Below are 56,002 nucleotides of genomic sequence, written 5' to 3' on the forward strand. Positions count from 1 at the left end.
AATTGAGCCTTTGGCCATGCCCACAACACCTGAAATGTCGATGGACATGACGACCGTCGGTGAGAACGGTCTTCTCGACACGCTGCAGCACGAGGTCGCGGTGTTCGCACGCCGTGCCGAACAGACCCGGCTCGGCGGCGTGGGGCAGGTGCGCAACTCCATGGACCGTGCCGCCTACCTGCTGCTCAACCGCCTCGACAAGGAAGGGCCGATGGGCGTCAAGGCGCTCGCCGCGAGCATGGGGATCGACTCCTCCACGGTCACCCGGCAGGTGGCGCCGCTCGTGGACACCGGACTCGTCAAGCGGACCTCGCACCCGGAGGACGGCCGGGCGGTGGTGCTGCAGCTGTCGCCGCGCGGGCTGTCGCGCCTTGAGGAGGTACGTTCCTCCAGGCGTCAGCTCATGGCCGAACTCACCCAGGACTGGGCCCCCGAGGAGCGTGTGGCCTTCTGCTCCCTCCTCACCCGTTTCAACAGCGCCCTCTCGTCCCGCATGGCCGCGGCGCCGGAGGCACCGTCGGCCTCCTGACCCTTGACCGCGCCACCGCTCCTGGCCTCATATGAGACCGGGCCCTCGTCGTGGACGGCGAAGGGGGCCGCACGCGGCGGCGGTGTCCGTGCGCGGGCGGAGCGATCCGTGCGCGACCGGGCCCGTTCCCCTCAGGGTCGGCCTCAGGCGGGAGGCGTGGTGCGAGATCGGCAGGTGGCCCAGGACGCCCGCCGGGCAAGGGAGTTCGAGGCGTTCGTCGCGGGTGCGGCGGGGCGGCTGCTGCGGACCGCCACGCTGCTCACGGCGGAGCCGCCGGACGACAACCCGCGCGCGCGGCGGCTGCTGACGCATGCCCTCGCCCACACCTACGCCACCTGGGACCGGCTGCGTGGCGAGGACCCCTATGACCTGACGCGGCAGCGGCTGGCGGTCCGCTTCGCGCGCGCGGCGTGGCATCACCACGGCCTCTTCCGCCCGCCGCCCGGCGGCGCCCTGGCCGCTCTCGGCCCGCAGGAGCGGCTGATCCTCGTCCTGCGGCTCCACGAGGGGGTCGCCGCGGAGCAGACGGCGGCGCTGCTCGGGCTGACCGTGGAGCGCGTGACGACGATCTGTCTGCGCGCGATGGCGACGGTCCTGCATCCCCCGCGCGAGGCGGCCGCCAAGAAGGTGGTGGAGGTGGCTCCGTCATGAGTCTGCGGGACCGTGAGTCGGCCGTGCGGCAGATCCTGGAGCGTGGGCCGGTGCAGGTGCCGCCCGAACTGTGCGCGGCGGCGGTACGGCGCGGCGGGCGCATGCTGCGGCGCCGGACGGTGGCCCGGCACGTGCTGTGGGTGGTGCTGGCGGCCGCCGTGGTCGCGTTCGCCGTGTGGGCGCTGACGGTCCGTCCCTGGGTGGAGCCGCCGTCGACGACGACCCCACCCGTGTCGGGCTGGTGAGTGCCCAGACCGCGTCTAGCCGAGGGCCTGCTGCAGGTCCTCCAGCAGGTCGTCGACGTTCTCGATGCCCACGGAGAGGCGGACGAGGTCGGCGGGTACCTCCAGGGCCGAACCGGCCGCAGAGGCGTGCGTCATGCGTCCCGGGTGCTCGATCAGGGACTCCACGCCGCCCAGGGACTCGCCGAGGGTGAACACCTTGGCGCGGTTGCAGACCTCGACGGCCGCCTCCTCGCCGCCGGTGACCCGGAACGACACCATGCCGCCGAACGCCTTCATCTGCTTGGCGGCGACCTCGTGCCCGGGGTGTTCGGGCAGTCCCGGGTAGAGCACGCTCGACACGCGCGCGTGCCGGGTGAGCATGTCGGCGACCTTGGTGGCGTTGTCGCTGTGCCGGTCCATGCGGACGGCGAGGGTCTTGGTGCCGCGCAGCACCAGCCAGGAGTCGAAGGGGCCGGCGACGGCGCCCATCGCGTTCTGGTGGTACGCCAGTTCCTCGCCCAGTTCCTGGTCACCGACGATCAGCGCGCCGCCGACGACGTCGGAGTGGCCGCCCATGTACTTGGTGAGCGAGTGCACGACGACGTCCGCGCCGAGCGCGAGCGGCTGCTGGAGGTAGGGGGTGGCGAAGGTGTTGTCGACGACCAGCCTGGCGCCGGCCTCGCGGGCGATCTGGGCGACGGCCGGGATGTCGGTGATCCCGAGCAGCGGGTTGGAAGGGGTCTCCACCCAGACGACCTTCGTCTTCGGGGTGAGGGCTGCCCGTACGGCGGCGGGGTCGGCGGTGTCGGCCACCGACCAGTCCACGCCCCACCGGGAGACGACCTTGGCGAACAGGCGGAAGGTGCCGCCGTAGGCGTCGTTGGGGATGACCACGTGATCGCCGGGGCTGAGCAGCGTACGCAGCAGGCAGTCCTCGGCTGCCAGGCCGGACGCGAACGCGAGACCGCGGCGGCCGCCCTCCAGGGCGGCGAGGTTCTCCTCCAGCGCGGTGCGGGTGGGGTTGGCGCTGCGGCTGTACTCGTAGCCGCCGCGCAGGCCCCCTACGCCGTCCTGCTTGTAGGTCGAGACCTGGTAGATCGGCGGGACGACCGCGCCGGTGAGGGGATCCGCGGTGTTGCCCGCGTGGATCGCGAGGGTCTCGAAGTGCTGGCTGGTGTGGCTGTCGCTCATGGGTACCGAGCGTAAGCGGTCGCGGGGGTTCTGGGCGCCTCGTGTCCGGTGGCCGCCCCGGGCGCGGGCGGCCGGGCGGGAGTTGTCCACAGGGAGCCGGGCGGGTTGGGCAATTGTCGGCCGGGTCTGGAACCCTTGTGGCATGGAGATTCTCTGGGTCCTGATGGCGATGCTCATGATCGGCTTCGTGCTGTGGCCGGTCCTGGCGCGTCGCAGGGCCGGTATTCAGCAGGTGGAGGCGGGGCACCCGGACGCGGCGGACCCGGCGGACTACGGGTTCGTGCGGCAGGAGCTGCTGGACGTGCGGATGCCGGGCCCCGACCAGGACCTGCTGGACGTGCTGGACGTGGTGCAGCGCTCCCGGGACCACCGGGCGGCGCAGCAGCTGCTGGCCGGCACGGAGGCGGCCGGTGAGGTCCGGTGGCAGCGGGTGCAGGCGTTCGCGGGTGCGGCGGCGCTGGAGCTGGCGCAGCGGCCGGGCGGGGTGGGCGAGACGCCGGGCGGGCAGTGGCTGCGGGTGTGGCGCGCGGAGGCGCCGAAGGACGCGGGCGGCGCGGCGGTGCACGCGGAGTTCCTGGTGCAGCAGGCGTGGCGGACGTCGACGCCCGGTACGGACGACTTCCGGATCATCATGGAGGAGGCGAGAGCGGCGTGCGGTGACGCGGCGCTGCTGGCGCCGGGTGACCCGGTCCCGTACATCATCGAGCTGTCGGTGGCGCGTGGGCTGGCGTACTCCCGGGCGGAGTTCGAGCAGCTCTGGCTGAAGATCCTGGACCGCGCCCCGGACCACATGGGCGCGCACTTCGCGGCCCTGCACTACTGGTGCGAGAAGTGGCACGGCTCGCGGGAGCTGGCGTACTCCTTCGCCGAGTCGGCGGCGGCCCGGGCCAGGCAGGGGTCGCTGCTGGCCGCCATGCCGCTCTTCGCGGTCTTCGAGCACCTGCCCGAGGTGAATCTGGTGCAGGGCTTCTACGAGAGCGAGGTCGTCACCAAGGCGGTGCACGGCGCCCTGTACGCGGTGCACGCGGCGCGGCCGGACGACCCGATGCTGGCCCATGTCCGTCACCTGCTGGTCTTCTTCCTGGTCCGCTCCGAGCGCTGGTCCGAGGCCATGGACCAGCTCGTGCACGTCGACGGTCACGTGGGCGCCCTCCCCTGGACGCTCACCTCCGACCCGGCCGCGGACTACGCGATCTACCGGGCTCTGGCGGTGGCGGGTTACGAGGCGAACGGGGGGAGTCCCGCGACGCTGCCGCACTGAGGTGACGCCGGCGGGGTCGCGGCCGTTCTGTAAGCCCTTGCGACCCCGCACATCCGTGCGAAATACTCCGCCCCTCACACTTTTTGGTCATGGACACGCCTCAAGCCGTCCGACTTTGGCCACTTTCGACGCATAAATGATCGTTCGCGATCTTTCCCGTGGGGGGACCTCTGCCCAATGGGCGCGACCCTGCGCGCGCTGCGCGCTCTCGTGCTGCTCGCCGGCTTCCATCTGCTCGGCGTGCTCCTGCTGGCGGCGCTCGCCGGCGCCGACTACCTGCTCCATCTGCACGCTCCGTCCGCTGTCGCCGCCAAGCTCTACGTGGTCTCCGTACTGCTGGCGATCCCGCTCGTCCGCGGTCTGTTCATGCTGCGCACGCCGAAGGACGAAGACCCGCCGGGCCTGGCGGTGACGGAGGCCGACGAGCCCGGACTGTGGCGTGCCGTCGGGGAACTGGCCGACGCGGTCGGCACCCGGGCGCCCTCCCGGATCGTGCTGACGGCCGACGTCAACGCCGCCGTCAGCGAGGACGCCCGGCTGCTCGGCCTGCTGGCCGGTCCGCGCCACCTCTACCTCGGGATACCGCTGGCCCAGGGCCTGACCGAGGCGCAGCTGCGCGCGGTCCTCGCCCATGAACTGGGGCACTACTCGAACGCGGACACCCGGCTCGCCGCGATCACCGCCCGCGGCCGGGCCCAGGTGCTGCGCACCATCGGGCACTTCGAGGAACGCGCCGACAGGACGGCGGGACGCGAGCGGGCCCGGCTGGAGAATAAGAACGCGAAGGCCGCGGCCAAGGGGAAGAAGACCAAGGAGATCGACACCACGGGCGCGGGCATCACGTACCGCGCGATGGCGTGGATCTACATCGGCTACGCCAAGCTGTACATCCGCGCCACGCTCACGAGTTCACGCCGCCAGGAGTACGCCGCCGACGCCGCGGCCGCCCGGATCGCCGGCCGCGACGCCACCGCGTCGGCGCTGCGCGAGATACCGGCGCTGGACACCGCGTTCGGCTTCTACATGAACAGCTACGCCACGCTCGGCACCGAGGCCCGGCTGCTCCCGCCGCGTGGTGAGTTCTTCGGCGGCTACGGGCGGATGCTCTCGGCCCGTCAGCTCGAACTGGTCGGCCTGCGTGCCGAGTTGCCCACCGAGCCGGCCTCGCCCTACGACTCGCACCCGCCCATCGCCGACCGCGTCGCACGGATCGAGGCGCTGCCCGCCGACGGCCGCGCGGACGAGGCCCGGGGCCCGGCGCTCGGTCTGCTCGCCGACCCCGACCGGACCCTGGCCGCGCTGGAGGACGCGGTCCTCACCGAGGACGTCCTGCGGTTCCGGCGCACCGGCGACTGGCAGGAGCTGCTCGACGGTTCGATGGCCGCGCACTTCGCCTCCCTCGACACCGCGCTGCACCGGGCGCTGGCGATGTACACCCACGGCCACCCGTCCCTGGCCGCCCTGCTGCGGGTGATCGACGACGGGCAGCTGTGGCGGCTGGCGCGGCGGCTGCCGCTGTCGGACCAGGCGGCCGAGGCCCAGGGCCGGGCCTTCCGCGAGTTCGTGCGGCCCGCGCTGGCCGACGCCTTGCAGGGCATGGTGCTGGCTGAGCTGAGCACCCACTCCCGGCTGAGCTGGGAGTTCTCCTGGTCGGAGCCGGCCGCGGTACGGCTGCCGCCCGCCCCGGACGGCACCGAGGCCGACCTGGGCACCGCGATCGCCGCCGCGGTCGCCGACCACCCCGACACGGGCCCGCTGCGCACGCTGCTGCCCGCGCCCCAGGACCCCGCGAACCGAGAAACGGACGCACCGCGATGACCGTACTGCTCTGGATACTGGCCGTCCTGGCGGTACCGACCGTGCTCTTCGGCCTCTGGCTGGCCTGGATCTTCCTCAAGGAGTTCTTCTCCCCAGGCGCGGGCACCGACACCGGCCGGGACACCGCCGAGGCGCTGGGGCTGCTGCCGGCGGAGCGCCAGAACGTCACCCTCGCGGGTCCCCTCCCGCCGGGCCAGGAACCGGCGCTGGCCGCCGTGCGCGGCGGCGACTGGAAGGCGGCCGCCAAGCTGATGCACGACGCCGGCCGGGACTGGGAACGCCGGTCGTTCACCGCGTACCTGCTGGGCGAGATCGCGGCGAAGGAGGACGACTGGCTGCTCGCCTGGGAGACGGACCGCCCCGACGACCCGGACGCCGCCGTCGTACGGGCCCGCAGCACGGTGGTCCTGGCCTGGGACCTGCGCGGCGGGAAGAAGGCCAAGTACACGACCGGTGAGCAGTTCGGCGGTTTCCACCGGATGCTGGAACGTTCCCGCGAGGAGATCGGCCGGGCGGCGGCGCTCAACCCCGACGACCCGACGCCGTACGTCACCGAGATCTGGGTGGCGCTCGGGCTCGGCTACCCGAACTCCGAGATGGACCGGCTGTGGGCGGAGATCACCGCCCGGGCCCCGCACCACTACGAGGCCCATTTCTCGGCACTGCAGTACTGGTGTGCGAAGTGGCGGGGCTCGGAGAAGCTGGCGGCGGAGTTCGCCGAGCGCGCGGCGGCCCAGGCACCGCTGGGCAGCCTGCTCACCGCGTTCCCGCTGATCGCGCACTTCGAGCACGACACGTCGGACGACAACAGCGTGGACCGTACGCCGAGGATGATCGGCCGGGTGGACGCCGGCCTCGCGGACGCCGCCGCGGCCGACCCCGCCCACCCTCGCCTGCCCGAGCTGCGGCACCTGCTCGCGTACTACCTCGCGCTGCAGGACCGCGACGACGCCGCGCTCGAACAGTTCAGGCTGGTCGACGGGTACGTCAACGCCCTGCCGTGGCGCTATCAGGGCGACGGCGAGGCGATGGCCGCGTTCTACTGCCGCATCCGGAACGCGTCGGCGCGGGCGGTGACGGCGGGGGCCGCCACGGACTGAGCCGACGGCGGGGCCCGGTCACCGCCCCCGCCGGGGCCGCCCGGCGGTCAGTCCTGCGCGCGGGCGGGCAGCCGCCATCCCGGGCGCGGGAAGTGGCAGGTGTAGCCGTCCGGATACCGCTGCAGATAGTCCTGGTGCTCGGGCTCGGCCTCCCAGAAGGGGCCGACCGGCTCCACCTCGGTGACGACCTTGCCCGGCCACAGTCCGGAGGCGTCCACGTCCGCGATGGTGTCCTCGGCGATCCGCTTCTGCTCGTCGTCCACGTAGTAGATCGCCGAGCGGTAGCTGAGGCCGATGTCGTTGCCCTGGCGGTTCCGGGTGCTCGGGTCGTGGATCTGGAAGAAGAACTCCAGGAGCGTGCGGAAGTCGGTCTGCGCCGGGTCGAAGAGGATCTCGATGCCCTCCGCGTGCGTGCCGTGGTTGCGGTACGTCGCGTTCGGCACGTCACCCCCGGTGTATCCGACCCGGGTCGCCCTCACCCCCGGGAGCCTGCGGATCAGGTCCTGCATTCCCCAGAAACACCCGCCCGCCAGCACGGCCCTCTGCGTCTGCGCGGCCATTGCGGCCCTCCCATACGTGTCGCTCGGTGACTCGGCGTACTCGGCTCGTACGCCATCGCCATCCGATGCCCACCGACCTCAACGCGCGAGGGTTCCGAGCGATTCCATGCCCGCCCAGCGGGCCCCCGGTCGCCGATGACCAGCCACCACGAGGCGCACGCCGACGCGAACACAGGCGTACGGAACGACAGGGTCGCGCCCGCTCCCGGTCGCGCGCCCGGCCGGGTCACCCGACGGTGAAGTCCGCCGCCTCGGTCTCCAGGGTCGTGGTGCCGTCCTCGGCGGTGACGAGGACGGCGACGTGCCAGGCACCACGCGGGGAGGACTCGGCGTCGGCACCGGTGACCTCGGCGCTGTACGTGCAGTGCACGGTGTCCCGTCCGGAAGGCTTGCATACGGCCGCGTCCACCTCGGCCATGTCCTTGGCGGTCAGCGCGTTCTTCGCGAAGGACGACTGCTGCGGCCATGCCAGCACCTTCACGCTCTTGACACCGTCGGACCCCGTGACGTCGGTGGCGAAGGCGAACGTGCCGTCGCGGTCGCCTTCGGGAGCGGTGTAGCGGGCAGTGCTGTTCGCCAGCGCCGGCGGCTGGTCCCCGGCGTAGGCGAGAGTGAGGGCACCGGCGCCGCCGAGGACAACGACGCCTGCGGCCACGGACAGAACGGTACGTCGGGACATGAAAATCTCCGTAAGAGTCGGTCCGAGCTGGCTCGGGGCGGCGCCTGTCGACCGCGCCGCATCACCGATACTCGCCTCGCGGAGACCTGCCGGACATGAGCGCGCATACTCAACTCAGCCTGAGTAGGCCCGTATTGCGGCCCACGGGGCCCCCTGGCGCCAGGGCTCGGAACGCTCGGAGCTCTCCCTCAGCCCCCGTGGCCGCCCCCGTTCGGCTCGAACCCCGCCAGCATCTGTTCCAGGGCAGCCTGGTCCGGGCCGGTGAAGGGCGGGGCGTCGGGGGCGCTGGAGAGGGTGTCGAAAAGGGAGCCCGTGATGCCGGTGGCCGGGGGCAGGTGGGTGGAGAGGACGAGGTCGGGCTCGCGGTCCTTGAGGGGGCGGAAGGTGGCCAGGTACTTGTCCATGTCGACCGTCCTGACCCAGGGGCTGTCCACCGTGGCCCACAGCAGCTGAGCCATGCGCAGGTCGTCGACGGGCACGTCGCGGACGTCCTCGGTCCGGGCGAGTTCGGCCGTGGGAAGGGGCGCGCCGAAGCAGTCGGAGCTGAAGCAGACGCCGGAGCGGTCGTCGAAGAAGCCGACGGTGGCGGGGTTGTCGAACAGGGGCGGGCGGAAGCCGGTGAGGGTGCGGTCGCCGACGTCCATCGATTCGCCGGGGTTCAGCAGATAGCAGCGGTCCAGGGGCAGGGGACGCTCGCAGGAGAGGATTCCCGCGCCGACGAAGGTCGTCACGACCCGGGCGTCGGGCGCCGCCGCCAGCAGGTCGAAGATGCCGCCCGTGTGGTCGCGGTCGGGGTGGGTGAGCCAGATCCAGCGCACGTCCGCCGGGTCCAGGACCGTGGCGAGCGTCTCGACGAAGTTGCGGTCGGGCAGGCCGAGGCCGGTGTCGACGACGACCGGCTGGGCGGCCGTCAGCACGAAGGCGTTGACCGGGATGTGGCCGATGCCCGGGACCTCCAGGCTGTCGGCGAGGACGGTGATGTCCGGGCGGACCGTGTGGACGGTGCCGGGGCGGGCCTTCTGAAGGGGCATGTCGCTCTCCTCCGCGCCCCCGGGTGGTGATCGCTTCGCGGCCGCGTACCTCTCTCCCCGCTCCATCGTCCGGCGGTCGGGGCGGCCCCGCATCCGGACGGGCCGGGGCGGCGGAGGCTTTCTCGCCCCGCCGCCCCTGCCCGTGGGCCCGCTGGAAGGCGGGGCCATGCCGCCGCCTTCCAGAAACGGTCTCCTCAGATCGTCGAGGTGTCGATCACGAACCGGTAGCGGACGTCACTCGCCAGCACCCGCTCGTACGCCTCGTTGATCTGGTCCGCGCGGATCAGTTCGATCTCGGCGCCGAGGCCGTGCTCGGCGCAGAAGTCGAGCATCTCCTGGGTCTCCTGAATGCCGCCGATGCCGGAGCCCGCGAGGGTCTTGCGGCCGGCGATGACCGAGAAGAGGTTGAGGGCGACGGGCTCCTCCGGGGCGCCGACGTTCACGAACGCACCGTCGGTCTTCAGGAGGGAGAGGTAGGCGTCCAGGTTCAGCGGGGCCGAGACCGTCGACAGGATCAGGTCGAAGGTGCCCGCCAGCTCCTTGAACGTCGCCTCGTCGCTGGTCGCGTAGTAGTGGTCGGCGCCCAGCTTCAGTCCGTCGTCCTTCTTGCGCAGGGACTGCGACAGGACGGTCACCTCGGCGCCGAGCGCGTGCGCGAGCTTGACGCCCATGTGGCCGAGGCCACCGAGACCGACGACTGCGACCTTCTTGCCGGGGCCGGCGTTCCAGTGCCTGAGCGGGGAGTACGTGGTGATACCGGCGCACAGCAGGGGCGCGGCCTCGTCGAGGGCGATGCCGTCGGGGATGCGTACGGTGAAGGCCTCGTCGACGACGATCTTCTCCGCGTAGCCGCCGTAGGTGGGCTCGCCGTCCTTGCCGATGGCGTTGTAGGTGCCGACGTTGCCCTTGAGGCAGTACTGCTCCAGGCCCGCGCGGCAGTTCTCGCACTCCCGGCAGGAGTCGACCATGCAGCCGACGCCGACCTTGTCGCCGACGGCGAACTTGGTGACGCCGGAGCCGACGGCCTCGACGACACCGGCGATCTCGTGGCCGGGGACCATCGGGAAGATCGCCTCGCCCCAGCCCTCGCGGGCCTGGTGGATGTCCGAGTGGCAGATACCGGCGTACTTGATGTCGATCAGAACGTCGTGCTCGCCGACCTCACGGCGCTCGATCGTGGTGCGCTCCAGCGGAGCCTTGGCGGCGGGCGCCGCATAGGCGGCGACAGTGGTGGTCATGCCGGGGTTCTCCTGATCGTCGTCCCGCATCCGGCCTGCCTTCCGGCCGGGTGCCACTGTCAGCCTGCCCGACATCGCGAGGCTCACCCAGGTCACGGCTTTGCGTACGACCGCCGGTCCTACCACTGGCGGGGTCAGGCTGCCCGGCGTACGACCGTGAATACTTGCCGTATGGACGAACAGCCCGAGACCACGCAGGAACCGCCCCTCGGCGAGGCCGGGACCGCCGGTGCGCTGGACCGGCGCGCCGAGCTGAGCGAGTTCCTGCGCACCCGGCGGGCCCGGCTGAAGCCGGAGGACGTGGGGCTGCCCGCGTTCGGACGGCACCGGCGGGTCCCCGGACTGCGCCGGGAGGAGCTGGCGCAGCTCGCGGGTGTGTCCGTGGCGTACTACACACGGCTGGAGCAGGGCAACGGGCGCAACGTGTCGGCGGAGGTGCTCGACGCCATCGCGCGCGCCCTCCGGCTGACCGACGCCGAGCACGCGCACCTCACCCACCTCGCGAAGCCGAAGGCGCACAAGAAGAAGCGGTCGGCCCGGCCCCAGCAGGTGCGGAGCGCCCTGCGGCAGCTGATCGACACCCTGGACACGGTCCCCGCGTACATCACCGGCCGGCGCGCGGACATCCTCGTCTGGAACCGGATGGCGGCGGCGGTGTTCGGCGACTGGTCGGAGCTGCCCGCGCAGGAGCGGAACTGGGCGCGGATGGTGTTCCTGCGGCCCGACTACCGGGACCTGTACATCGACTGGGAGCAGAAGGCGGCCGACATCGTCAGCTATCTGCGGATGGACGCGGGCTGTCATCCGGACGATCCGCTGCTGTCGGCGCTGGTCGGGGAGTTGTCGGTGAAGAGCGAGGAGTTCCGGCGGCTGTGGGCGACGCACGACGTGAAGGAGAAGAGCCACGGCGTGAAGCGCATGCGTCACCCCCTGGTCGGTGAACTCACCCTCTCCTTCGAGACGTTGCAGCTGCCCGACGATCACGAGCAGAGCCTGATCACCTACCACGCCGAACCGGGCTCCCCCTCCGCCGACGCCCTCCGCCTGCTGGCCAGCTGGGGCACGGACGCGACCCGGACGCCGAAGATGACGCCGTAGGGAACGCCGAAGGTGACGCCGTAGCCGGAGCCACGGCGTCACCGCTTGCCACCTGTCGCCGATCACCGGCCGCCGATCACCAGCCGCGGCTCGTGCCGTCGGTCACGCACCACGGCTCGCCTCGTTGATCACGCACCACGGCTCGCGTCGTCGATCACGTGCCGCCGCTCACGAGCCGCCGCTCATGTGAACTCCCCTCACCTGCCGAAGTACGCGTCGTGGATCGTCACCGTCGACGTGTTCCCCTTCGTGTCCCTCACCTCGGCGCGCAGTGAGACGCTGTTCCCCGCGCCCGGGGTCCGGTGCGTGAACGTGCCCTTCCGGAGCGCGGCCTTCGTCCATTTCCTGCCGTCGTCCGACACGTACACGGACAGCGACCCGAGGTTCCCGCCGGCGGCCGCACCCTGCACGGTGACGCGGACGGTGGCCCTGCCGCCCGCCGGGGCCGTGCTGTCGAGGCCCAGGAACGGGGCTCCGAAGCGGACCGTGGAGACCGGCAGCTTCGTGTCGCGCGCGGTCCTCTCCGACGTGAAGGTCCAGCTCGCGTCGATCCGCGACGAGGCCCTGGCCAGGTCGGCGGACCGGGTGAGGGAGGTCGTCAGCCGGTAGGCCGCGAGGCCCGCGGGCACCTTGAACTGGCCCGACCCGTCCAGCGCGTCCTCGCCCGAGGCGAACGTCTCGCCGTCGCGGTACAGCGTCGTCGTCACCTTCTCGTAGAAGGACGCCCCCGCGTGCCCCCGGCCGTCGGCGAACATCGGCAGCATGCCGTACAGGTACGCGCCGTCACGCCGGATGCCGTGGGTCCCGGCGATCCGCGGGCCGAAGATCCCGACGTTGAAGGTCTGTGCGTACGTACGGCCCGCCCGGTAGGCGCGGCTGTCACCGGTCGTGTAGTACGCGTCGAGGAGCGGGAAGCCCTGCTCGTCCTCCGCGCCGTACTGCTCGAAGTCGAGGGTCCACTTCACCCCGTCCGCGGCCGACAGACGCAGCGTGTGCCGGCCGGGCAGCGGCCGTGGGACGCCCGCGGCGGGCGAGCCGGAGCCGCCGGGAAGCTCCGCCCAGGCGAAGACCGCGCCCTTCTTCCCGGTGCTGGAGGCGCCGAGGCCGGTCCGCACGGTGGCCAGCTCGCCCTTCCTCCAGTGCTTGGTGTAGCCGGTGGCGAGCTTCTCGGCTCTGCCTCCGGCCACGGTGGCGTACTGCGCGGTGCCGCCCGCGGTCCACTGGCCGGCCCAGGTCTGGGTGAGCCTGGCGCCACCGGTCCCGGGGCCGAGGTGCGCGGTGCCGAACCCCGTGTACGTGTCGAGCAGCCAGCCGAAGGAGTAGTCGTTCCCGCCCGCCCTCAGGGCGAACTCCGGTGCCGCGAGGACCGGTTCGGCGGCGGTGTCGGGCACGGTGATGTCCACGGGTCTCGTCGTACGGGCGTCCAGCGTGAGGGAGATCCGCCGGTCGACGGTGAGCCTCGGCCGGGACAGCCAGTCCACGCCCTTGGTGGAGTCCTCCGGGTCCACGACGATCCCGGCGTCGAGGATGTAGTCGCCCGCGGGCACCCGGAGATCGACCGTGCCGTCCGGGTCGTAGGGCGTGAACCACCGGTCCCGGGCGAGCCCGGAGACACCGGTCAGGTCGAGCACGTGGTTCACGGCGGGCCCGCCGTCCCGGCCGACCGTCCTCAGCGTGACGTCGTACGACTCCGCCTCGCGCTGCACGGCCGCCGCCGTACGGACGCCCTGGCCGCCGCCGTCGGCGGTGACGTACGCGGAGTAGGCGCCGTCGAGTTTCCCGCCCAGCCTGGTGTTCACGATCAGGCTGACGGTGGCCCGGCCGCGGGCCGGGACGGTGACCTTCTTGGCGCCGAGCCTGAAGAATCCGGCCGGGGCGGGCCCGCCCTTCGGGTCGATGCCGGTCACCGTGAGGCCGAGGGTGACGGGCTTGGAGCCGAGGTTCCGGTAGGTGAGCTTCCTGGCCACCGGCTTGTCGTCGGTGTGCGGCCACCGATGGACGCCGAAGCCGACCGAGACGGGCTTGGCGACGATCTTCTGTTCGACCGCCCTGTCGACGCGGATACGGCCCGAGCCCTGCTCGAAGGGTGTGTACGGGCCCCCCTTGGCGGACGCGACCAGGGCGGCCTTCAGCTCGGCGTACGTCCACTTCGGGTGCTGCTGCTTGAGGAGGGCGGCGGCGCCGGCGACGTGCGGGGTCGCCATCGACGTACCGGAGATCGTCAGATAGCCCTTGGGCTTCTGGCCGACCTCCCGCTCGATGACGCTGCCCGGGGCCGCGGCGGCGGTGATGGCGACACCGGGCGCGGTCACGTCGGGTTTGATCCGGCCGTCCTTGCCGGGGCCCCGGCTGGAGAACGAGGCGAGCCTGTCCTTGTCGTCGACCGCGCCGACGGTGAGCGCGGCCGCCGCGCTGCCCGGCGAGCCGACCGTCCCCGCGCCCCGGTCGCCCTCGTTGCCGGCGGCGACCACGAAGAGGATGCCCTTCTCGGCGGAGAGCTTGCCGATCTCCGCCTCCATCGGGTCGATCTCGGGGGTGTCGCCGCCGCCCAGGCTGAGGTTGACCACGTCGGCGCCCTGCGCGGCGGCCCAGTCCATACCGGCGACGATGCCGGAGTCGTCGCCGTAGCCCTCGTCGCTGAGCACCTTGCCGTTGAGCAGCTCGGCACGGGGCGCGACGCCCTTGTACTTGCCCTTGGAGCGGGCTCCGGTGCCCGCCGCGATGGAGGCCACGTGGGTGCCGTGGCCGTACTTGTCCGTGGTGTCGGGTGAGGTGGAGAAGTTCTTGGCGGCCTTCACCCGGCCCTTGAGGTCGGGGTGGGTCGTGTCGACGCCCGTGTCGAGTACGGCGATGGTGACGCCCTTGCCGTCGAAGCCGGCCTTCCACGCCTTCGGGGCGCCGATCTGCGCGACCGACCTGTCGAGGCTGACCTTGCGGACGCCGTCCAGCCAGATGTGGGCGACGCCGGTGGCGGTGGTGCCGTCGGCGTCGGTGACCGCCTTCCACAGCGCGGCCGCGTCGTCCCCGGGGGTGAGCAGCGCCTCGGCGTTCAGCGTCCTCAGGGTGCGGCGGACCTTGGTGCCGCCCGCGTCGCGGACGTCGGCCCGGGCGTCGGCGGCCTTGCCCGTGTAGCCGACGATCAGCTTCAGGCCCTGCTTCTGGGAGGCACGGGTCGCCGCCCTGTTCAGCAGGGTCACGTCGAACAGCCGCCGGTCGACCCGCCCGGCGGAGATGAGCCGGGCCGCGTCGGCCGGCAGCACATAGGTGTGGCCGTCGGCCTCGCGCAGCCGCACCGGGATCCCCGCGCGGCCCTTGGCCCGCTCCAGGCCGAGCACCCGGCCCTCGCGGTCGACGAGGACACGGTCACCGGTGACGAGGGTGAGACGACGGCTCACCGCCCCATCGACCGCGGCCACGTCGGCCGTGCCGGTCACCCCCGTCACGCCTGCCAAACCCGTCACACCCGCCACACCCGTCACGCGCTCGGATATCGCGGACGCCGGGCTGGTCGGGCCCATCGTCAGCGCCACGGCCGACACCGTGGCGACCGCGGCCGCGCACGCGCTCCTGCTGTGTCTGCGCAAGTCTCCCCCTCGATCCGGTTCATCCAGTTCATCTGGTTCATCCGGCCAGGGGACCTTCCGCACACATACGCGTCAATTCCCCCCGGTCTACGCAGTATGACCGGGGGTCAACTCGTGTCACATACCTCGCGACTGGGCGTAGAGCGGCGAAGACGGGCCACGCGCGGCTCGCGCGCGCCCGGCCTCCGCGCCCACGCGCCCCACCGCCCCGGGAACCCGCCAGGCACGCCCCGTGGTCGCTCGCGTTCCCGCACTCACGCCCCGGCGTTCTCCTTCACCGTGATCCGCCCCTTGCGGATGGTCGCGACCCGAGGGGCCTTCCTCGCCAGCGCCGAATCGTGGGTGACCATGATGAACGTGAGGCCGTGCTCCTTCCACAGCGTCTCCAGCACCTCCATGATCTCGTCGCGCGTGGACTCGTCGAGGTTGCCGGTGGGCTCGTCCGCGAGCAGCACCTTGGGCCGCTTCACCAACGCGCGGGCGATCGCGACGCGTTGCTGCTGGCCGCCCGACAACTCGGCCGGCAGATGCCCCAGCCGTTCCCCGAGCCCCACCGACTCCAGCGCCTCCGCGGCCCGCTGCCGCCGCTCCTTCGCCCTGACCCCGAGCGGTACGAGGGCCGTCTCGACGTTCTCCTGCGCGGTCAGCGTCGGAATCAGGTTGAAGCTCTGGAAGACGAAGCCGATGTTCTCGCCGCGCACCCTGGTGAGCTTCGCCTCCGACAGCCTCGCCATGTCGGTCCCGTCGAGTTCGACGCTCCCGTCGGAGGGCTTGTCCAGCCCTCCGAGCATCTGCAGCAACGTGGACTTCCCGCCCCCGGTGGGTCCCTGGATGACCAGCCGGTCCCCGTCGGCGACGGTGAGATCGACCCCGTCGAGCGCGGTGACGGTGTCCTTGCCGCGCGCGTAGCGCTTGGTGACGCCGGTCAGTACGTACATGTGCGACTCCCTGAAGTTCGGATGGACCTGGCTGCGGGCGGGGATGTCCGGCCGCCGCCGAACTACTCCACGCGGCGCAGCGCGTCCGCCGGCCGCAGCCGGGAGGCCCGCCACCCGCCGAACGCCCCCGCGATCAGCCCGCCGGCGACGGCGAGCCCCACCGCGACGACGATCGTCGTGACGCCGACGGGCGCCGTGAGAGCCACGTCCAGCGCGTTGGAGGCCGTCTGGCGCCCTCCGCCGGGCCCGCCCCCGCCGGGGAAGCCGCCGCCACCGGGCCCGCCCGCGCCCGGTCCGCCGAACCCGCCGCCCGTCGCCCCGACCTCCGCCCGCAGCGTCGGGCTGACCGCCGTGACGGCGTACGCCCCGCCGAGCCCCAGCGCGATACCGAGCGCGCCGCCCACCAGTCCGTTGACGACGGCCTCACCGACGACCTGCCGGGTCACCTGCCCGGACTTCCATCCCAGCGCCTTGAGCGTGCCGAACTCCCGCACCCGGCGCGACACGGCGGACGAGGTGAGCAGGCCCGCGACCAGGAACGCGGCCACCAGCACCGCGATCGACAGCCACTTGCCGACGTTGGCGGCGAGGTCCGAGGCCGTCGACAGCGATCCGGAGACCGTGTCGGCGAGGTCGGCGGAGGTGGTGACGGTCGTGCCGTCGATGTTCTTCTGGATGGCCGTCTTGACGCCGTCGATCCGCTGCGAGTCGCTCGCCTTCACATAGATCGTGGTGATCTTGCCCTTGGAGTCGCTGAGCGTCTGCGCCTGCTTCAGCGGCATGTAGAGGTCGGCCGCCGCGTCCCCGGTGTCGGGCGTCGCGATCCCGATGACCCGGTACCTGACGCTGTTGAGCGTGACGCTGTCACCGACCTTCAGCTCCTTCTCCTTGGCGTACGACCTGTCGGCGACGACGACCTCGGCGTTGGTCTCGGACGTCTTGAACGTACGACCGCCGGTGATCTTCGAGGAGGTCAGCGGGCCCAGCGCGGGCTCGGTGACGTCCGTGCCGTACACGGAGTAGTTGTCGACGTCGAACCGGGCGCCGCCGCCCTCGACCCGCCCCTCGGGCTGCCCGGTGCCGCCGGCGCCCGGACCGCCCCGCTGCTGCCCCCCGGCGCCCTCGTCCTGCTGGAACCGTCCGCGCCGGAACTGCCCGTCGACCTTGATGACCTGGAGGCTGAGACCTCCGACGGCCCGCGCGACGCCCGCCTGCTCGCCGACCTCGGCGACGGTCGAACTCGCCAGCGTCTGGAAGCCCTGCACCCGGACGAGATCACTGCTCTGGTTCTCGTCGGAGTCGTCGTCCTGGGCGTCGAACTCGAACCGCGGGCGCTGACCGGCGTCCTCGCCGGCCGCGGCGGCGGCCTTGGTGACGGTCATGTCCGTGCCCAGGCCGTACAGGGATTCGAGGACCTTGCCCTGTGCCTTCTCCATGCCCGAGGAGACGGAACTGACCACGATGACCAGCGCGATGCCCAGGGCGAGCCCGGAGGCGACGACGAGCGCCGCCTTTCTGCGGCGGCGCAGTTCGCGCCTCAGGTAGGTGAAGAACATGGCGGCAAGCTAGGGACGCCGCGTGATGAAGGGATAAGTACTCGATAAAAGCCGGATGAGAACCCTGTACGCGGCCCCGGAAACACCGATGCCGCCCCTGGGTGTCACAGGGGCGGCATCGGTGCTGCACAGCTCCGGGCGGCTCGACGCCGGCCGCGCGCGCTACGGATGACGGTCGATCAGACCGCCGAACCGGCCTTCCAGGCGGCCCAGTCGAGGTTCCAGCCGTTCAGGCCGTTGTCCGGGGCGACCGTCTTGTCGCCGGTGTTCCGGATGTCCACGACGTCACCGATCATGGAGTTGTCGTAGAACCAGGCGCCCTCGGTGTCGGGGTCGTTGGCACCCTTGGTGTCGTTCAGACCGACACAGCCGTGACTGGTGTTGACGTTGCCGAAGACGGAGTCGCCGCCCCAGTAGTTGCCGTGGATGAACGTGCCCGAGGTCGTCAGACGCTGAGCGTGGGGGACGTCCTTGATGTCGTACTCGCCCTTGCCGTCGTCGTCGGTGAACCCGACCGTCGCGCCGTTCATCCGGGTCTCCTTGAACTGCTCGGAGATCACCATCTGACCCTGGTACGTCTTGTTCTCGGGCGAACCGGCGGAGATCGGGATGGTCTTGACGACCTTGCCGTCCCGCGTGACCTTCATCGTCTTGGTCTTGGCGTCGACGATGGAGACCTGGTTACGGCCGATCTTGAAGGTCACGGTCTTCTGCTGCACACCGTAGACACCGTCGGCACCCTCGACCCCGTCGAGCGCGAGCTTCAGGGTGACGGTGGAGCCGCCCTTCCAGTACTCCTCGGGCCGGAAGTCGATGCGGTTGGCGTTGAACCAGTGCCCCACGACCTCCTGGCCGGAGCTGCTGGAGACGGTGATCCCCTTCTGCACGGCGGCCTTGTCGGTGATCGCCTTGTCGAAGTTGATCGAGACCGGCATACCGACGCCGACGGTCGAGCCGTCCTCGGGCGTGAAGTTGCCGATGAAGCTGTTGGCGGGCGAGACCGTGGTGAACGCCGCGTTCTCGTGGGCCTCGCGCCCCTCGGAGTCCTCGGCGGCGGCGGTGATCTTGTACCCCGTGGACCGCTCCAGCTGCGCGCTCGGCGCCCAGCTCTTCTTGTCCGCGGATATCTCGCCGTCGACGGCGGTGCCGTCGGAGGTGGTCATCTTCACCTCCGTGAGCGTGCCCTTGCTCACGGTGACCTTGGCCGAGTTGTTGATGGAGGCGTTGTCCGAGCCGTCCTTCGGGGTGATCTTGATGTCGGCCTCGGAGGTCTTCTCGGCCGCCGCCTTGTCGGCCCGGGCCTGGGAGGAGTCCCCGCCGTCACCCCCGGACCCCTTGTCGCCGCCGCCCCCGCTGCACGCAGAGAGCACCAGCACCCCGCCGAGCAGTGCGGACGCGACCGTCAGGCCCCTGCGCCGCTTACTGTTCGTCATCACACGCTTCTCCATCGTTGCCGAATCCCCAAACCCCGAAGATCCCCGTTAGCACTTAAACACCACGACGGCGTCGAGCCGTTCCGCTCTTGCGGATATGTGGGATACGCCACTGCACTCGCATCGGGTCGTCGGCGACCCGGCGGGGTGCACAAAGTGACTGGTGCGTTCCGTGAGACGAAAGAACCCCGGGCGGCGGTTGCCGCCCGGGACCATCGATTTCCCCGACCGCTCAGCCGCGCGCGTCTTCCTCTTCGTCCTCTCCGTCATCATCCTCGTCAAGACCCCATTCCGGCGAATCGGGGTCGTAGTCGATGCCCTCGCTGCTCCAGGAGGCCTGGGCCAGTTCGACCCCGGGGACCTCTCCGACCAGGTCGAACGGGTCGACCAGATAGGCGAGGGCCTCCGCGGTGTCCTCGGTCACCGTGCTCTCGGCGTGTACCCGCTCATCGGCAGGCATATCGGGATCGTCCGCGATCCGCCGCAGAGCGGCCCCGGTGACGGCCTCCACGTCCTCGACCTCCACCACCAATTCGACGCGTAGCCGGACAAACTGCGATGTCTGCGTTGTGCTCATGCTCCGGAGCGTACGGCTCACAGGGCACGCGACTTTCCCACGACCCGCGCCTTTCATTAGCATCGACGTCCACGGCCAATTCGCCAGCGTCACAAGGGGATCGATATTCCGTGTCCGTCGCACGTCGCGCGTCGCCCACCGCCCGCCGGTCGTTGGTGACCGCCACCGCCGCGGGCACCCTGCTGGGCGCCCTCTGGTTCGTGCCGTCCGCCAACGCGACCCAGGAGGCGGCCGTACGCGAGCAGACGACCACGGCGTCCGACACGGCCACCACCGGTGACAGCCGCGAACTCGCCGACACCGGCAGCCCGAACACCACTCCCTACGTCATAGGCGGCACCGCGATGCTCGGCCTGGGCGCGGCCTTCGTGGCCTACTCGATCCGCCGCGAACGCGAGTACCCCGAGTACCCGGAGGGCCCCGAGGCCCCTCACGCCCTGTGAGAAAGAAGCAGGGGCGCGGCACCGCATTCTGAGGGGCGCGGGGCACCGCGCGACGACCACGCCCCACCCGCGCCCACTCGCCCGTCGGTCAGGCGAGCGCCCCGGTCACCGACTCCGCGGCAGCGACCAGCCGCCCGTCCCTGACGAACGCGTCGGCCAACTCCAGGTCAGGCGCGAGGAAACGATCCGGCCCCGGCCCCTCGACCCCGGCCGCCCGCACGGCTTCCACCACGGCCCGCGTGGCGGGCGCGGCCACCAGCCCCTCGCGCAGCTCCACGCCCCGCGTCCCGGCGTACAGCTCCACGGCCAGCACCCGTGTCAGGTTGTCCACGGCGGTCCGCAGCTTGCGCGCCGCCGACCAGCCCATCGACACATGGTCCTCCTGCATCGCGGAGGACGGGATCGAGTCCGCCGACGCCGGTACGGCGAGCCGCTTCAACTCACTCACCAGTGCCGCCTGCGTGTACTGCGCGATCATCAGCCCGGAGTCGACCCCGGCGTCGTCCGCGAGGAACGGCGGCAGCCCGTGCGAGCGGTTCTTGTCGAGCAGCCGGTCCGTCCGCCGCTCCGCGATCGAGGCGAGGTCCGCCACGGCGATGGCGAGGAAGTCGAGGACGTAGGCGACGGGCGCCCCGTGGAAGTTGCCGTTGGACTCGACCCGCCCGTCGGGCAGGACGACGGGGTTGTCGACCGCCGCCGCGAGTTCCCGCTCGGCGACGAGCCGCGCGTACGCGACGGTGTCCCGCCCGGCCCCGGCCACCTGGGGGGCGCACCGCACCGAGTACGCGTCCTGCACGCGGGGCGCGTCGTCCTGGTGGTGCCCGGTGAGCCCCGACCCCTTCAGTACGGCGAGCATGTTGGCCGCCGAGGCCGCCTGCCCGGGATGCGGGCGGATGGCGTGCAGTTCGGGGGCGAGGACCCGGTCCGTGCCGAGCAGCGCCTCCAGGGAGATCGCGGCGGTGATGTCCGCCGAGGTGTACAGCCGCTCCAGGTCGGCCAGCGCCATGACCAGCATGCCGAGCATGCCGTCGGTGCCGTTGAGGAGGGCCAGCCCCTCCTTCTCGCGCAGCTCGACGGGGGCGATGCCGTGCTCGGCCAGCAGCTCGCCGGCCGGCCGTACGATCCCGTCCGGGCCTTCGGCGTCGCCCTCGCCCATCAGGGTGAGCGCGCAGTGGGAGAGCGGGGCCAGGTCCCCGGAGCAGCCGAGGGAGCCGTACTCGTGGACGACGGGGGTGATGCCGGCGTTGAGCACGTCGGCCATGGTCTGCGCGACCTCGGGCCGGACACCGGTTCGGCCCGAGCAGACGGTCTTCAGCCGCAGGAACATCAGCGCGCGGACGACCTCGCGCTCCACCCTCGGCCCCATGCCGGCGGCGTGCGAGCGGACGATATTGCGCTGCAGCCGGGCCCGCAGCTCGGGGCTGATGTGCCGGGTCGCGAGGGCGCCGAAGCCGGTGGAGACGCCGTAGACGGGCTCCGGCTTGGCCGCCAGCGCGTCCACGATCTCGCGGGCCGCCGCGAGCGCGGCCACCGCCTCGTCGGAGAGCTCGATCCGGGCGCCGGCGCGCGCCACGGCGAGGACGTCGGCCGCGGTGACTCCGGAGGTCCCGAGGATCACCGTGTCCACAGAGTGCATATCCATATTCAGGATCGTAGGGACTGAATCGCCGAATGTCACGACCGCGGAACGGAAGGGCTCCTTACCTCCGTCGCGCGACCTCGCCGAAATCCGGCCCCCAGCTATCCGCGTAGATCAGAATCCGATCAGAGAACGCTCAGAGAACGCTCCGGGATTGCTCAGAATCGCCAGGTCAGAGCCTTGAAGGTGCGCACACGCGCGTAGGGTCGAAATACCGGACGACGGCGGGGCCGTACTCCAGCAGGAACCGTCCGCCCCTGCCCGGCCCCTTCCGGACCACCGACCGGCCCACGGCTCGCTCCCCCCTGGCCGTGGGCAGCCCAGGGCCACGCGTCGACTCGACCCCGCGCGCGCGGCCCGCCCTAGGAGGACCGGCGCCCTCGGATGCGGCGCCGGTCCCCCGGGTGCGCGGGATCGACCGGCGCGGGCGGGCGGTCCGCGAGACTGACGACCGGGTCCTCGGCGCCCTCTCCCTCACGCCCCGCGACGACCGGCTCCACGGACCCGGCGGCCTTGGCCCGGTACTGCGCCGCGTCGGCCAGCCGGAACAGCCGCCGGGCCGAGCGCAACGGCCCGATGGGATCCCCGGTGGACGCGACACCGCAGGCGACCCCGTCGCCCGGCTCCAGCTCCCTCGCCCGTACGCAGAGATCACCGGCGACCCGTACCACCTCGTCCGCCGACGGCCCCACCGCCAGCAGGCAGAACTCGTCCCCGCCGAGCCGGGCGGCCAGCACCCGGGGCAGCTCGGCCGCGCAGCGCGACAGCACGGACCCGAAGCGCTCCAGCAGCTGGTCCCCCATCGCGTGCCCATGGGAGTCGTTGACCTTCTTCAGGCCGTTGAGGTCGCAGACGACGAGGCTGATCACCGTGTCGTCGCGCCGGTGCGCCTCCATCGCCTCGTCGAGGCGGAGATCGACCGCGCGCCGGTTGCCGAGCCCGGTGAGGGGGTCGGTGAAGGCCAGCCGCCGGGCCTCCTCCAGCCGCTCGGACTGCGCGAGTCCGGCGGCCACGACCGAGGCCAGCACGGTCGCGAAGGCGGCGTCGCCGCCGTTGAAGACGGGCTCCCCGGCGGGCCGGGCCACATACAGCTCACCCCACGCCCGGCCGTTCAGCACGACGGGGGCCACCACGCAGCAGCCGCGGCCGCGCCGGCGCAGGGCGGCGACCCGCTGGTGGCAGTAGCCGCCGGGACGCCGCCCGCCGACCGGTCCGGCGGCGGTCTCCACCCAGGCGTTGGGCTCCCCGCCCTCCAGCCACCGCTCGTGCAGGAACTCCGCGATCTCCGGGAACTCGTGCACCGGGTACGTCTCCTCCTCGGGGAACTCCTCCTCGTCCGCCGCCCGGTTCCCCACATTCACGAGCACCCGCAGCAGCCCGCGGTCCCGCTCCCACACGGACAGCGCGGCGAAGCTGCCCGACAGGGCCCGGCACGACCCGTCGGCGGCCGCCCACCACGTCTCCGGCGACGTACGCGCCCCCGCCATCCCGCGGGCCAGCGCCACCACGGCCCTCAGCCGCCTGTCCTCTCCCATCTCCCCAGGCTAGGGAGGTTGGGGATGATGTGGGACGTTGGTGAAGCGAACAGGGGTACGGCCGGCCGCGTGACCGCCGGCCCCCCTGCCACCTCAGCCGGTGACCCACGGCCCACCGGTCACTCCCCCGGCCAGTCCGGCTTCCGCTTCTCGTTGAAGGCGGCCACACCCTCCGCCCGGTCCCCCGAGAACGCCACCGAGCGCCAGGCCGCGTCCTCGACCTCCAGCCCGGCCCGCAGATCCAGCCCCTGCCCGAGCCGCAGCGCGCGCTTGGCCGCGCGCAGCCCGACCGGCGAGTTCGCGGCGATCCGCGCGGCCAGCGCCAGGGCCTCCGCCCGGTCCCGTCCCTCCTCGACGACCTGGTCGACGAGCCCCAGCTCCCGCGCCTCCCCGGCCTCCAGCCGCCGCGCCGTGAAGATCAGCTCGGCCGCCCGCGCGGCCCCCACCCGGCGCGGCAGCAACTGCGTGCCCCCGCCTCCCGGGATCACGCCCACCGACACCTCGGGCAGCCCCACGACGGCCGTACGGTCGGCCACGATCAGGTCGCAGGACAGGGCGAGTTCGAAGCCGCCGCCCAGCGCGAAGCCGTGCACGGCGGCGATCGTGGGCATCGGCAGCTCCAGTACGCCGGTGTACGCCGCCCGCGCGACGGGCCGCTGCCGGAGCAGGTCGGCGTCGCTGAAGGAGTTCCGCTCCTTCAGATCCGCCCCCACGCAGAACGCCCGCTCGTGCGTGGACGTCACGACGACCACGCGGACGTCACGGTCGGCGGCCAGCGCGGCGCACGCCGCCGTGACGGAACGGGCCATGTCGGTCGACACGGCGTTCATGGCCTTGGGCCGGTCGAGCGCGAGTTCGGCGACGAACCCGTGCCGCCGCACCACGACGAACTCCCCGAATCGCCGCTCCCCCTCCACCCCTGCCGCCCGCTCCACTGCCGCACCGTCACCCATAGAACCCTCCGGTTAACGCGGGTTAACTCTTCTGTGGCCCCGATCATCGCAGCCACCCCCGCCCGGCGGAAACCCCGGGCGACGCCGGCCCCGGCAGGCGACCGCACCGACGACCCGGACGAGAACGGCGGGAACGACGACGTCGCGCACGACGGACCGGAACGGCGAGGCCGCGGCGTCATCCGCGCGCCCGGCGCGCACCCCAACGAGAGCCCCCGCGGAGTGTCCCCTTGACGTACCCCGACGATCTTCTCCACGTACGAGTGACATCCCTGCCTTCTCCGGCCGCACCGTCCGTCCCGGCACATAATCTGCGCTCCGCCACAGGCGCACCGGCGGACACGGGCGCGTAGGGGAGGGACGAACCATGACGACGGACACGGCCACCCGGCCGGCATCGACCGCACCACGAGCGCCCCGGGAGGCACCGACGCCGACCGCCGCGCCCCGGCCCCCCGTGCCGTCGGCGCCCTGGAGGCCGTCGGCGGCGCCGTTCCCACCCCTCTCCGGTCCCTCCGGCACGGTCGGCGGTGCCCCCGACGAGGCGGCGCCCCGGCCGCGCGGCCGGCACCGGCGGCCCCGGCCCCGCAAGCTGCTGTTCGCGGTGGGCGGGATGGCGCTGGCGGCGGGAGCGCTGAGTCTGCTGCGGGTGGCGTCGGACCCCGTCGGCGGCGGCGCGAGTGCGGCGGGCCCGGCGCCCAGTGCGGCGGACGACTTCACGGACAGGGCGACGACCGAGGCCGGTACGACGGTGGGCGACGAGCCCCCGGCCGACGCGGGAACCCCGACCGCCGACGCCCCCATGGGCGGCGGCACCACGGCCTCGGCCCCGCCCCGAGCCCCGGGAGCGGCCGACCCCACGCCGGTCCCCTCCACCCTCCTGCCCGCCCCCGGCATCGGCGTCGAGATCCCCTCCGCCCCCTCCGGCTCAGACGCCCGCGACGACGTGGACGCGACCCCGCCCGCCCCGGACACCGCCCCGACGGCCCGCACTCCCGATTCCCCCCGCCCCGCTCCCCCCGCACCCACCCGGCCACCGGAGGCAGCGCCCCAGCAGCCGACCACCCCCGACTCCCCGGACGCGCCGGCCGGTCCCGCCGACACGGCCAGCCCGGCGAAACCCACGAAGCCGGGCCTGTGCGTCCCCCTGGTCGGCCTCTGCGTCGACGACGCACTCGGCGGGTGAGGCGGCTCCCGGCACTCCGGGGACGGCCGCGGCGGCCCTCGGCGGCCGGCGGCCCCGACGGGAACAGGCGGGGGGCAGCTCAGCCCTTCCCCGGCCTCCGCGTGAGCAGCCACGGCTGGACGACGCCCAGGCCGCGCACCGGGCGCTGCCACATCGGCTGGAGCGCGAAGCGGTACGTCGGAGGTTCCTCGCCCTCCTTCTCCGCGGCGGCCGCGGCTTCGGCCGCCTCGGCCTCGGAGGCGGGCGCCTCGCCCGTGCGGGTCAGCTCCTCGGCGAAGGCGCCGTCGACGAGGACCGCGTCCTTCGGCGCTATCGAGGTGAGCCGGCTCGCGAGGTTCACGGTCGAACCGAAGACGTCGCCCATCCGCGTCGTCACCGTGCCGAAGGCCATGCCGACGCGCAGCTCGGGCATGGTCTCGTCGTTGGCCATGGTCTCGATGAGGCGCAGCGCGATCTCGGCGGCCACGCCCGCGTCGTCCGTGGCGTACAGGACCTCGTCCCCGAGGGTCTTGATGAGCCGCCCGCCGTTCGCCGCCACCAGGTCCGCCGCGGTGGTCTCGAAGGCCTCGACCAGCTCGCCGAGCTCCTCCTCCTCCATCCGCCGGGTGAGCCGGGTGAACCCGACGAGGTCGGCGAAGCAGACGGCCAACCGCCGGTCGACCATCTCCTCGTCGTCCGCGGCCTGCACGACCCGCCCGGTGGCGGCGGCCAGCTGGCGCCGCCAGACGTAGACGAGGAACTCCTCCAGCTCCGGCAGCAGAAGCTCGATCAGCGGATACGTCACCTCGGTCCGGGTCATCCCCGGCTCCGGCGGCTCGGTCAGCCCCTCCAGGAAGGAATCGATCTGCCACTCGGCGAGCCGCGCGGTGGTCTGCCCGGTCGACCGGGCCACCTGCACCGCCATGGCCTCACTGAGCAGCCCCGCCTCCACGAGACCGGCGAGCCGTCGCAGCGCGAGGACGTCCGCCTCGGTCAGCGCCTTGGCCTGCCCGATGTCCGCGAAGCCCATGGCCCGCCAGAAACGGGACGCCAGTTCCATGGAGACGCCCGCGCTGCGTGCCGCCTGGAAGGGGGTGTACCGGCGCTCGGCCCCGAGGATCAGCCCTTCGAGGCGCAGCGCCAGCGGGTCCTCCTCATCGGCGTCCACGTCCTGGGGCTCCGGCCGCTCGAGCGAAGCCGAGAGCGGGGGCGGCTCCACGCGGTCGTCCGCGTCCGTGCCGGAGCCCGTGTCCTCGACGCTCACTCCTGCTGCCCTTCCGATCTCCCGCGGTCACGTACTCGACCGGCCTCAACTCTACGGCAGGTGTGCGCCAGCTCACTCCGGGAGGTGGGCCGAAGGGTGCGTCCCCCTTCCGGGGGACGGCGCCCGGCGTGGGCGCGCGCCCCTCGGAGCACGCGCCCGGCGCCCCACTGCCGCCCGCCGGGCCCGTACCCCGGACACACGCCCCCGGGTGCCCAGGCCCCACCATCCCCACACGTCACGCCGCCTCGCCCGTCACGCGGGCCGCAGATGCACGATGTCCCCCGCCCCCACCGGCTCCTGCACCCCGTCCTCCGTGGCGAGCACCAGACGGCCGTCCCCGTCCACCGCCACGGCCTCCCCGACCACCGACCGGTCCCCGGGCAGCTCGGCGCGCACCTTCCGCCCCAAGGTCGCGCACCCGGCGGCGTAGGTCTCCTGGAGACCGCTGGCCGACGGGTCGCCGCCGGCGGCCCGCCACCGTCCGTACCACTCCTCCAGCGACCGCAGCACGGCGCGCAGCAGCGGATCGCGGTCCGTGGTCACGGCTCCGGCGAGCAGCAGGGACCCGGCCGCGGGCACCGGCAGCTCGTCCTCCCGCAGGCTGACGTTGATGCCGATACCGATCACCACGCCGTCCGCTCCGGCCCGCTCCGCGAGGATGCCGCCGGCCTTGCGCTCCTGGCCTTCCACGGTCACCAGCAGGTCGTTGGGCCACTTGAGTGCCGTGTCGACGCCGGCGGCCCGGGACAGCCCGGTCGCGACGGCCACTCCGGTGAGGAGCGGCAGCCAGCCCCAGCGCTCGACGGGCACCTCGCCCGGCTTGAGCAGGACGGAGAAGAACAGGCCGGAGCGCGCGGGCGCGGTCCAGATGCGGTCGAGGCGCCCGCGGCCCGCCCGCTGCTCCTCCGCGACGAGCACGGCACCCTCGGGCATCCGGTCGGCTCGCCCCGCGAGGTCGGTGTTGGTGGAGTCGACGACCTGCCGCACGTCCAGGGAGCTCCACAGGCCGCCCTCCCGGATCAGCGCACGGCGCAGGGAGGCCGAGTTGAGGGGCGGCCGGTCCAGGTCGGACCACCGGCTGCCGGGCTGGTCGTTTCCGTCGTCTGAGGCATCTCGCGGCGTCATGCAACCCACCCTAGGTGTGGTAAACGCCGCACTGCCGAACGCTAGGCACAGCACTACGCTACGGATGAGTAACCCCACACACTTCTGAGCACGCGTCCAGCACCACCGCGTACGCACCGAGCAGCACGTACCGAGTCCCTCACGTCCCCATCAGCAGGCAGGGAGCCGCATCCCGATGTCCGAGCCGGAAGAGTCGGCAAGCCCGACGAGCACCGACATTCACACGACCGCGGGGAAGCTCGCGGATCTGCAGCGCCGTATCGACGAGGCGACGCACGCCGGCTCCGAGCGCGCCGTGGAGAAGCAGCACGCCAAGGGCAAGTTGACGGCCCGTGAGCGCATCGAACTCCTCCTCGACGAGGACTCGTTCGTGGAGTTCGACGAGTTCGCCCGCCACCGCTCCACCGACTTCGGCATGGAGCACAACCGCCCCTACGGCGACGGTGTCGTGACCGGCTACGGCACGGTCGACGGCCGCCCGGTCGCCGTCTTCTCCCAGGACTTCACGGTCCTCGGCGGGTCCCTCGGCGAGGTGTTCGGCCAGAAGATCATGAAGGCGATGGACTTCGCCCTCAAGACCGGCTGTCCCGTCATCGGCATCAACGACTCCGGTGGCGCCCGCATCCAGGAGGGCGTCATGGCCCTCGGCATGTACGGCGAGATCTTCCGCCGCAACACCCACGCGTCCGGCGTCATCCCCCAGATCTCCCTGGTCGTCGGCCCCTGCGCGGGCGGCGCGGTCTACTCCCCCGCGATCACCGACTTCACGGTGATGGTCGACCAGACCTCGCACATGTTCATCACCGGCCCGGACGTCATCAAGACGGTCACCGGCGAGGACGTCGGCTTCGAGGAACTGGGCGGCGCCCGCACCCACAACGCGACCTCCGGCGTCGCGCACCACATGGCCGGGGACGAGAAGGACGCCATCGAGTACGTCAAACAACTCCTGTCCTACCTCCCCTCCAACAACCTCAGCGAGCCCCCGGCCTTCCCCGAGCAGGCGGACCTCACGCTCACCGACGAGGACCGCGAACTGGACACGCTCGTCCCGGACAGCGCGAACCAGCCGTACGACATGCACGCGGTCATCGAACACGTCCTGGACGACGCCGAGTTCTTCGAGACCCAGCCCCTGTTCGCGCCGAACATCCTCACCGGCTTCGGCCGTGTCGAGGGCCACCCGATCGGCATCGTCGCCAACCAGCCCATGCAGTTCGCCGGTTGCCTGGACATCGACGCGTCCGAGAAGGCCGCCCGCTTCGTACGCACCTGCGACGCCTTCAACGTCCCCGTCCTGACCTTCGTCGACGTCCCCGGCTTCCTCCCCGGCGTCGGCCAGGAACACGAGGGCATCATCCGCCGAGGCGCGAAACTCATCTACGCCTACGCGGAAGCCACCGTGCCCCTCATCACGGTCATCACCCGCAAGGCCTTCGGCGGCGCCTACGACGTCATGGGCTCCAAGCACCTGGGCGCCGACCTCAACCTCGCCTGGCCCACCGCCCAGATCGCCGTCATGGGCGCCCAGGGCGCGGTCAACATCCTCCACCGCCGCACCATCGCCGCCGCCCCCGAGGCCGAACGCGAAGAGGTCCGCGCCCGCCTCATCCAGGAGTACGAGGACACCCTCCTCAACCCCTACACGGCGGCCGAACGCGGCTACGTCGACGCCGTGATCATGCCCTCGGAGACCCGCCGCCACCTGGTCCGCGGCCTTCGCCAGCTGCGCACCAAGCGCGAGACCCTCCCCCCGAAGAAGCACGGAAACATCCCCCTCTAGCCCTGCTGGGAGCCGACATGACCATCAAGGTCGTACGGGGAAACCCGACCCCGGAGGAGCTGGCCGCCGCACTGGCGGTGGTCCGGGCCCGCGCCGCGGCGGCAGCCACCGAGCCGCCCGGCGCGCCCGCCCCCCGTGACTCCTGGTCCGACCCGTCCCGCATCGCCGCCCACCGCCTGCCGACCCCGGGTCCCACCACCTGGAGCCGCACCTACTGGCCCGGCTGAGCGGAACCTGCCCTACCGATTTGAGTACGCGTACTCAGGCGCCCGACCCTCGGGGCGGCGCACCATCGCAGCATGCTCTGGTCCGACCCTGAGAACGAGCCGCCGAAGGAACTGCGCGACACGCAGGCCATGCTTCGGCGGCTCGGCATCCTCATGGCCTTCGCCATGCTCCTGGCGATGCTGGTCCTGGGCCTCCGCTGACCCACGCACGGCGTGACAACCGCGTACGACGGGCAGGACACCACGCACGGAGAGCAGAAGCCGGGCCTCCACGCGGACCCACCCGCGCACGGCGAGAAGACGGCGCGCCCCCACGCGGGGTCAGCCGCCCGCGGCGAGACGGGGACGCGCCCCCACCCGGGGTCAGCCGTCCGCGGCGAGACGGGGTCGTACCCCCACGCGGGGTCAGCCGTCCGCGGCGAGAAGAAGGCGCGCTCCCCCGCGGGGCCGGTCGCGTACGGCGAGAAGGGGGCGTGCCGGGGGGTGTCCGCCCGCAGCGGTTGGCGCGTCAACGCCCCGCGCCTCCCAGCCGACCGATTTCGCGCCGTTCCGAGGACGGATACCCCCCGGCACGCCCCCGACCCACCCACCGCCCCCAGGCGAACCCCCCACCCACAGAAGGCCGCCCACCCCACCCCGCCCCATCTCACCGCACCGCACCGCACCCCATCCCACGCACCGCATCCCACCGCACCGCAGCGACCGCCCCCACCCCCCGCCGATACCCTGACGCACATGACCGACCAGCAGCCCCGCCGCCTAGTCCTCGCCTCCCAGTCCCCCGCCCGGCTCAACCTGCTCCGCCAGGCCGGCCTCGCCCCCGAGGTGATCGTCAGCGGCGTGGACGAGGACGCCGTCAGCGCCCCCACCCCCGCCGACCTGGCCCTCGCCCTCGCCGAGGCCAAGGCCTCGGTCGTGGCGGCGAAGCCCGAGGTGAAGGGCGCCCTGGTGATCGGCTGCGACTCGGTTCTCGACCTGGACGGCCAGGCCCTCGGCAAGCCGGCCGACGCCGAGGAGGCCACCGCCCGCTGGAAGTCCATGCGCGGCCGCGCCGGCACGCTCCAGACGGGCCACTGCGTCTACGACACGGCCACCGGCCGCCACACGTCCGCGACCGCCTCCACCGTCGTCCACTTCGGCAGCCCCACCGACGAGGAGATCGCCGCGTACGTCGCCTCCGGCGAGCCCCTCCACGTGGCGGGCGCGTTCACCCTCGACGGCCGCTCGGCCCCGTTCATCGACGGCATCGAGGGCGACAACGGCAACGTGATCGGCATCAGCCTGCCCCTGCTCCGCCGCCTGCTGGCCCACCTGGGTGTAGGCATCACCGACCTGTGGGCGCCCCCCGCCAGGTAACAGGGCGCGCCACCCAAGCCGTCGAGGCGAGCGCCCGACACACTCGACGCACCCACCACACCCGCCCCGTCAAGGAGCCCCGGGAGCCGCGGGAGCGGCCGGAACAGCCGGAGCACCCGGCGCTCCCGGAGCACCACCCGGAGCACCCGGAGCGCCGGGAACGCCCTGCTCCGGCACACCGGCAGCGACACCCCCGTCCTGCCGGTCGTACGTCATCAGCGTGAGCAGCACGAGCCCCAGCACCACCATCATGAACACGAACGCACCCCACCCGACCAGCCCCACGGTGAGCGCGCCGAGCAGCCCGTGCACGACGGCCACGCTGATGAGCAGGATCCTCCCGAGCCCGGCGGCGGGCCGGTTGCGGAGCGCGACGAGCAGGGCGACCACACCGCAGAGGACGAAGTAGAGGCCGAAGACGACACCCCCGGCCTTCGTGGAGAGGGACATCGCGTCCGGATCCAGCCCGGCGAGTGACATCTTCTGCCGGTCGACGACCGTGCCGAGGAACCACTGCAGCCCGGCGATTCCGAGCCCCTCCGCGAACAGCACGAACGCCGTGACCACCGCCACCGGTCTGCGGATCACCGGCCCCACCCACTTCCCACTCTCGTCCTGCTGCACTCAGCGCCTCGGGGGCCCACGTCGTTACCCCAGGTAGGTGTTCCAGACATCGTGAACGCTACTAACGGGTAAACCCCGGGACAAGGGTTCTCACGAGAGCAAAGAATCGTTGGGCCATTAGTAGGGACTCCACAAAGAAACCCAACCGGCCGCAGCGCGGCCGCACAGAGACCTTGACCACATCAGCGGGCTAGGGTTTCCGCATGGAGTCCTGCGCAATGCTGTGCGACAAGGGATTTCGCGGGTTGAGTGAGCCTCGATTCACGCTCCGTGTGGGCAAGCTCACCATTGTGGACGGGTCGAAACGCCGTGTCGGCAGTCCCTAAACTCGGCTTGTTTCAAGGAGAGGGAGCCATCGTGCGCAAGGTGTTGATCGCCAACCGAGGCGAAATCGCTGTCCGCGTCGCCCGGGCGTGCCGGGATGCCGGGATCGCGAGCGTGGCCGTGTACGCCGATCCGGACCGGGACGCACTGCATGTGCGGGCCGCGGACGAGGCGTTCGCCCTGGGCGGTGACACTCCGGCGACCAGCTACCTGGACATGGGCAAGGTCCTCCAGGCCGCGAAGGACGCCGACGCCGACGCCGTCCACCCCGGCTACGGCTTCCTCTCGGAGAACGCGGAGTTCGCCCAGGCGGTCCTGGACGCGGGTCTGATCTGGATCGGCCCGCCCCCGCAGGCGATCCGCGATCTGGGTGACAAGGTGGCGGCCCGTCACATCGCCCAGCGCGCCGGCGCGCCGCTCGTCGCGGGCACCCCCGACCCGGTCTCGGGCGCGGACGAGGTCGTGGCGTTCGCGGAGCAGCACGGTCTGCCGATCGCGATCAAGGCGGCGTTCGGCGGCGGCGGCCGCGGCCTGAAGGTCGCCCGCACGCTCGAAGAGGTCCCGGAGCTGTACGACTCGGCCGTCCGTGAGGCGGTCGCGGCGTTCGGCCGGGGCGAGTGCTTCGTGGAGCGCTACCTCGACAAGCCCCGCCACGTGGAAACCCAGTGCCTGGCCGACTCCCACGGCAACGTGGTCGTGGTCTCCACCCGTGACTGCTCCCTGCAGCGCCGCCACCAGAAGCTGGTCGAGGAGGCCCCGGCCCCCTTCCTGTCCGACGCGCAGAACGCCGAGCTGTACGCGGCGTCGAAGGCCATCCTGAAGGAGGCCGGCTACGTCGGCGCCGGCACGGTGGAGTTCCTGGTCGGCCTGGACGGCACGATCTCCTTCCTGGAGGTCAACACCCGCCTCCAGGTGGAGCACCCGGTCACCGAGGAGGTCACCGGCATCGACCTGGTCCGTGAGATGTTCCGGATCGCGGACGGCGAGGAGCTCGGCTACGACGACCCGCCGATGCGCGGCCATTCGTTCGAGTTCCGCATCAACGGCGAGGACCCGGGCCGCAACTTCCTCCCGGCCCCCGGCACCGTCACCACGTTCACCCCGCCCAGCGGCCCCGGTGTCCGCCTGGACGCGGGCGTGGAGTCCGGCAGCGTGATCGGCCCGGCGTGGGACTCCCTCCTGGCCAAGCTGATCGTCACCGGCGCCACCCGGCAGCAGGCCCTGCAGCGCGCGGCCCGCGCCCTGGACGAGTTCACCGTCGAGGGCATGGCCACCGCGATCCCCTTCCACCGCGCGGTCGTCAGGGACCCGGCGTTCGGCCCCGAGCTGACCGGCTCCAGCGACCCGTTCACGGTCCACACGCGCTGGATCGAGACCGAGTTCGTCAACGACATCAAGCCCTTCGCGGCCCCCACGGACACCGAGGTCGAGGACGACGGCGACCGCGAGACGATCGTCGTCGAGGTCGGCGGCAAGCGTCTGGAGGTCTCCCTCCCGGCCGCTCTCGGGATGACCCTGGCCCGCACCGGCCTCGCGGCGGGCGCCAAGCCCAAGCGCCGCGCGGCGAAGAAGTCGGGCCCGGCGGCCTCCGGCGACACCCTCGCCTCCCCGATGCAGGGCACCATCGTCAAGGTGGCCGTCGAGGAGGGCCAGGAGGTCAAGGAAGGCGACCTGATCGTCGTCCTCGAAGCCATGAAGATGGAACAGCCCCTCAACGCCCACCGCTCCGGCACCGTGAAGGGCCTCAGCGCGGAGGTCGGCGCCTCGATCACCTCCGGCGCCCCCATCTGCGAGATCAAGGACTGACCCGCGCATAGCCCCCCGCGCCCCATGCTTTTTTTGGGGCGCGGGGAACGGCGCGAGAACCCCCACGCACCCGCACCCGCACCCGCACCCGCACCCGCACCCGCACAACTACGCCCCTCACCCGAGCTCTTAGGCTGAAGACACACCCCCGCCAGAAGAGAGCAGGTGACGCCAGAGTGAGCCCCACCCGGACCAAATCCCCCGCAGCAGGCCGGAGGCCCATGCGCGCGGACGCCCGCCGCAACCACGCCCGCCTGCTCACCGAGGCCCGCCTCGCCTTCGCGGCCCATGGCACCAACGCCTCGCTGGAGGACATCGCCCGCCGCGCTGACGTCGGCATCGGCACCCTCTACCGGCACTTCCCCAACCGCCAGGCCCTGCTGAGCGCGGTCTTCGAGGAGGCCGTGGGCGATCTGCTGGCCCGGGCCCGGACGCAGCTCGAAGCGCCCCGGCCCTGCGCCGCCCTCGTCGCCTGGCTGCGCGACATCATCACCCGTGCGGGCGAATACCGGGGTCTGGCCCAGGCCCTGATGGCGGTCTCGTACGCGGACTCCCGCGCCGCGGACGAGAACATCTCAGACCTGGCCCGGTGCTGCGCCCCGATCCGGGAGGCGGGCACCGCCCTGCTCCGGCGGGCGCAACGCGCCCACGCCGTACGGGACGACGTGGCGATAGGCGACCTGCTCCAGCTCACCCACGCGATCGCGCTGGCGGCCGAGGAGACCCCGGACGACCCGGAGTTGGCCGACCGCCTGCTGACGCTGACCCTGCGCGGCCTGAGGCCGTAGCCGCCGAAACGAGCAGCCGGCCCGTCGGGCGAAGCGACTCGCGGGCCCAGCCCACGTGCACGACCCGCCGGCCGTACGGCCACACAGGACCACCCGGCCACAGGTCCGCCCACCGCGGCGCCCCCGGACCGACCGACGGCCCGGCGCGGCTCCCGCGGCGCGACTACCGGCGCCGCAGGTCCGCGACCCGGGCCGCCCTCTCCCGCTCCCGTTCACCGACCGGCGGCTGGTCCCCCAGGACGGTGGCGGTGCGCAGCTGGGGCGCGGTGCCGTGGACCTGGTTGCGCCGGGGGCCCGGCAGGGGCACGTCCCGGCGCGAGGGGCGCGCCGGGGCGGGATCACCTCCCGCACCCCCACCCGCCGCCCCGGCCACGGAGATCTGTACGCCCTGATCGGCCAGGGCCTGCAGCTCGGGGACCGCGCGGTCGTCGTGACCGGGCGGGTCGTCGGTGACCAGCCTGGTGATCACATCGGTCGGCACCGTCTGGAACATCGTGTCGGTGCCGAGCTTGGTGTGATCGGCGAGGACGACGACCTCGGCGGCGGCCTGGACCAGCGCGCGGTCGACGGACGCCGACAGCATGTTGGACGTGGACAGGCCGCGCTCGGCGGTCAGTCCGCTCCCTGAGAGGAAGGCCTTGGAGACGCGCAGCCCCTGGAGGGACTGCTCGGCGCCGGAGCCGACCAGGGCGTAGTTGGAACCGCGCAGGGTACCGCCGGTCATCACGACCTCCACACGGTTGGCATGGGCCAGCGCCTGGGCCACCAGCAGGGAGTTGGTGACGACGGTCAGCCCGGGGACCCGCGCGAGCCGGCGTGCCAGCTCCTGCGTGGTGGTCCCCGCCCCGACCACGATGGCCTCGCCCTCTTCGACGAAGCTCGCGGCGAGGTCGGCGATGGCCGTTTTCTCGGCGGTCGCGAGATGAGACTTCTGCGGAAAGCCGGACTCCCGCGTGAACCCGCCCGGCAGTACCGCACCGCCGTGCCGGCGGTCGAGGAGTCCTTCTGCCTCCAGCGCGCGCACGTCCCGCCGTACGGTCACTTCGGAGGTCTGGACGACGCGGGCGAGCTCACGGAGCGACACGGCTCCGTTGGCCCGCACCATTTCGAGGATCAATTGACGACGTTCTGCAGCGAACACGAAACTGACAGTAACGCCAACGACCATCTGCTTTCAGCAGTTTGCGCCGAATAGCAGAAGTTGTTCGCAGGGTGGTGCGAGAAGTGATATAGGGGCCATCCGGGACAGAACGTGTCCAGGAACCCCCACACGGCCCGTCACGCAACCCGCCCCACAGCCCGCCACGCAACCGCCTGACGACCGGTCGGACAAGGGGTCGGACGGACCGTCAGACGCCCCCGCCGGCCTTGCGCGTGTGGAGCTGGCGCGCCACCTCGGCGATCGAACCCGACAGGGACGGGTACACGGTGAACGCGTTCGCGATCTGTTCGACGGTCAGGTTGTTGTCGACCGCGATCGAGATGGGGTGGATCAGCTCCGAGGCGCGCGGGGCGACCACGACACCGCCCACGACGATGCCGGTGCCCGGACGGCAGAAGATCTTGACGAAGCCGTCCCTGATGCCCTGCATCTTGGCGCGCGGGTTGCGCAGCAGCGGCAGCTTCACCCCGACGGCCTCGATGGCCCCGCTGTCCAGGTCGGCCTGGGTGTAGCCGACGGTGGCGATCTCGGGGTCGGTGAAGACGTTGGACGAGACGGTCTTCAGGTTCAGCGGGGCCACCGCGTCGCCGAGGAAGTGGTACATGGCGATACGGCCCTGCATGGCGGCCACGGAGGCGAGCGCGAAGACGCCGGTCACGTCACCGGCGGCGTACACGCCCGGCGCACTCGTCCGGGAGACCTTGTCGGTCCAGATGTGCCCGGACTCCTTGACCTTGACCCCGGCCTCCTCCAGGCCCATGCCCGCGCTGTTGGGGATGGCGCCGACGGCCATCAGACAGTGCGAGCCGCTGATGACCCGGCCGTCCGCGAGCGTGACCTCGACCCGGTCCCCCACCCGCTTGGCGGACTGGGCCCGGGAGCGCGCCATGACGTTCATACCGCGCCGGCGGAACACGTCCTCCAGGACGGCGGCGGCGTCCGGGTCCTCGCCCGGCAGGACGCGGTCGCGGCTGGAGACGAGCGTGACGCGGGACCCGAGCGCCTGATAGGCGCCGGCGAACTCGGCACCGGTCACACCGGACCCGACGACGATCAGCTCTTCGGGCAGTTCGTCGAGGTCGTAGACCTGCGTCCAGTTGAGGATGCGCTCGCCGTCGGGCTGCGCGTCGGGCACCTCACGCGGATGGGCGCCGGTGGCGATGAGCACCGCGTCGGCGGTGAGCGTCTCCTCCGACCCGTCGGCGGCGCGCACCACGACCTTGCGCGACCCGTCGAGATCCTGCTGCCCCTGGAGCCGCCCGCGCCCGCGCATCACCCGCGCGCCGGCGCGCGTCACCGACGCCGTGATGTCGTGCGACTGCGCCAGCGCGAGCCGCTTCACACGCCGGTTGACCTTGCCGAGGTCGACCCCGACGACACGCGCGGGCGTGTCGATGTGGGGAGTGTCGTCGGCGACGATGATCCCCAGCTCCTCGTACGAGGAGTCGAAGGTCGTCATCACCTCGGCCGTCGCGATGAGGGTCTTCGACGGCACGCAGTCGGTCAGCACCGACGCCCCGCCCAGACCGTCGCAGTCCACGACGGTCACCTCCGCGCCGAGCTGCGCGGCCACCAGCGCCGCCTCATAGCCGCCGGGTCCGCCACCGATGATCACGATCCGAGTCACATGCCCCATTGTCCCGCACGGGCGCGGGCGCCAACGAGTCGGGGGGTGCGGGGAAGGGGTGACCGGCCCGCAGGGCCATCACCAGGGGCGCGGGGACCCGCGCGACCAGCCACGACGCACCCGCACCCGCGACACAACAGGCACCCCCACCCGCACGGGCGCCCGGCCCCCCGGGCGGAGCGCTCCCGTACCCTCTCCCCATGTCGCTCTACGCCGCCTACGCCGGCAACCTGGACTCGCGCCTGATGTCCCGCCGGGCACCCCACTCCCCGCTGCGTGCCACCGGCTGGCTGAACGACTGGCGGCTGACCTTCGGCGGCGAGCACATGGGCTGGGAGGGCGCGCTGGCCACGGTCGTGGAGGCCCCGCGCTCCCAGGTCTTCGTGGCGCTGTACGACATCGCCCCCATGGACGAGGACGCGATGGACCGCTGGGTCGGCGTCGGCCTGGACATATACCGCCGGATGCGGGTCCGCGTACACACCCTGGACGGCGAGGAGCCGGCCTGGGTCTACGTCCTCAACGGCTACGAGGGCGGGCTGCCCTCGGCCCGCTACCTGGGCGAGGTGGCGGACGCGGCCGAGTCGGCCGGCGCACCCCACGACTACGTGATGGAACTGCGCAAACGCCCCTGCTGAGGGCGTGCGGCGGGGCGTGCGAGGCCGCCGCGCGCCCGGCCGCACCGTTGGAAACGACAAGGCAACGATCCCGATCCGGTGCGCCTCGTCATCTACGCGCGTAGGCCCGAACCGGATACCCTCGACGCGTGAACGCATCTCTTCTTCCGGACGACATCCAGGGCGACCCGTACGCCGCCGCCGACGCCGCCGCCGCGCGCCTGCGCGAGCTGACGGGCGCCGAGACCCACGACGTCGCGCTCGTGATGGGCTCCGGCTGGGCCCCGGCCGTGGACGCGCTCGGCGCCCCCGAGGCCGAGTTCCAGGTCACCGACCTGCCCGGCTTCCCGCCGCCGGCGGTCGAGGGCCACGGCGGCAAGGTCCGCTCGTACCGGATCGGCGACAAGCGCGCGCTCGTCTTCCTGGGCCGCACCCACTACTACGAGGGCCGCGGTGTCGCCGCCGTCGCGCACGGCGTCCGTACCGCCGTCGCCGCCGGTGTGAAGACGATCGTCCTCACCAACGGCTGCGGCGGTCTCCGCGAGGGCATGCGCCCCGGCCAGCCGGTACTGATCAGCGACCACCTCAACCTGACGGCGACCTCGCCGATCGTCGGCGCGAACTTCGTCGACCTCACGGATCTGTACTCCCCGCGCCTGCGCGCCCTGTGCAAGGAGATCGACCCCTCGCTGGAGGAGGGCGTCTACGCGCAGTTCACAGGCCCGCACTACGAGACCCCGGCGGAGATCCGGATGGCCCGCGTGATCGGCGCGGACCTGGTCGGCATGTCCACGGTCCTGGAGGCCATCGCCGCGCGCGAGGCGGGCGCCGAGATCCTGGGCATCTCCCTGGTGACCAACCTGGCGGCCGGCATGACGGGCGAGCCCCTGAACCACGAGGAGGTCCTCCAGGCGGGCCGCGACTCGGCGACCCGCATGGGCGCGCTGCTGACCCAGGTCCTCAACCGGCTGTAACGCCGGGCGCGGATCTCGTCGTCGGGTGCGGGTGGGTGGGGGCCGACCGCACCCGAAGAACCCACCGATCACGGGGTCGAAGGGGCGACAGCCCCTGGGGACCTGGGGACGGGACGGGCAGGGACGGCGGGGCGAGCACAATCGAACCGACACACGAACAAGGAACGAGAGGTTGAGCCCCGTGCACGACGACCTGATCGCCCGCGCCAAGGCGTGGCTGGCCGAGGACCCCGACCCGGAGACCCGGGCCGAGCTCGGCGCGCTGATCGACGCGGCGGACACGGCGGAGCTGACCGCCCGTTTCTCCGGCACCCTCCAGTTCGGCACCGCCGGCCTGCGCGGCGAACTCGGCGCCGGCCCCATGCGCATGAACCGCTCGGTCGTCATCCGGGCCGCCGCGGGCCTCGCCTCGTACCTGGACAAGCAGGGCGCGGGCGGCGGCCTCGTCGTCATCGGCTACGACGCCCGCCACAAGTCCGCCGACTTCGCCCGCGACACCGCCGCGGTGATGACCGGCGCGGGCCTGCGCGCGGCCGTCCTCCCGCGCCCCCTGCCCACGCCCGTCCTGGCCTTCGCCATAAGGCACCTGGGCGCGGTCGCGGGCGTGGAGGTCACGGCCAGCCACAACCCGCCGCGCGACAACGGCTACAAGGTCTACCTCGGCGACGGCTCCCAGATCGTGCCCCCGGCCGACGCCGGCATCGCGGCCGAGATCGACGCCGTCCGCTCCCTCGACGACGTCCCCCGCCCCGACACCGGCTGGGACACCCTCGACGACAGCGTCCTGGACGCCTATCTGGCCCGTACGGACGCGGTCCTCTCGCCCGGCTCCCCGCGCACCGCCCGCACGGTCTACACGGCCATGCACGGCGTCGGCAAGGACACCCTGCTCGCGGCGTTCGCCCGCGCGGGCTTCCCGGAGCCCGTCCTCGTCGCCGAGCAGGCGGACCCGGACCCGGACTTCCCGACGGTCGCCTTCCCCAACCCGGAGGAGCCCGGCGCGATGGACCTGGCCTTCGCCAAGGCCCGCGACACGGACCCCGACCTGATCGTGGCGAACGACCCGGACGCCGACCGCTGTGCCGTCGCCGTGAAGGACGGCGCCGACTGGCGCATGCTGCGCGGCGACGAGGTGGGCGCGCTGCTCGCCTCCCACCTGGTCGCGCGCGGGGTGCGGGGCACGTTCGCCGAGTCGATCGTCTCCTCCTCGCTCCTCGGCCGGATCGCCGAGAAGGCGGGCCTCCCCTACGAGGAGACCCTCACCGGCTTCAAGTGGATCGCCCGCGTCGAGGGCCTGCGCTACGGCTACGAGGAGGCGCTCGGCTACTGCGTCGACCCCGAGGGCGTCCGGGACAAGGACGGCATCACCGCCGCCCTCCTCATCACGGAACTCGCCTCGCGGCTGAAGGAGGAGGGCCGCACCCTCCTCGACCTGCTGGACGACATCGCCGTCGAGCACGGCCTGCACGCCACCGACCAGCTCTCGGTCCGCGTCGAGGACCTGTCGGTCATCGCCCGCGCCATGGAGCGGCTCCGTGAGCAGCCCCCGACGGCCCTGGCGGGCCTCGCCGTCACCACGGCCGAGGACCTCACCCGGGGCACGGACAGCCTCCCGCCCACGGACGGCCTGCGCTACACCCTCGACGGTGCCCGCGTGATCGTCCGTCCGAGCGGCACCGAGCCCAAGCTCAAGTGCTACCTGGAGGTCGTGGTGCCGGTGGCCGACCACGCCGGCCTCCCGGCGGCCCGCGCGAAGGCGGCGGACCTGCTGACCGGCATCAAGAGGGACCTGTCGGCGGCGGCGGGCATCTGACCGCTCCCCCGCCCGCCCCGGGCCCCGGCCGGTGATCCAGCCGGGGCCCGCGTGCGTCCCGGCCGGTGATCGGGCCGGGGCCTGCGTGCGTCCGGGCCGGCCGCCGGCCGGGGCCCGCGCGTGTCCGGGCCCGGAGATCCGGCCGAAGCCCGCGCATGTCCCGGCCGGTGGCCGGCCCGGCCACCGCCCTACAGGCCGGCGGCCGGTCGCGACCCCCTACGGGACCAGCACCAGCGCCGCCGCCCACGCCACGGCCAGCACCAGGCCCAGCGGCCACAGCGGCGTCCACCGGCGCCGGTACTCCCCGTCGGGCCGCAGCGCGGGCTCCCGCCACATGGCGGTGATCTCGGCCGCGGTCCGCTCGTAGGGGTGGACCAGGCGCAGTCTCCGCTCCAGCCGGCGCCAGCGTTCCGACCGGACGGACCAGGGCGTGAACGACTCCTCGCCGCTGTCCACCGTCAGCACGGCGCCGACGCACCGGACGGTCGTGAGGTGGTCCCACTCGATGTGCCGGGTCCCGCGCCAGCCGCTCAGCCACAGGCCCGCGCGGTCGGCGGTGATGTGCCAGGCCAGCAGCGGCGGCAGGGTCAGGACGCCGACGAGGCCGACCAGGCCGCCGACGACGTACCGCGCCAATCCGTCCGGGTACAGCCCGACGGCGGCGACCACGACGACCGTCAGCAGGGCGGTGGTCCAGTCGGCCCACCCCGCCCGCCAGCGCCGTACGGGTACCGGCCCCTCGCCCAGCCGCTCCCTGCTCCGGGTCGCCGCTGCGGCACGCAGCTCCTCGTGGACCGCGCTCCGCCGTGCCCCGGCCCGCTGCGCGGCGGCCCGGCGCCGTACGGCACGCTCGGACAGCGGACGCACCGGACCGCTGGAGGACTCGACGACCAGTTCCGCCGCCGAACCGTCCCCGGCCGTGTCCGAGCCGTCCCGCTCGTCCGGCTTCCGGAGGTCGAGCGGCCCCGGGGGCCCGTCCGGCCGCTCCGGCTCCTCGGGCGCACCGGGCCGCTCCGCCGCGCTGACGATCACGATCTCGGCGCCGTCGTGGGGCGGCCCGTACAGCACGGCCTCCCGCAGCGGTCCGGGCTGCTCGTCGTCATCGTCGGCATCCTCGATCGCGTCGAGGAGTTCGTCCCGCGCCTCCCGCCCGACGCGTTCCCCGGACCCCTCGGCCCCTTCCGCCCCCTCGGACCCCTCGGACCCCTCGGACCCGTCGGGCTCCTCGTCGCCGTCGTCGTACCACTCCTCGGCCGCGACGGTGAACAGCGGCCGCAGTGCCTGCACGTCGTCGGCGGCGAAGACCTCGGCGTCCCCGTCGGCGCCGTCGCGCACGAGCACCCGCAGCACCGGCACCGGAGCGCCCCGCAGCGCGGCGGCCCGGCGGCGCCCCAGCCGGCCGGAGAGCAGCGAGGTGAGCCCCCAGCCGACGACGAACCAGCCGACGAGCGTGACGGCGTCCCGGTCGGTGAGGACGTCCCGGCCGGAGGCGAGGGCGAGCGGCCCCGCGCCGAGGAGGGCCAGCACCAGCCCGAACCCCGTGAGGAACCGGCCGCGGCGCACCGGCCCCGCCCCGTCCGGCACGACGGCGGTCGCCCCCGCGGCCGCGGCCAGGGCCCACTGCCGCTGCAGCCGCCCCTTGCTCAGCCGGATCTCGGCGGCGGCCCAGGTGAAGGTCAGGGCGATGAGGCCCAGCAGGGTCGGCACATCGTGTGTCTTCCCCTCCCAGGCCAGCAGGAGCATGAGCAGGGGTGCCGAGAACCGTACGACCTCGGGCCTGACCAGGGTCCACACCAGTTGCAGCGGTACCAGGACGGCGAGGGCGGCGGGCACCTCCGCGAAGTTCGCCAGCCAGAAGCCGACGACGAGGCCGCCCGGGACCACGGCGAGCAGGTGCAGGGGGCGGGTCCTGGCCGGTACCCACAGGGGCGGCCGGGTCCGCGCCCAGGCGTCCAACTTGTCCCCGCTCCAGGCGACGCAGCCGTCGGGCACGGCGGTCGCGGGCAGCGCGCGCGGCGCTGTGGGCCCGGCCTGCGGCCGGGGCTCAAGGTTCGTGGTCATCGTCTCGTGGACACTCCGCCGCCGTCGTGGATACGCCGTTCGCCGCGCGCGATCCGACGCGATCCAAGCGGACAGGGCTGTGAAGGCGGGACGCACGGGCATGTTCCGGACCAACACGCCCGGATCCACCGGGTGTTGGCCGTCGCATGCTTCCCGGACGTCTGGTCCGGCGCGTTTCCAGCCACCATAGAACAGATGTCTGGGGCCGATCCGGGAAGCGCCCGCCCCGGACGTCCGTCACGCCCCGCGGGCCCCTTCCGGAACGAGTGCGTCCGCCCAGCCCCGGGGGCTCACGGCGTCGCCGTCCGCACCGGCCCGCAGCCGTCAGCGACGGCCGGAAGGCCGGCCGGCCCCCGTCAGCCGATGGCGATCAGCACCAGCAGCAGCACGGCACCCGCCGCCGCGGGGCCCACGACCTCCCAGGCCCACCGCGCGCTCGGCTCACCCTGCGACCCGAGCGCCTTCGCCCGCGCCTCGCACAGTTCCCGCAGATCGGCCATGACCTGGTCGGTCTCCGCCCGCACGGGCCGCCCGGCCGGGACGGTCCGCCCGGCGGTCCCGCTCCCGCCCTCGGCCGCCCGGTGCGCCTCACGGGCCTGATGGCGGGCGGCCTTCTTGCGGCCGCGCAGCGAGACGGGGATCGCCCAGAGCTGGTACTTGGCGCCGCTCGTGTCGATCACCTCGTTGGTGTAGCCGGAGCGCAGGGACACGACGCTCGCCCACGGCAGCTCGATCACCCGGAACGGGTTGCGCACCCGCAGCCGGTCGTCGTTGGCGAACACGGCGGGCCGCACCGAGAACGCGACGACCAGCGGCACGGCCACCAGCAGGGACGCCAGCGCCAGCCAGGGCGTACGCCCCTCCCCCGACAGCACCGCGTCCCCGCCGAGCCACGCCATCAGCCCGAGCAGCAACACCCCGCCCGCCAGCCCGGCGGGCGAGCGGTAGACCCGGTCCTTGTAAACGGGCTTGGCGGGCTTCGACACGGGGGCCGTCGCCGTCGCCGGAGCCTGCTCGGCCTTCGGGGTCTGCGAAGCCGTGCCGGCCTCCGCGCGCTGACGAGCCGCCGAGGTGCGTTCCGGCTCGGGCGACGATTGATCCGAGGTGCTCATACGTCCGATTCTGCCCGACGTCCCGGATCGGTTCGCAGCCCACCCGGCCCGCGCCGCGCGGGAGTGCGCGGAAGGGCGCGGGAGGGCGCGGGAGGGCGGAGCAGCGTGCGGCCCTGGGACCGCCGTGCGGGCCGGGCTCCGCCACCTGGCGCCCCGGGGTCCCCGGGCGCCGGCAATCAATCCGGGGGCTGTACACCCGCTACGCGCGTAGATATGCTCGTCTGGTGACCATGTCCACAGCTGCACCCCACGCTCTCGCCGACGTGACCGCGTCCGACAGCACGCTGCGCCGCTTCCTCCACGGGCTGCCCGGCGTCGACCCGGTCGGCCTGGAGGCGCGTGCCGCCTCGCTCGGCACCCGTTCCATCAAGACGACCGCCAAGGCGTACGCCATCGACCTGGCCATCTCCATGGTCGACCTGACGACGCTGGAAGGCGCGGACACCCCGGGCAAGGTCCGGTCCCTCGGCGCCAAGGCGGTCCTCCCCGATCCGGGCGACCGCACGGCCCCCGCCACGGCCGCCGTCTGTGTCTATCCGGACATGGTGCCCACGGCCAAGGCCGCCGTCGCCGGCTCCACCGTCAAGGTCGCCTCCGTCGCCACCGCCTTCCCGGCCGGTCGCGCCGCCCTCGCCGTGAAGCTGGCCGACGTCCACGAGGCCGTCTCCGCCGGGGCGGACGAGATCGACATGGTCATCGACCGGGGCGCGTTCCTCTCCGGGAACTACCTCAAGGTCCACGACGAGATCACCGCCGTGAAGGAGGCCTGCGGCTCCTCGGCCCGGCTCAAGGTCATCTTCGAGACCGGCGAGCTCTCGACCTACGACAACATCCGCCGCGCCAGCTGGCTCGGCATGCTCGCGGGCGCGGACTTCATCAAGACCTCGACCGGCAAGGTCGCGGTGAACGCCACCCCCGCCAACACCCTCCTCATGCTGGAGGCCGTCCGCGACTTCCGCGCCCAGACCGGCGTCCAGATCGGTGTGAAGCCCGCCGGCGGCATCCGCACCACCAAGGACGCGATCAAGTTCCTCGTCCTGGTCAACGAGACCGCGGGCGAGGACTGGCTGGACAACCACTGGTTCCGCTTCGGCGCGTCCTCGCTCCTCAACGACCTGCTGATGCAGCGCCAGAAGCTGGCCACCGGCCGCTACTCCGGCCCCGACTACGTGACGGTGGACTGATCCCCATGGCTTCCGCATTCGAGTACGCACCGGCCCCCGAGTCCCGGGCGGTCGTCGACATCGCCCCCTCCTACGGCCTGTTCATCGACGGCGAGTTCACCGAGGCCGCCGACGGCAAGGTCTTCAAGACGGTCAGCCCCTCCTCCGAGGAGGTCCTCTCCGAGATCGCCCGGGCGGGCGAGGCGGACGTGGACCGCGCGGTGGCGGCGGCGCGCAAGGCGTTCGAGAAGTGGTCCGTGCTGCCCGGCGCGGAGCGCGCGAAGTACCTCTTCCGCATCGCCCGCATCATCCAGGAGCGCAGCCGCGAACTGGCGGTCCTGGAGACCCTGGACAACGGCAAGCCCATCAAGGAGACGAGGGACGCCGACCTCCCCCTGGTCGCCGCGCACTTCTTCTACTACGCGGGCTGGGCCGACAAGCTCGACCACGCCGGTTACGGCGCGAACCCCCGCCCGCTGGGCGTGGCGGGCCAGGTCATCCCCTGGAACTTCCCGCTCCTGATGCTGGCGTGGAAGATCGCCCCGGCGCTGGCCACCGGCAACACGGTGGTCCTGAAGCCCGCCGAGACGACCCCTCTGTCGGCACTGTTCTTCGCGGACATCTGCCGCCAGGCGGGCCTGCCGAAGGGTGTCGTCAACATCCTCCCCGGCTACGGCGACGCGGGCGCGGCCCTGGTCGCGCACCCGGACGTGAACAAGGTCGCCTTCACGGGCTCCACGGCGGTCGGCAAGCAGATCGCGCGGACGGTCGCGGGCACCCGCAAGAAGGTCACGCTCGAACTGGGCGGCAAGGGCGCGAACATCGTCTTCGACGACGCCCCCGTCGACCAGGCCGTCGAGGGCATCGTGACCGGCATCTTCTTCAACCAGGGCCAGGTCTGCTGCGCGGGCAGCCGCCTGCTGGTCCAGGAGTCGATCCAGGACGAACTGCTCGACTCCCTCAAGCGCCGGCTGTCGACGCTCCGCCTCGGCGACCCCCTCGACAAGAACACGGACATCGGGGCGATCAACTCCGAGGAGCAGCTCACCCGGATCACCTCGCTCGTCGAGCGCGGCGAGGCCGAGGGCGCCGAACGCTGGTCCCCGGCCTGCGAACTGCCCTCCGCGGGCTACTGGTTCGCCCCGACGCTGTTCACCAACGTCAGCCAGGCGCACACCATCGCGCGGGACGAGATCTTCGGCCCGGTCCTGTCCGTCCTCACCTTCCGCACCCCGGACGAGGCCGTCGCCAAGGCCAACAACACCCAGTACGGCCTCTCGGCGGGCATCTGGACCGAGAAGGGCTCCCGGATCCTGGCCGTCGCGAACAAGCTGCGCGCGGGCGTCGTCTGGTCCAACACGTTCAACAAGTTCGACCCGACGTCGCCGTTCGGCGGCTACAAGGAGTCGGGCTTCGGCCGCGAGGGCGGCCGCCACGGCCTGGAGGCGTACCTCGATGTCTGACCGCCTGTCTGTTTTCAAGACCTACAAGCTGTACGTCGGCGGGAAGTTCCCGCGTTCCGAGAGCGGCCGGGTGTACGAGGTGACCGACGCAAAGGGCAAGTGGCTGGCGAACGCGCCCCTCTCCTCCCGCAAGGACGCCCGTGACGCGGTGGTCGCCGCCCGCAAGGCGTTCGGCGGCTGGTCCGGCGCGACGGCGTACAACCGGGGCCAGGTCCTCTACCGCGTCGCCGAGATGCTGGAGGGCCGCAAGGGCCAGTTCGTGCACGAGGTCGCCGACGCCGAGGGCCTGTCGAAGTCGAAGGCCGCCGCCCTGGTGGAGGCGACCATCGACCGCTGGGTCTGGTACGCGGGCTGGACCGACAAGATCGCCCAGGTCGTCGGCGGCGGAAACCCGGTGGCGGGCCCGTACTTCAACCTCTCCTCCCCCGAGCCGACGGGCGTGGTGACGGTCCTGGCGCCCCAGGAGTCGAGCTTCCTCGGCCTGGTCTCCGTACTGGCCCCGGTGATCGCGACCGGCAACACGGCGGTCGTGATCGCGAGCGAGCGGTCCCCCTTGCCGGCGCTGTCGCTCGGCGAGGTGCTGGCGACCTCCGACGTCCCCGGCGGTGTCGTCAACGTCCTCTCGGGCCGTACGGCGGAGATCGCGGCGCCCCTCGCCTCCCACCAGGACGTCAACGCGATCGACCTGGCCGGCGCGGACGAGGTCCTGGCGAAGGAGCTGGAGATCGCGGCGGCCGACAACCTCAAGCGCGTCCTGCGTCCACAGCCTGTGGACGACTGGTCGGCCACGCCCGGCCTCGACCGCATGACGGCGTTCCTGGAGACCAAGACGGTGTGGCACCCGACGGGGTCACTGGGCGCGTCGGGTTCGGCGTACTGAGTCGGGGCGCGGGGAACCGCGGGGCCCTCGGGACGGTGTGAACCGCCGGCCCGGCCCCGCGGTTCCCCGCGCTCCTCACGGGGTGCTCAGCGCAGCCCGCCCACCACCTGCCCCAGCACCGGAATGCTCCCGATCGACGGCGCCTGCGCCACCGGTCCGGTCAGGGCGGTGGACGTCAGCGGCTGGAAGTCGGCCAGCTGCGTGCCCACTCCGTTGTCGAGCGGGTCGACGCCCGTGCCCGCCAGCGGGTTGGGCTTGAGGCCCGCGACCGGGCCGGTGACGTATCCGACGGTGCCGGTGAGGGCCTGCAGACCCGCCTGCGGGTCGATCTGGCCGAGCGAGGTGGGCCGGGTGCGCAGCACGTCGACGACCGGGGCGGTGCCGTCCGCCGCCGCGGCCGTTCCGGCGCCCGCGCCGAGCGCGAGCCCCGCGGTGGTGACGGCCAGCAGCATGCGCCGGGCGCCGGGGGTCTGGGGAGCCGAGAGTCGAGCCATCAGCGGTGCCACCTTGTCCTGTACGTTTCCGTTTCGGAAAGTAATCATAGAGACACGAACGGTAGTTGAGGTGTGATGTGCGCTCCAAGAGCGACCCGCCGACTCGGCGGGAGCCGCGTGATGCCTCACACTGGACTCTCGTGAGTTCGCATCCTCCGATACCGACCCGGGTCGTCCTGCTGACCGGTCCGTCCGGCTCAGGCAAGTCCCTCCTCGCCGCCCGCTCCGGCCTGCCCGTGCTGCGGCTGGACGACTTCTACAAGGAGGGTGACGACCCGACGCTGCCGCAGGTGGCGGGCAGCACGGACATCGACTGGGACCACCCGCTGTCGTGGGACGCGGACACCGCCGTCGCCGCGATCGAGGAGCTGTGCCGCACGGGCCGTACGACCGTGCCGACGTACGACATCTCGCTCAGCGCGCGGACCGGCGCGGAGGCCCTGGACATCGGGCCGACGCCGGTGTTCATCGCCGAGGGCATCTTCGCCGCCGAGATCGTCGGGCGCTGCCGTGAACTGGGCCTGCTGGCGGACGCGCTGTGCCTGACCCGCGGCGCGGTGACGACGTTCCGCCGCCGCTTCCTGCGTGATCTTCGCGAGGGCCGCAAGTCGGTGCCGTTCCTGCTGCGGCGCGGCTGGCGGCTGATGCGCCTGGAGCGCTCGATCGTGGCCCGCCAGACGGAGTTGGGCGCCCATCCGTGCGACCGGGACGAGGCCCTGGGGCGCCTGGCGGCGGCGGCCGCGGGCCGCAGCGCGGCGGCCACGGCCTGAGGTCCGGCACACCAGCACACCGGACAGCGTGCACCGGGGCACACATGAAAACGGGACTGGACGGACCCCCCGGCCCTCCAGTCCCGCCTTCCCCCGTATCCCCCGTGTTCCCCGTGCTTCCCCCGTGTTCCCCCGTTGCACCGTCGTGGTCCCCCCGGACCCCGCCGGTCACCCCCCGGCCGTCACGCAGGCGCTCCCCCGCGCCACCGTGACGTCCTTCGCCTCCCCCGTGCCCCCCGCTTTCCTCCCCCGTTACCTACTCCCCCCCCACAGACCTTCAGGCGACAAGCTCCCCGAAGGACTCCTCCTCGTCACGGCCGAAGCTGAGGACCTCGTCCTCGCGCAGCCGGCGGAGCGACCGCCAGATGCTCGACTTCACCGTGCCGACACTGATGTCGAGGATCTCCGCGATCTCCGGGTCGGTGCGGCCCTCGTAGTAACGAAGGACCAGCATCGTCCGCTGGAGTTCGGGGAGCCGGGCGAGCGCCTGCCACAGGACGGCGCGCAGTTCGGTGCCGCGCATCGCGTCCGTGTCGCCGGCCGTCTCCGGCAGCTCCTCGGTCGGGTACTCGTTCAGCTTGCGGCGGCGCCACGCGCTGATGTGCAGATTGGTCATGGTGCGGCGGAGGTAGCCCCCGACCGCGGCCTTGTCACTGATCCGGTCCCAGGCCCGGTAGGTCGAGAACAGCGCGCTCTGCAGCAGGTCCTCGGCCTCGAAGCGGTCACCGGTCAGGTGGTAGGCGGTCGCGTAAAGGGAGGCACGACGCTCCTGGACGTAGGCGGTGAACTCCGCCTCCGACACAGACCGGCGCTCCCCCGTGTCCTCCCCGTACGCGGCCCCCGTCGCCCCCGTTCCCCCGTGGGCGACCCCCGTGGTGCTTCCCCCCACATGCGCGTCAACCACCGACATGTACGTGGTGTGCTGACGCCCGGTGCCGCGAGCGCACCCCCGCCCGCTCACGCCACCGGACTTCTCCGTGTTCCGGACGACGTCGTGGAGACGCGTGACAACTGCGCCAGTGCTGTTGCCGTGCAGCGTGTTCATCTCGCGCCCCCCGTCGTGGAGTTCCGGTTGTGGTGCTGTGCTGTGGTTCTTCGTGCTCCCCGGCTCCGCCCCTTGGTGCTGCCGGGCGGCGTTTCCTTGCCTGTGCCGAAAAGATTGCCCGTCCACCTTCATCGCCGTGTCCGCCGACTGTCACAGAGCTGTCACAGGGGCCGGGCCCAGCCGGGGCACAGGTCGATCACAGAGAAGAGTCGTACGGCTACGCGAACGGCACGATCGTGTGCGGGTGTCGGGTGGGAGCGCTCCAACGGTCGATTCGGCGCCATGCCATGGGCCAGAATGAGCCCGTGCCTTCCCTGTTGCTGATCGAGGACGACGACGCCATCCGCACGGCCCTGGAGCTCTCACTGACGCGCCAGGGGCACCGTGTCGCCACCGCCGCCACCGGCGAGGATGGCCTCAAGCTGCTGCGCGAACAGCGGCCTGATCTGATCGTTTTGGACGTGATGCTGCCTGGGATCGACGGTTTCGAGGTGTGCCGGCGCATCCGGCGCACCGACCAGCTGCCGATCATCCTGCTGACGGCGCGCAGCGACGACATCGACGTCGTGGTGGGCCTGGAGTCGGGCGCGGACGACTACGTGGTCAAGCCCGTGCAGGGGCGGGTGCTGGACGCCCGTATCCGCGCGGTGCTGCGGCGTGGCGAGCGCGAGGCCAACGACGCGGCGACCTTCGGCTCCCTCGTGATCGACCGCGCGGCGATGACCGTGACGAAGAACGGCGAGGATCTCCAGCTGACCCCCACCGAGCTGCGGCTGCTGCTGGAGCTGAGCCGCCGCCCCGGACAGGCGCTGTCCCGGCAGCAGTTGCTGCGTCTGGTGTGGGAGCACGACTACCTGGGCGACTCCCGCCTGGTGGACGCGTGTGTACAGCGGCTGCGCGCCAAGGTCGAGGACGTGCCGTCCTCGCCGACCCTGATCCGTACCGTGCGCGGCGTGGGCTACCGGTTGGACACTCCTCAGTGACGAAGGCTTCGGGGGGGATCCGCGGCTGGGCCGCGGCTCGCAGGAAGGTGCAGTCCCGGATCCGTTTCACCAGTCTGCGGCTGCGGCTGGTGGTCGTCTTCGGTCTGGTGGCGCTCACCGCCGCCGTGTCGGCGTCCGGCATCGCGTACTGGCTCAACCGCGAGGCCGTGCAGACGCGCGCGCAGGACGCGGCGCTCAACGACTTCGAGCGGGAGATGCAGAGCCATGTGAGCACGCTGCGCCCGAACCCCACCCAGGACCAACTGCGCGTCGCGGCGCGGAAGATGGCGGACGGCGGGGAGCGTTCCAGTGTGCTGCTGGTCGCCGAGGACGCCGGCGGCCGGACGGTGACCGGGGCCTCGACCGACAACGCGCTCACCGGCTTCTCGCTGGAGGACGTGCCGGCGTCGCTGCGGAAGGCCGTCAGCAAACGGCAGAAGCTCACCTCCGGCAACAAGCATGCGTACCACGTGTACTGGCAGCGGGTCATCGACGGCGACACCCCTTATCTGGTGGGCGGCGCGAAGATGATCGGCGGCGGGCCGACCGGGTACATGCGCAAGTCGCTCGCGGAGGAGGCGAAGGACCTCAACTCGCTGGCCTGGTCGCTCGGGATCGCCACAGGTCTGTCGCTGATCGGTTCGGCGCTGCTCGCGCAGGCCGCCGCGACGACCGTGCTGAAGCCGGTGCAGCGCCTCGGTGTCGCCGCCCGGCGGCTCGGCGAGGGCAAGCTCGACACCCGCTTGCGGGTCTCCGGCACGGACGAACTGGCCGACCTCTCCCGCACGTTCAACCTGGCGGCGGAGTCGCTGGAGAAGAAGGTCGACGACATGAGTGCCCGCGAGGAGGCGTCCAGACGCTTCGTCGCCGACATGTCGCACGAACTCCGGACACCGCTGACGGCGATCACCGCCGTCACGGAGGTGCTGGAGGAGGAGCTGGACGCCGACACGGGCAGCCTGGACCCCATGATCGAACCGGCGGTACGGCTCGTCGTCAGCGAGACCCAGCGTCTCAACACCCTGGTGGAGAACCTGATGGAGGTCACCCGCTTCGACGCGGGCACCGCCCGTCTCGTCCTCGACGACGTCGACATCGCCGACCAGATCACCGCCTGCATCGACGCCCGCGCCTGGCTGGACGCGGTGGACCTCGACGCCGAGCGCGGCATCATCATCAAGCTCGACCCGCGCCGCCTGGACGTGATCCTGGCGAACCTGATCGGCAACGCGCTCAAGCACGGGGGCTCGCCGGTGCGCGTTCGGGTCCGCGAGGGCGACGAGAACGACGCGGACCTGCTGATCGAGGTACGGGACCACGGCCCGGGCATCCCCGAGGACGTCCTCCCGCACGTCTTCGACCGCTTCTACAAGGCGAGCGCCTCCCGCCCCCGCTCCGAGGGCAGCGGCCTCGGCCTGTCCATCGCCCTGGAGAACGCCCACATCCACGGCGGCGACATCACCGCCGCCAACTCCCCCGAGGGCGGCGCGGTCTTCACCCTGCGCCTGCCCCGCGACGCGGCCTCGCTGATCGCGGACGAGCTGGACGGCGACCGGGCCGACGGCGTCCCGCAGGGCCCCGAGGGGGCCGGTCAGTGACGATACGAGGCACCCGGCGACGGGAAGACGGGGGAACGCGGGGCGTGCGAGTGCCAGAGGTACGGGCAGGGGCCGCACGCGCGCGCGGCGTACGGGTCCTGGCCGCCACCGGAGCGCTGGCCGGGCTGCTGGCCGGCTGCGGCATCCGGGCCACGCAGGTGCCGACGGACTTCGGCCCGGCGCCCTCGATGGTGCCGTGCGAGCTGTCGGCGACGGACATCGCGGCCCGGACGCCGCCCTCCGGCATGCCGGTCGAGGTGTTCCTCCTGTGCTCCGGGGCGCTCGTGCGGGTCAACCGCTCGGTGGAGGTCGCCGAGGTCGCCGAGGGCACCGAGGAGGCCCGGCGGCGCGCCGTCGTCGCCCAGGGCCTGCTGGACGCCCTGTCCACCGACCCGAGCGCCATAGAGGGCGAGGCCGGCTACAGCACCGCCGTCCCGCCCGGTCTCACGGTGTCGGGGCCCGCGCCGGGCGACCCCGAGGACGCCCTGCGCCTGTCCACCGCGCCCGACGCCCTGCCCCGGTTCGCCCTCGCCCAGATCGTCTGCACCTTCGCGGACTCGGCGGCCGCCGGCGACAACGGTTCGGTGGTCCTCGGCAGCACGAGCGCCGAGACGCTGCGCCGCTACGAGTGCGCCCCGGAGACCCAGTCGGCCCCGGGGGAGGGCAACCCGCCGTCGACGGAGGTCGGGGGTTCCTGAGCCCGGCGGCCGAAGGTTCCTGAGTCGGGGGACGCGCTGCCCTGGGCCCACCACCTGGCCGACTGCAACAGGGCGAACGAGCCTCAGAAAAAGATCCTGCAACCGATCGTGCCGGGGGCCGCGTCTTGGGGGGCGTGCAGCCTCAAGGTACGAACGGCGGTAGCGCCGGGATCCGTGTCCGTGCGGCGGGGGGTGTTCTCCTCGCCGTGCATCTCGCGGTCGTTGCCTGGATCACGCTGCGTCCGCTGGACGTCACCTGGATGAGTCCCGCGAATCTGCGGCCGTTCGCCGGGATCAGAGCGGATCTGGCCCTGGGGTGGCCGGAGGCGGCCCATCGGATCGGTGAAGGGCTGGCACTCCTCGCCCCCCTGGGCGTCCTGCTGCCGCTGGCGCACGGAAGGCTGGCCGGGTCTCCGCTGGCGTCGCTGGCCCGGTCGGTGGCGGCCGGGGCGCTGTTGTCGCTGGCCATCGAGTTGTTGCAGACCGGGGTGCCGGGGCAGGTCGTCGACATCGACTCGATCCTGCTGAACTCGGTCGGCGTCGGCCTCGCCCATCTCGCGGTGGTGCCGGTGGTCAGGTCGGCGCTGCGGCGCAGGGCGCAAACCCGGGTGGCCACGACGCGGATGCGCCCCGAAGAGATGTCTCAGGGTCGGACCCCGACGATTCCCAGGGTCGGGATGGCTCCGTAGAGGGACGCTTCGTCCGCTTCGTCACCGTAGCGTCGAAGGTGTGGAAAAGAGAGCGGCGGCCGGTGGAGGCCCCGCCCCACCGCCGGCCCGAGGCCGGCGCCCTACGCCGACGAAGGAGCCCCCATGAGCCGCCTTGCCCGCCCCACCGAAGGCCGGATGATCGGCGGAGTGTGCGCCGCGCTGGCACGGCGCTACGGCACCTCCGCGACCACGATGCGCGTGATCTTCCTGGTGTCGTGTCTGCTTCCGGGCCCGCAGTTCCTGCTCTACATAGCCCTGTGGATCTTCTTCCCCGGGGAGGGCAGGGCCCGCACGGCCTGGTGACGCATACGGCCCGTGACGCGTACGGCCCGTGACACGCACGGGCCGGTGCCGCGCGCACCGAGGGGACGCACCCTGCAGGGATGCGCCCCGTACCGATGTCATGGTGCGGCTCAGGCGCCGCCGAGGGGCAGGCCGTTGACGCCGAGCCCCTTGGTGGGGAGGGCCTGGCCGACGGGGAGACCGCCGAGCAGTCCGGCGACGGGGGCGGTGGGACCCTCGGCGAGGACGTTGGCAGCGGCGGGCTGGGCCGCCGCCAGGCCGGCGCCGAGCGCGCTCTGCCCCTGGGCGAGGGCGCCGGCGACGGTCGGCAGCGCCTTAGTGACGTTCTCCACGGGCAGCGCCTGGGTGACGGTGCCGAGGGCCTGCGAGGCCTCGGGGGCGACCGGCGCGCTCGGGGCGGCGTTCGCGGCACCCGCGCCCGCAGCGGCGATGGCGGCACCGACGACGGCGACACCGAGGGTCTTGGCAGCAGACTGCTTCATGTTGAATGCGTCCTTGGAATGCGTTTGACGGGTGGTGAGCGGTGCCGAAACGTAAACACCAAAGTCCCGCCGGAGGCAAACATCGAAAAGCGGCCGCGTCGCCGTGGACACGACCGCTTCCCGAAGTCGCCGTTCAGCTCGATTCTTCGACAGAACCGCTGGTGGAGGCCGTTTGACGGAACAGCCATTCGGATTTCAACTCGGCGTAACCAGGCTTGATCACGTCATTGATCATGGCCAGTCGTTCATCGAAAGGAATGAATGCTGACTTCATAGCATTGACCGAGAACCACTGCATGTCGTCGAGCGTGTAACCGAATGCGTCGACAAGGTGCTCGAATTCACGGCTCATGCTCGTGTACGACATCAGGCGGTTGTCCGTGTTCACGGTGGCCCGGAAGTGCAGTCGCCGCAGCAGCCCGATGGGATGCTCGGCGTACGAACGGGCGGCTCCGGTCTGGAGGTTGGAACTGGGGCACAGCTCCAGCGGGATGCGCTTGTCGCGGACGTAGGAGGCGAGGCGCCCGAGCTTCACGGAGCCGTCCTCGTGGACCTGGATGTCGTCGATGATGCGGACGCCGTGCCCGAGCCGGTCCGCGCCGCACCACTGCAACGCCTGCCAGATGGAAGGCAGTCCGAACGCCTCACCGGCGTGGATCGTGAAGTGGTTGTTCTCGCGCTTGAGGTACTCGAAGGCGTCGAGGTGCCGGGTGGGCGGATAGCCGGCCTCGGCGCCCGCGATGTCGAAGCCGACCACACCGAGGTCGCGGTAGCGGTTGGCGAGTTCGGCGATCTCCAGGGCGCGGGCCGCGTGGCGCATGGCGGTGAGCAGCGCGCCGACACGGATGCGCCGGCCGTCGGCCCTGGCCCGGCGCTCGCCCTCGCGAAAGCCCTCGTTGACGGCCTCGACGACCTCTTCGAGACCGAGCCCGCCTTCGAGGTGCTGCTCGGGGGCGTACCGGACCTCGGCGTAGACGACGCCGTCGGCCGCGAGGTCCTCCGCGCACTCGGCGGCGATCCGGACGAGCGCTTCGCGGGTCTGCATGACGCCGACGGTGTGGGAGAAGGTCTCCAGATAGCGCTCCAGCGAGCCGGAGTCGGCGGCCTCCCGGAACCAGACGCCGAGCCGGTCGGGGTCGGTCGCGGGGAGCTGGGAGTACCCGCTGTCGCGGGCGAGTTCGACGATGGTTCCGGGGCGCAGGCCGCCGTCGAGGTGGTCGTGCAGCAGAACCTTGGGCGCCCGGCGGATCTGGTCCGGATCCGGGGTGTTACCGGTCGGGTCGTTCTGGTTCGTCATTTTCGTACGATACCTCCTACGCGCGTAGAGCGCCTGTCGGGATGATCGCGTCGATACGTAACGGTGACCCACAGGACGGGTGGCGTACACCATCTCTTCTGACACTGTTCTGTCATGGCGCAGCAAGCAATGCCGGTCCGTACGCCCCGACTTGGGCGGACGATCGGCCCGGAGCCGAGCACGGTCGGCGGGGTGGTCCTTCTCCTCCCGGCCGGTGACGAGGCATCCACCCGCAGACCCTCCCCCATGC

At 72.3% G+C, this 56,002-nt stretch carries 52 protein-coding genes (1 of these 52 cut by a window edge); 28 read left to right on the forward strand and 24 right to left on the reverse strand.

From position 1 onward, the window contains the following. The first annotated feature begins 34 nt into the window (after window positions 1-34). From ACZ6BB_RS11575 to ACZ6BB_RS11585, 3 genes are all read left to right on the forward strand, one after another. Window positions 35-529, forward strand: coding sequence for a MarR family winged helix-turn-helix transcriptional regulator (locus ACZ6BB_RS11575; RefSeq protein ID WP_471615319.1), 495 nt, complete (start codon window positions 35-37; stop codon window positions 527-529). A gap of 159 nt (window positions 530-688) precedes the next feature. Further along, window positions 689-1,180: a sigma factor-like helix-turn-helix DNA-binding protein gene (locus ACZ6BB_RS11580; protein ID WP_471615060.1), complete on the forward strand. Its 492-nt coding sequence runs from the start codon at window positions 689-691 to the stop codon at window positions 1,178-1,180. Next, the gene (locus ACZ6BB_RS11585) at window positions 1,177-1,425 is read left to right on the forward strand and encodes a hypothetical protein (protein WP_471615061.1); all 249 of its coding nucleotides are present in this window, start codon (window positions 1,177-1,179) and stop codon (window positions 1,423-1,425) included. The genes ACZ6BB_RS11580 and ACZ6BB_RS11585 overlap by 4 nt, the downstream gene beginning before the upstream one ends. A 15-nt stretch (window positions 1,426-1,440) precedes the next feature. Here the strand turns inward: ACZ6BB_RS11585 and ACZ6BB_RS11590 are convergent, their stop codons facing one another. Next, on the reverse strand, window positions 1,441-2,595 hold the full coding sequence (locus ACZ6BB_RS11590; RefSeq protein WP_471615062.1) for a cystathionine gamma-synthase: 1,155 nt from the start codon (window positions 2,593-2,595) through the stop codon (window positions 1,441-1,443). 142 nt (window positions 2,596-2,737) lie between these two features. On the opposite strand from ACZ6BB_RS11590, the gene ACZ6BB_RS11595 reads away from it, so the two are divergent. The 3 genes from ACZ6BB_RS11595 to ACZ6BB_RS11605 all read left to right on the forward strand — a co-directional run bounded on the left by ACZ6BB_RS11595 (window position 2,738) and on the right by ACZ6BB_RS11605 (window position 6,774). Further along, complete coding sequence (locus ACZ6BB_RS11595) at window positions 2,738-3,856, forward strand: hypothetical protein (protein ID WP_471615063.1); 1,119 nt, start codon at window positions 2,738-2,740, stop codon at window positions 3,854-3,856. A gap of 177 nt (window positions 3,857-4,033) precedes the next feature. Beyond that, window positions 4,034-5,674 (forward strand): M48 family metallopeptidase, encoded by a 1,641-nt coding sequence (locus ACZ6BB_RS11600; RefSeq protein WP_471615064.1) that lies wholly within the window; start codon window positions 4,034-4,036, stop codon window positions 5,672-5,674. Beyond that, window positions 5,671-6,774 carry a hypothetical protein gene (locus ACZ6BB_RS11605; RefSeq protein WP_471615065.1) on the forward strand — a complete coding sequence of 368 codons (1,104 nt, stop codon included), beginning with the start codon at window positions 5,671-5,673 and terminating at the stop codon, window positions 6,772-6,774. The genes ACZ6BB_RS11600 and ACZ6BB_RS11605 overlap by 4 nt, the downstream gene beginning before the upstream one ends. A 47-nt stretch (window positions 6,775-6,821) precedes the next feature. Here the strand turns inward: ACZ6BB_RS11605 and msrA are convergent, their stop codons facing one another. From msrA to ACZ6BB_RS11625, 4 genes are all read right to left on the reverse strand, one after another. Continuing rightward, a complete protein-coding gene (gene msrA / locus ACZ6BB_RS11610) occupies window positions 6,822-7,334 on the reverse strand; it encodes a peptide-methionine (S)-S-oxide reductase MsrA (protein WP_471615066.1) in 513 nt (170 codons plus the stop codon). A 226-nt stretch (window positions 7,335-7,560) separates the two neighbouring features. Beyond that, entirely contained in the window at window positions 7,561-8,013 is a 453-nt protein-coding gene (locus tag ACZ6BB_RS11615) for a DUF5707 domain-containing protein (protein WP_471615067.1), read from the reverse strand. A gap of 188 nt (window positions 8,014-8,201) precedes the next feature. Further along, a complete protein-coding gene (locus ACZ6BB_RS11620) occupies window positions 8,202-9,044 on the reverse strand; it encodes an MBL fold metallo-hydrolase (RefSeq protein WP_471615068.1) in 843 nt (280 codons plus the stop codon). A 194-nt stretch (window positions 9,045-9,238) separates the two neighbouring features. Continuing rightward, window positions 9,239-10,282 carry an NAD(P)-dependent alcohol dehydrogenase gene (locus ACZ6BB_RS11625; RefSeq protein WP_471615069.1) on the reverse strand — a complete coding sequence of 348 codons (1,044 nt, stop codon included), beginning with the start codon at window positions 10,280-10,282 and terminating at the stop codon, window positions 9,239-9,241. 171 nt (window positions 10,283-10,453) lie between these two features. On the opposite strand from ACZ6BB_RS11625, the gene ACZ6BB_RS11630 reads away from it, so the two are divergent. Then, window positions 10,454-11,380: a helix-turn-helix domain-containing protein gene (locus ACZ6BB_RS11630; RefSeq protein ID WP_471615070.1), complete on the forward strand. Its 927-nt coding sequence runs from the start codon at window positions 10,454-10,456 to the stop codon at window positions 11,378-11,380. Window positions 11,381-11,577: 197 nt separating this feature from the next. On the opposite strand, the gene ACZ6BB_RS11635 is transcribed toward ACZ6BB_RS11630, so the two are convergent. The 5 genes from ACZ6BB_RS11635 to ACZ6BB_RS11655 form a co-directional block, all read right to left on the reverse strand. Beyond that, window positions 11,578-14,964, reverse strand: a complete 3,387-nt coding sequence (locus tag ACZ6BB_RS11635; protein WP_471615071.1) for a S8 family peptidase — start codon at window positions 14,962-14,964, stop codon at window positions 11,578-11,580. 254 nt (window positions 14,965-15,218) lie between these two features. Further along, window positions 15,219-15,902 (reverse strand): ABC transporter ATP-binding protein, encoded by a 684-nt coding sequence (locus ACZ6BB_RS11640; protein WP_471615072.1) that lies wholly within the window; start codon window positions 15,900-15,902, stop codon window positions 15,219-15,221. A 62-nt stretch (window positions 15,903-15,964) separates the two neighbouring features. Then, window positions 15,965-17,458, reverse strand: a complete 1,494-nt coding sequence (locus ACZ6BB_RS11645) for an ABC transporter permease (protein WP_471615073.1) — start codon at window positions 17,456-17,458, stop codon at window positions 15,965-15,967. 179 nt (window positions 17,459-17,637) lie between these two features. Beyond that, window positions 17,638-18,891, reverse strand: coding sequence for a L,D-transpeptidase (locus ACZ6BB_RS11650; protein ID WP_471615074.1), 1,254 nt, complete (start codon window positions 18,889-18,891; stop codon window positions 17,638-17,640). Between the two features lie 232 nt (window positions 18,892-19,123). Then, entirely contained in the window at window positions 19,124-19,468 is a 345-nt protein-coding gene (locus ACZ6BB_RS11655) for a hypothetical protein (RefSeq protein ID WP_471615075.1), read from the reverse strand. Between the two features lie 152 nt (window positions 19,469-19,620). Between ACZ6BB_RS11655 and ACZ6BB_RS11660 the strand changes: the two genes are divergently transcribed. After that, window positions 19,621-19,911 carry an LPXTG cell wall anchor domain-containing protein gene (locus ACZ6BB_RS11660; RefSeq protein ID WP_471615320.1) on the forward strand — a complete coding sequence of 97 codons (291 nt, stop codon included), beginning with the start codon at window positions 19,621-19,623 and terminating at the stop codon, window positions 19,909-19,911. Between the two features lie 88 nt (window positions 19,912-19,999). Here ACZ6BB_RS11660 and hutH read toward each other — a convergent pair whose 3' ends face one another. The 3 genes from hutH to ACZ6BB_RS11675 all read right to left on the reverse strand — a co-directional run bounded on the left by hutH (window position 20,000) and on the right by ACZ6BB_RS11675 (window position 24,038). Beyond that, window positions 20,000-21,538, reverse strand: coding sequence for a histidine ammonia-lyase (gene hutH / locus ACZ6BB_RS11665; RefSeq protein WP_471615321.1), 1,539 nt, complete (start codon window positions 21,536-21,538; stop codon window positions 20,000-20,002). A gap of 374 nt (window positions 21,539-21,912) precedes the next feature. After that, window positions 21,913-23,085, reverse strand: coding sequence for a GGDEF domain-containing protein (locus ACZ6BB_RS11670; protein ID WP_471615076.1), 1,173 nt, complete (start codon window positions 23,083-23,085; stop codon window positions 21,913-21,915). Window positions 23,086-23,204: 119 nt separating this feature from the next. After that, window positions 23,205-24,038, reverse strand: a complete 834-nt coding sequence (locus tag ACZ6BB_RS11675; protein WP_471615077.1) for an enoyl-CoA hydratase/isomerase family protein — start codon at window positions 24,036-24,038, stop codon at window positions 23,205-23,207. Between the two features lie 367 nt (window positions 24,039-24,405). On the opposite strand from ACZ6BB_RS11675, the gene ACZ6BB_RS11680 reads away from it, so the two are divergent. Beyond that, complete coding sequence (locus ACZ6BB_RS11680; RefSeq protein WP_471615078.1) at window positions 24,406-25,224, forward strand: hypothetical protein; 819 nt, start codon at window positions 24,406-24,408, stop codon at window positions 25,222-25,224. 79 nt (window positions 25,225-25,303) lie between these two features. Here ACZ6BB_RS11680 and ACZ6BB_RS11685 read toward each other — a convergent pair whose 3' ends face one another. Together ACZ6BB_RS11685 and ACZ6BB_RS11690 are read right to left on the reverse strand one after the other, a co-directional pair. Further along, complete coding sequence (locus tag ACZ6BB_RS11685; protein ID WP_471615079.1) at window positions 25,304-26,467, reverse strand: adenylate/guanylate cyclase domain-containing protein; 1,164 nt, start codon at window positions 26,465-26,467, stop codon at window positions 25,304-25,306. A 252-nt stretch (window positions 26,468-26,719) separates the two neighbouring features. Then, entirely contained in the window at window positions 26,720-27,592 is an 873-nt protein-coding gene (locus ACZ6BB_RS11690) for a biotin--[acetyl-CoA-carboxylase] ligase (protein ID WP_471615080.1), read from the reverse strand. A gap of 175 nt (window positions 27,593-27,767) precedes the next feature. Here ACZ6BB_RS11690 and ACZ6BB_RS11695 point away from each other — a divergent pair, with 175 nt between their 5' ends. From ACZ6BB_RS11695 to ACZ6BB_RS11710, 4 genes are all read left to right on the forward strand, one after another. Beyond that, entirely contained in the window at window positions 27,768-29,375 is a 1,608-nt protein-coding gene (locus ACZ6BB_RS11695) for an acyl-CoA carboxylase subunit beta (RefSeq protein WP_471615081.1), read from the forward strand. Window positions 29,376-29,392: 17 nt separating this feature from the next. After that, a complete protein-coding gene (locus ACZ6BB_RS11700; protein WP_471615082.1) occupies window positions 29,393-29,602 on the forward strand; it encodes an acyl-CoA carboxylase epsilon subunit in 210 nt (69 codons plus the stop codon). Window positions 29,603-29,674: 72 nt separating this feature from the next. Further along, the gene (gene mmpB, locus ACZ6BB_RS11705) at window positions 29,675-29,803 is read left to right on the forward strand and encodes a morphogenic membrane protein MmpB (protein WP_471615083.1); all 129 of its coding nucleotides are present in this window, start codon (window positions 29,675-29,677) and stop codon (window positions 29,801-29,803) included. A 534-nt stretch (window positions 29,804-30,337) separates the two neighbouring features. After that, window positions 30,338-30,958, forward strand: coding sequence for a Maf family protein (locus ACZ6BB_RS11710; RefSeq protein WP_471615084.1), 621 nt, complete (start codon window positions 30,338-30,340; stop codon window positions 30,956-30,958). A gap of 69 nt (window positions 30,959-31,027) precedes the next feature. Here the strand turns inward: ACZ6BB_RS11710 and ACZ6BB_RS11715 are convergent, their stop codons facing one another. Next, complete coding sequence (locus ACZ6BB_RS11715; protein ID WP_471615085.1) at window positions 31,028-31,546, reverse strand: hypothetical protein; 519 nt, start codon at window positions 31,544-31,546, stop codon at window positions 31,028-31,030. A 393-nt stretch (window positions 31,547-31,939) separates the two neighbouring features. On the opposite strand from ACZ6BB_RS11715, the gene ACZ6BB_RS11720 reads away from it, so the two are divergent. Beyond that, the gene (locus ACZ6BB_RS11720; protein WP_471615086.1) at window positions 31,940-33,712 is read left to right on the forward strand and encodes an acetyl/propionyl/methylcrotonyl-CoA carboxylase subunit alpha; all 1,773 of its coding nucleotides are present in this window, start codon (window positions 31,940-31,942) and stop codon (window positions 33,710-33,712) included. A 221-nt stretch (window positions 33,713-33,933) separates the two neighbouring features. Further along, a complete protein-coding gene (locus tag ACZ6BB_RS11725) occupies window positions 33,934-34,500 on the forward strand; it encodes a TetR/AcrR family transcriptional regulator (RefSeq protein ID WP_471615087.1) in 567 nt (188 codons plus the stop codon). A gap of 163 nt (window positions 34,501-34,663) precedes the next feature. Here ACZ6BB_RS11725 and ACZ6BB_RS11730 read toward each other — a convergent pair whose 3' ends face one another. Continuing rightward, a complete protein-coding gene (locus ACZ6BB_RS11730) occupies window positions 34,664-35,668 on the reverse strand; it encodes a DeoR/GlpR family DNA-binding transcription regulator (protein ID WP_471615088.1) in 1,005 nt (334 codons plus the stop codon). A gap of 181 nt (window positions 35,669-35,849) precedes the next feature. After that, window positions 35,850-37,298 carry an NAD(P)H-quinone dehydrogenase gene (locus ACZ6BB_RS11735; protein ID WP_471615089.1) on the reverse strand — a complete coding sequence of 483 codons (1,449 nt, stop codon included), beginning with the start codon at window positions 37,296-37,298 and terminating at the stop codon, window positions 35,850-35,852. A gap of 191 nt (window positions 37,299-37,489) precedes the next feature. Between ACZ6BB_RS11735 and ACZ6BB_RS11740 the strand changes: the two genes are divergently transcribed. From ACZ6BB_RS11740 to ACZ6BB_RS11750, 3 genes are all read left to right on the forward strand, one after another. Beyond that, window positions 37,490-37,927, forward strand: coding sequence for a gamma-glutamylcyclotransferase family protein (locus tag ACZ6BB_RS11740; protein WP_045562870.1), 438 nt, complete (start codon window positions 37,490-37,492; stop codon window positions 37,925-37,927). A gap of 128 nt (window positions 37,928-38,055) precedes the next feature. Next, a complete protein-coding gene (locus ACZ6BB_RS11745; RefSeq protein WP_471615090.1) occupies window positions 38,056-38,880 on the forward strand; it encodes a purine-nucleoside phosphorylase in 825 nt (274 codons plus the stop codon). A gap of 181 nt (window positions 38,881-39,061) precedes the next feature. Then, window positions 39,062-40,693 carry a phospho-sugar mutase gene (locus ACZ6BB_RS11750; RefSeq protein WP_471615322.1) on the forward strand — a complete coding sequence of 544 codons (1,632 nt, stop codon included), beginning with the start codon at window positions 39,062-39,064 and terminating at the stop codon, window positions 40,691-40,693. A 216-nt stretch (window positions 40,694-40,909) separates the two neighbouring features. Here ACZ6BB_RS11750 and ACZ6BB_RS11755 read toward each other — a convergent pair whose 3' ends face one another. Further along, window positions 40,910-42,754: a hypothetical protein gene (locus tag ACZ6BB_RS11755; RefSeq protein ID WP_471615091.1), complete on the reverse strand. Its 1,845-nt coding sequence runs from the start codon at window positions 42,752-42,754 to the stop codon at window positions 40,910-40,912. Between the two features lie 356 nt (window positions 42,755-43,110). After that, window positions 43,111-43,866, reverse strand: coding sequence for a PH domain-containing protein (locus ACZ6BB_RS11760; RefSeq protein ID WP_471615092.1), 756 nt, complete (start codon window positions 43,864-43,866; stop codon window positions 43,111-43,113). Window positions 43,867-44,096: 230 nt separating this feature from the next. Here ACZ6BB_RS11760 and deoC point away from each other — a divergent pair, with 230 nt between their 5' ends. Genes deoC through ACZ6BB_RS11775 form a run of 3 tightly spaced genes read left to right on the forward strand, consistent with a single transcriptional unit; the run spans window position 44,097 to window position 47,372 of the window. Next, window positions 44,097-45,050: a deoxyribose-phosphate aldolase gene (gene deoC, locus ACZ6BB_RS11765; RefSeq protein ID WP_471615323.1), complete on the forward strand. Its 954-nt coding sequence runs from the start codon at window positions 44,097-44,099 to the stop codon at window positions 45,048-45,050. 5 nt (window positions 45,051-45,055) lie between these two features. Then, entirely contained in the window at window positions 45,056-46,492 is a 1,437-nt protein-coding gene (locus ACZ6BB_RS11770; protein ID WP_471615093.1) for an aldehyde dehydrogenase family protein, read from the forward strand. After that, window positions 46,485-47,372 (forward strand): aldehyde dehydrogenase family protein, encoded by an 888-nt coding sequence (locus ACZ6BB_RS11775; RefSeq protein ID WP_471615094.1) that lies wholly within the window; start codon window positions 46,485-46,487, stop codon window positions 47,370-47,372. Before ACZ6BB_RS11770 ends, ACZ6BB_RS11775 begins: the two co-directional genes overlap by 8 nt. An 86-nt stretch (window positions 47,373-47,458) precedes the next feature. Here ACZ6BB_RS11775 and ACZ6BB_RS11780 read toward each other — a convergent pair whose 3' ends face one another. Continuing rightward, window positions 47,459-47,866: a hypothetical protein gene (locus ACZ6BB_RS11780; protein ID WP_471615095.1), complete on the reverse strand. Its 408-nt coding sequence runs from the start codon at window positions 47,864-47,866 to the stop codon at window positions 47,459-47,461. A gap of 140 nt (window positions 47,867-48,006) precedes the next feature. Here ACZ6BB_RS11780 and ACZ6BB_RS11785 point away from each other — a divergent pair, with 140 nt between their 5' ends. Then, entirely contained in the window at window positions 48,007-48,636 is a 630-nt protein-coding gene (locus ACZ6BB_RS11785) for a uridine kinase family protein (RefSeq protein ID WP_471615096.1), read from the forward strand. Window positions 48,637-48,913: 277 nt separating this feature from the next. Here the strand turns inward: ACZ6BB_RS11785 and ACZ6BB_RS11790 are convergent, their stop codons facing one another. Next, window positions 48,914-49,681 carry a SigE family RNA polymerase sigma factor gene (locus ACZ6BB_RS11790; protein WP_471615097.1) on the reverse strand — a complete coding sequence of 256 codons (768 nt, stop codon included), beginning with the start codon at window positions 49,679-49,681 and terminating at the stop codon, window positions 48,914-48,916. Between the two features lie 305 nt (window positions 49,682-49,986). Here ACZ6BB_RS11790 and afsQ1 point away from each other — a divergent pair, with 305 nt between their 5' ends. From afsQ1 to ACZ6BB_RS11815, 5 genes are all read left to right on the forward strand, one after another. Beyond that, window positions 49,987-50,664, forward strand: a complete 678-nt coding sequence (afsQ1, locus tag ACZ6BB_RS11795; protein ID WP_013001223.1) for a two-component system response regulator AfsQ1 — start codon at window positions 49,987-49,989, stop codon at window positions 50,662-50,664. Beyond that, the gene (locus ACZ6BB_RS11800) at window positions 50,661-52,262 is read left to right on the forward strand and encodes an ATP-binding protein (RefSeq protein WP_471615098.1); all 1,602 of its coding nucleotides are present in this window, start codon (window positions 50,661-50,663) and stop codon (window positions 52,260-52,262) included. The genes afsQ1 and ACZ6BB_RS11800 overlap by 4 nt, the downstream gene beginning before the upstream one ends. Window positions 52,263-52,312: 50 nt before the next feature. Then, complete coding sequence (locus tag ACZ6BB_RS11805; RefSeq protein WP_471615324.1) at window positions 52,313-52,960, forward strand: hypothetical protein; 648 nt, start codon at window positions 52,313-52,315, stop codon at window positions 52,958-52,960. A 206-nt stretch (window positions 52,961-53,166) separates the two neighbouring features. Further along, window positions 53,167-53,649 (forward strand): VanZ family protein, encoded by a 483-nt coding sequence (locus tag ACZ6BB_RS11810; RefSeq protein ID WP_471615099.1) that lies wholly within the window; start codon window positions 53,167-53,169, stop codon window positions 53,647-53,649. 123 nt (window positions 53,650-53,772) lie between these two features. Continuing rightward, entirely contained in the window at window positions 53,773-53,973 is a 201-nt protein-coding gene (locus ACZ6BB_RS11815; RefSeq protein WP_471615100.1) for a PspC domain-containing protein, read from the forward strand. Between the two features lie 110 nt (window positions 53,974-54,083). Here the strand turns inward: ACZ6BB_RS11815 and ACZ6BB_RS11820 are convergent, their stop codons facing one another. Together ACZ6BB_RS11820 and ACZ6BB_RS11825 are read right to left on the reverse strand one after the other, a co-directional pair. Next, a complete protein-coding gene (locus ACZ6BB_RS11820) occupies window positions 54,084-54,455 on the reverse strand; it encodes an ATP-binding protein (protein WP_471615101.1) in 372 nt (123 codons plus the stop codon). A gap of 133 nt (window positions 54,456-54,588) precedes the next feature. After that, on the reverse strand, window positions 54,589-55,752 hold the full coding sequence (locus ACZ6BB_RS11825) for an adenosine deaminase (RefSeq protein ID WP_471615102.1): 1,164 nt from the start codon (window positions 55,750-55,752) through the stop codon (window positions 54,589-54,591). 114 nt (window positions 55,753-55,866) lie between these two features. Between ACZ6BB_RS11825 and ACZ6BB_RS11830 the strand changes: the two genes are divergently transcribed. Continuing rightward, window positions 55,867-56,002, forward strand: partial view of a prolyl oligopeptidase family serine peptidase gene (locus ACZ6BB_RS11830; RefSeq protein ID WP_471615103.1) — the 5' end (the start) only. The gene runs 635 nt beyond the window's last position; the window shows 136 of its 771 coding nt (coding positions 1-136); the start codon lies at window positions 55,867-55,869; the stop codon falls past the right edge of the window.

The organism is Streptomyces sp. NPDC041108 (assembly GCF_055592645.1).

Excerpts from the sequence above, each read along its gene's own strand:
- ACZ6BB_RS11575 (WP_471615319.1), top strand. The coding sequence starts at position 35 with ATGTCGATGGACATGACGACCGTCGGTGAGAACGGTCTTCTCGACACG.
- ACZ6BB_RS11585 (WP_471615061.1), top strand. The coding sequence starts at position 1,177 with ATGAGTCTGCGGGACCGTGAGTCGGCCGTGCGGCAGATCCTGGAGCGT.
- ACZ6BB_RS11590 (WP_471615062.1), bottom strand. The coding sequence starts at position 2,595 with ATGAGCGACAGCCACACCAGCCAGCACTTCGAGACCCTCGCGATCCAC.
- ACZ6BB_RS11595 (WP_471615063.1), top strand. The coding sequence starts at position 2,738 with ATGGAGATTCTCTGGGTCCTGATGGCGATGCTCATGATCGGCTTCGTG.
- ACZ6BB_RS11600 (WP_471615064.1), top strand. The coding sequence starts at position 4,034 with ATGGGCGCGACCCTGCGCGCGCTGCGCGCTCTCGTGCTGCTCGCCGGC.
- ACZ6BB_RS11605 (WP_471615065.1), top strand. The coding sequence starts at position 5,671 with ATGACCGTACTGCTCTGGATACTGGCCGTCCTGGCGGTACCGACCGTG.
- msrA (WP_471615066.1), bottom strand. The coding sequence starts at position 7,334 with ATGGCCGCGCAGACGCAGAGGGCCGTGCTGGCGGGCGGGTGTTTCTGG.
- ACZ6BB_RS11615 (WP_471615067.1), bottom strand. The coding sequence starts at position 8,013 with ATGTCCCGACGTACCGTTCTGTCCGTGGCCGCAGGCGTCGTTGTCCTC.
- ACZ6BB_RS11620 (WP_471615068.1), bottom strand. The coding sequence starts at position 9,044 with ATGCCCCTTCAGAAGGCCCGCCCCGGCACCGTCCACACGGTCCGCCCG.
- ACZ6BB_RS11625 (WP_471615069.1), bottom strand. The coding sequence starts at position 10,282 with ATGACCACCACTGTCGCCGCCTATGCGGCGCCCGCCGCCAAGGCTCCG.
- ACZ6BB_RS11630 (WP_471615070.1), top strand. The coding sequence starts at position 10,454 with ATGGACGAACAGCCCGAGACCACGCAGGAACCGCCCCTCGGCGAGGCC.
- ACZ6BB_RS11640 (WP_471615072.1), bottom strand. The coding sequence starts at position 15,902 with ATGTACGTACTGACCGGCGTCACCAAGCGCTACGCGCGCGGCAAGGAC.
- ACZ6BB_RS11645 (WP_471615073.1), bottom strand. The coding sequence starts at position 17,458 with ATGTTCTTCACCTACCTGAGGCGCGAACTGCGCCGCCGCAGAAAGGCG.
- ACZ6BB_RS11650 (WP_471615074.1), bottom strand. The coding sequence starts at position 18,891 with ATGACGAACAGTAAGCGGCGCAGGGGCCTGACGGTCGCGTCCGCACTG.
- ACZ6BB_RS11655 (WP_471615075.1), bottom strand. The coding sequence starts at position 19,468 with ATGAGCACAACGCAGACATCGCAGTTTGTCCGGCTACGCGTCGAATTG.
- ACZ6BB_RS11670 (WP_471615076.1), bottom strand. The coding sequence starts at position 23,085 with ATGGGAGAGGACAGGCGGCTGAGGGCCGTGGTGGCGCTGGCCCGCGGG.
- ACZ6BB_RS11675 (WP_471615077.1), bottom strand. The coding sequence starts at position 24,038 with ATGGGTGACGGTGCGGCAGTGGAGCGGGCGGCAGGGGTGGAGGGGGAG.
- ACZ6BB_RS11680 (WP_471615078.1), top strand. The coding sequence starts at position 24,406 with ATGACGACGGACACGGCCACCCGGCCGGCATCGACCGCACCACGAGCG.
- ACZ6BB_RS11690 (WP_471615080.1), bottom strand. The coding sequence starts at position 27,592 with ATGACGCCGCGAGATGCCTCAGACGACGGAAACGACCAGCCCGGCAGC.
- ACZ6BB_RS11695 (WP_471615081.1), top strand. The coding sequence starts at position 27,768 with ATGTCCGAGCCGGAAGAGTCGGCAAGCCCGACGAGCACCGACATTCAC.
- ACZ6BB_RS11700 (WP_471615082.1), top strand. The coding sequence starts at position 29,393 with ATGACCATCAAGGTCGTACGGGGAAACCCGACCCCGGAGGAGCTGGCC.
- mmpB (WP_471615083.1), top strand. The coding sequence starts at position 29,675 with ATGCTCTGGTCCGACCCTGAGAACGAGCCGCCGAAGGAACTGCGCGAC.
- ACZ6BB_RS11710 (WP_471615084.1), top strand. The coding sequence starts at position 30,338 with ATGACCGACCAGCAGCCCCGCCGCCTAGTCCTCGCCTCCCAGTCCCCC.
- ACZ6BB_RS11725 (WP_471615087.1), top strand. The coding sequence starts at position 33,934 with ATGCGCGCGGACGCCCGCCGCAACCACGCCCGCCTGCTCACCGAGGCC.
- ACZ6BB_RS11730 (WP_471615088.1), bottom strand. The coding sequence starts at position 35,668 with ATGGTCGTTGGCGTTACTGTCAGTTTCGTGTTCGCTGCAGAACGTCGT.
- ACZ6BB_RS11735 (WP_471615089.1), bottom strand. The coding sequence starts at position 37,298 with ATGGGGCATGTGACTCGGATCGTGATCATCGGTGGCGGACCCGGCGGC.
- ACZ6BB_RS11740 (WP_045562870.1), top strand. The coding sequence starts at position 37,490 with ATGTCGCTCTACGCCGCCTACGCCGGCAACCTGGACTCGCGCCTGATG.
- ACZ6BB_RS11755 (WP_471615091.1), bottom strand. The coding sequence starts at position 42,754 with ATGACCACGAACCTTGAGCCCCGGCCGCAGGCCGGGCCCACAGCGCCG.
- ACZ6BB_RS11760 (WP_471615092.1), bottom strand. The coding sequence starts at position 43,866 with ATGAGCACCTCGGATCAATCGTCGCCCGAGCCGGAACGCACCTCGGCG.
- deoC (WP_471615323.1), top strand. The coding sequence starts at position 44,097 with ATGTCCACAGCTGCACCCCACGCTCTCGCCGACGTGACCGCGTCCGAC.
- ACZ6BB_RS11770 (WP_471615093.1), top strand. The coding sequence starts at position 45,056 with ATGGCTTCCGCATTCGAGTACGCACCGGCCCCCGAGTCCCGGGCGGTC.
- ACZ6BB_RS11775 (WP_471615094.1), top strand. The coding sequence starts at position 46,485 with ATGTCTGACCGCCTGTCTGTTTTCAAGACCTACAAGCTGTACGTCGGC.
- ACZ6BB_RS11780 (WP_471615095.1), bottom strand. The coding sequence starts at position 47,866 with ATGGCTCGACTCTCGGCTCCCCAGACCCCCGGCGCCCGGCGCATGCTG.
- ACZ6BB_RS11790 (WP_471615097.1), bottom strand. The coding sequence starts at position 49,681 with ATGAACACGCTGCACGGCAACAGCACTGGCGCAGTTGTCACGCGTCTC.
- ACZ6BB_RS11815 (WP_471615100.1), top strand. The coding sequence starts at position 53,773 with ATGAGCCGCCTTGCCCGCCCCACCGAAGGCCGGATGATCGGCGGAGTG.
- ACZ6BB_RS11820 (WP_471615101.1), bottom strand. The coding sequence starts at position 54,455 with ATGAAGCAGTCTGCTGCCAAGACCCTCGGTGTCGCCGTCGTCGGTGCC.
- ACZ6BB_RS11825 (WP_471615102.1), bottom strand. The coding sequence starts at position 55,752 with ATGACGAACCAGAACGACCCGACCGGTAACACCCCGGATCCGGACCAG.